Genomic DNA, 57671 nt, shown 5'->3' on the forward strand with positions numbered 1-57671 from the left:
TTTTCCATTCCTAATAATTCAAGAGCACGATTGGCAATGACTTCATTTGCATTCATGTTCATTGAAGTACCTGCTCCGCCTTGGATTGGATCGACGATGAAATGATCGTGCCATTTTCCATCAAGAATTTCTTGAGCAGCTTCTGCGATCGCGCCACCCTTGTTCAATTCCAATCTTCCTACATCTGTATTCGCAAGCGCTGCTGCTTTTTTTACAATTGCGAACGCTCTAATTAAACTTTCATGAATTTTATACCCTGTAATCGGGAAATTTTCAACAGCGCGTAAAGTCTGAATTCCGTAATATGCCTCAATAGGTAATTCCTTTCCTCCCAAAAAATCATTCTCTACTCGCATATTCTTGTTTGTCATTGCCATTTTAATTTCTCCCCCATATTAAATGTAAAACCTAAATAAATCATATGAAGTCATTACCAATCCTTATCAGATTTTATTGTTAAATCGTAGACTAAAGGCTCTTCAATAATTTTTTTAATCTCTTCTAATTTATTAGTTTTCCCAAGCGCCCACATCAATTTTGCTATGATGGCTTCCGTATTCATATCTCCAGACAATATTACTTGATGTTGTGCCACTTTCCGTCCTACTTCATAGAGAAGTATGTCTTCTCCTTCTTCCAGGCATTGAGTAGTAATCACTACAGCAATCCCCATTTCAGTCAACTCTTGAATTTTCGAAAGCAAGTTCCTTCCTTCAAAAGGTAATCCACCGTTTCCAAAACTTTCAATAATAATTCCTTTATACAAATCTTTTAAGCAATCAAATATCTCTGGCTTTGTACCTGGATACAATTTCATAAGAAAAACATCCGTACATAAATTAGTATTTATTGAAAGTTCATTATGGGGGGACGTTGGCTTCCAATGATATTTCACTTCATCTTCATTTACCTCAGCAACATATGGATAATTCACACTTTCAAATGCATCATAACTTTTTGTTCGCATTTTAACTGCTCTCGTCCCAATAATCACCCTACTATCAAAAACAATAAACACACCGCCAACATCCTCACAGGCAAATCTAAGAGCATCAGCTACATTTTTCTTTGCATCTGTCTTTTTAAAACTAATAGGTACTTGTGAGCCTGTTAAAACAACTGGTTTTCTTAAACCTTGCAGCATATAAGATAACGCGGAAGATGTATAAGCTAACGTATCCGTTCCATGTGTAATCACAAACCCGTCATAGTCATCATAGTGATTAAAAACAGCATTAGCTATTTCTTTCCAGTGCTCAGGTTGCATATTGGTACTATCAATATTCATTAAGATTTTGCAATCTATTTCTAAGTTTCGAGAAGACTTCGAAAAATAATTCAATAATTCCTCAGCAGACAATCCTGGAACAAGCCCCTCATTCCCCTCCACAGATGCAATTGTCCCACCAGTTGCAAGTAATAAAATTTTCTTCATACACAACCCCTCCATAAAATAAACAACGATATATCGTTCGCGTAATGCGTATTTATATTTATCATTATAGAACTTAATTTGAATTAATCAAGATTTTGTATTCAATACGCGTACTTTTTTTCTATTCTTGATTCTTTTTCTATGCTATAATTAATTTAATAAAATTAGATGGGGTATGAGACGAATGCTGGAACGTTTATCTAAATTAAGAAAAAATCAAAAATGGTCCTTACAAGAGACAGCAGATCGACTTGGGATTGCGAAAAGCACCTATGCTGGTTATGAAAATGGTTATAGATTACCTTCATTACAATCTTTATCTAAAATAGCCGATTTATTTGATACATCTGTAGATTATATATTAGGTCGAATTGAACATTCACATCAAAACAAAGATGTAATTGATATTACAAGACTCCTAAACGATCCAGATGCAACACTTTTAGTAGATGGAGAAGCACTGTCAACAGAAGAGATAATAGATTTTATTGCTTTTGTGAGAAGTAAACGAGAACTAAGTTCCAAGAGAATAGAAAATATTGAACCAACATGTAAAAGTTAATTCAATAAAAAACGAAGACACTGCACTCTTTAAACTTAGAAATACTTAGACAATTAATTTGTAAACGGTTTATATAATGGATTCTTAGCAGTTGGCCTCATTTGGAGACTTATACTTGGAAACAATCCCATTGGTTATATGATTCAATTATTTTTCATCATTTGTGTGGGGTAGCAGCTATTTTCGGAGGTCTCACATCCAATAAATCAATTATCATGAAACAAGGACTTCTCGCTATTTTAGCATTGCTTGCCCTTTTATCTGTCATATAGAACTAAAGCTTTTCAATAAAGGAACTCACGTTCGAAGAATACGCCATTCTTTCTGTAGATTTATAAGAAAGAATGGCGTTTTTGTATGTCTATTTCTGTATCGAGAGAATTTGAAAGTATAACAGAATTCAAACAAGAATTAGCAAAGTATATAAAGTACTATAATCATGAAAGAATCAAGGAAAAATAAAAGGGAATGAATCCGGTATTGTACTAGGCTCATTCCCTAGAGGCTACTTAACAAACCGACCTTTCTAACTTTCGGGGACACAGTCTAGTTGAAGTGCTACAAGCAACGAATTTACTATTTTAAAGTTAAGTATTTAACCTTGAAGTACTTAATTCTTTTTTCCAGACAAAGCATACATTATATCTTGATGCTTTATTGTCCTCTTATAATTATGTGGTATCGGGAATTTGTTTCGTTGTTCTTTTATTATAATTATGATTACTATAAGTGATAAAGCTACAGGTATAAAAACGATTAACAAAGCATCTTAATGTTTATGAAATTCTTTGTTAATCGTTTCTCTTCTCCCTAATCTCCTGCGAGACTATATTTTTTATTAAAATTTCCCATATCTTATTTGATTTATTCTGTGACACCAGATTGGGTTACTTTTACATCAGCTGTTACACGAAAACGTAAATCTTTATAGGATTCTTCCCATTCTTGACTGTTCCATTTTCTTACGTGAGTTCTACCAAGCTTTCTAAGTCCTATAGGATCTGTGTCTTTTTTAATAAATCTCTTTATCAATGTAGTTGCTTTTTTTCTATTTCTTTTTCCATAATTTTTTCTAATTTTTTTATTTCTTTAGGATTATCTAGATTTTTTGTTTTTGTAAATTCTTGAATTTCAGCTTTAACTTGAATATGAGCATTTACGAATGGATGCTTACTATTCCCCTCCATCTTATATTTTGTTCTAGCTTTTATATTCTCTATCGTAGCGTAAGTATTTGAAGAACCAGGTAGTTTGAATTGGTATGTACCTTGTTTAAAATTATCTGTCAACAATTTAAATACAAATAAATCTTTAGGGTTCACTTTATCAACCATTTTACATCTTTTAAAAAGTGCTATTCCATCTAACTCCAACACGTTACCTTTTTTAGATATTATCGGTAAATAGGAATCTCTCGCATCATCATTAAGTTGGTTTAAAAACATAAAAAAATTTGTTTTGGGCTGCGTTCCATTGTCCATATTTTGCTCCAGTAAAGAGGATAGATAGGAAGCAATTTCTTTTTCTTTAGAATAGTTCCCCTTTAATAGTGATTCCCCTTTTACATTTGTAATTGCTAAATAAATTGCATTTCCTACACTAGGATTTCGGTTCAAAGTCTCTAAAATTTCCTGCATTCCCTTTTCAATTATTTTTTCATTAAATATAATAACACGCAATTGCCCCAACTCTAGAGGTCCAGAAGATTTTTCGGATGCTCTTGCAAGAACTTCTCTACCAGTCTGGCCTGATGCTGAATAGATTTTTGTTTCACCTTCCCCGCCTCCTTTATAAGCTGAAATCGCAAAGGTTCCTTTTAGCTTACCTTCTGCTTCGGTATCATATGCCGCAACTTGAACTAAGTCAATGTCATCCACAATTTTCGTTTTAGCACAACCTATTAAGAAGACACTTAATATAAGGAAAAGTATCCATCGCTTCATGTTTATCTCCTTAACTTTATTTTGACCGTTTGAATTAGCCATAGTACAGGTAGGTATACATATATATATACAAAGCCCATTTGACCTGTCCAAGTATTTAATAAGTTAATTTTATTACGATTATTCAAGAAAAATGATAAAACAAAGATGAATAGGATGATAACTGGCAAAACATATTTTTGCTTTATTCCCAGTGCCTCTTTTATACCACGACTTACTCCCCATAATGTAAAGGAAACATTGGGTAATATAAAAAAAGCCCAAACAGAAACAATAATGTATTCAAACCGCTCTATAAAGGGAAATTGTATAATTTTAATCATGCTTAAATATGCCCATATCGCACTCGCTAGTTGTTTTTCACTAAAAAATGCAAGAGTTAAAATCATAAGGTATGTGTAGACAATAGTCGTTACTAAATTTGCATAGTGCGCATATTTTTGAGACGTTTTTGCCTTTTTAATAAATGGGTAGTACAGCAATAACATTTCAAATCCAAAAAAACTAAACATATTTCCTTTCATTCCTTTCATAATTTCTAGGAATGAATGCTGTGCAATTGGAAATAAATTCTGGAAATCTGCATACTGCAAAGGATAAAAAAATGTGAAGATTAGAATGCTTGGGATAACGATTCCAAAGAAGCCGATTCCGGCAACTACACGAAATCCTCCAGTAACAATGTAATAACATAGACCCAAAAAAGCCCCTGCTATAACCCAAGATGAAATTGAAGGAAACATCCAAACATGTACTACTTCGATATAAGTATGTAGTGTTGTTGCACCTAACAATACAATATAGGATAAAAAAATGAAGTTGAGCAATCCACCAATCCATTTTCCAAGTACGTTTTGATTGATTGCAATGATGTCTCCATTACCCTGATTTAAAATCTGATATATGATCCAAATCATAACATTAACAGATATTCCAAAAAGTAGCGTGCTAATCCACGCATCATTTCCAACTAATTTTGCACTAATCCTTTCAAAACCAAGCATACCAACTCCCAACTGTATAGTAATAATTAAAAAAAATACCATATATGGCGAGACTTGATACTCAATTGGGATCTGTTTCATAATGCTCCTCCCTGTTAAATTCAATCATCAAAATCATTTCGTGATATGATTTTATTTTTCTCTACCTCTTCTGGATTAAAGCGAAAACGCTGTTTAGACCTTGAAAAAATAGGACGTCGAAACATCGCTGAGATTGGCATACGTATAATGCTGTCTTTCCAATCTGTAGGACGTGTAGGATAAAAAGGGAACAAATAAGGACGTCTTAATGATTCTGTACGTAATAAGCGTACTAAAAGGAAAGAACTTGTTAAAACAATTCCTAATAAGCCCAATAGGTGTGCAGATATTATAAAAGGAAAACGAATTACTCGAATTGTATTACCAATTCGATATATTGGTGCTGTAAATGAACTAAGAGCTGAAAGTGCAACAATGATAATAAGTACGTTACTTGTAAGACTTGCTTCTACCGATGCTTGTCCAATTACAATACCACCTACGATACCGACAGTTAAACCCACTTTAGTTGGTAAACGTGCCCCTGCTTCTCTCAGTAATTCAATCGTTATTTCTAAAAAAAGTGCTTCAATTAATGGAGGAAAAGGTACTTTACTTCTCGATATGATTAACGTTTCAAGAAGTTCTTTTGGGATAAGCTCGTAATGATATGTTAAGATCGAGACATATAATGGCGTCGTTAAGACAGAAAATATAAAAGCAAAAAGCCTTAATAGACGAAAAAAAGAGGCTATAATCCAAGGCATGGTGTAATCTTCTGTCGTAGAAAAAAAATCAATTAATGTTGTTGGAAGAGTGATGGCATAAGGCGAGCCATCTACAAAAAGTGCAATTTTCCCTTCTGCTAATACAGCTGCCACACGGTCCGGACGTTCTGTATTCAAAAATTGAGGGAATATAGAATTTGGGTTGTCTGCAATTAACTGCATCAAATAAGTACTATCCAAAACATGGTCTGTTTTTATTTGACTTACCCTTTTTATAATTTCTTGTAGATTTTGATCATTTACAATTCCCTCAATAAATACAATCGCAACAGTTGTGTTAGAGAGAGAGCCTACTTTCAATTCCTTCATTTGTAAATAAGGTGTTGGGAGCTTTCTACGTACTAAATTTAAATTTACATCTAAATCTTCGACAAATGCGATTTGCGGACCCACAATATTGTATTCAATTTCAGCTTTTGTAATATCCCTTTTTTCTTTCTTTGACACATTTACTAACAAACAATTTAGTTTATCTGTATCGAACTGAATAAGTATATAGCCATTTAAAATACTATCCTGAATATCTTCAATTTGATTTGTTATTTTTGAATTTTCAAAGGGTAAGACAGACCGAATATCTTGTAATGAATCGCAGCTCTTCTCTTTTATATAAGTTAAAACCTCTTCATGAAATATATTTACATCGATTAAGGTTCTAAAATATGAAATGACTATAGAGGATTTGTTTGAAGCGATCTCCAACGTTATAAAATCTTTAGATTTTTTTAGTAATTGCATTAATTCCTGCAAAGATTTTATAGAGTGAACAGGTACTTTTTCATGTGGTTTCAATTGATAATACCCTTCCTTTCAAAAAGAACCTATATATAGTTTTTAGAAATTTCTATTTTAAAAATGAGGGATTTTTATATGTCAATATGCTCATTAAAAATAATGCCTTTTTAACTAACTTAACCAAAATTAGTTAAAAAATGTATTAAAAGTAAAAATTTTAAATATCCCCAAGAAAAATTACAATATTAAAAACATCCTTTCTTTTGGTTCTAAAGAAAGGATGTTTTTATAACAGGCTTTTTCAAGTGTCTATTCTATAGGGTACATTTACCAGTGTTCTTCTCTTTATTATTTCATTAAGTAACATTATCATTACATTCTGTATGGTTTCTTAAAAAATTTCAGTAAAAGAACATATTAATTTTGAAGTGTACAAATAGGGAGAGTGACTTCAACTGTAGTTCCCTTATTCACTTCACTCTCAATAAATACCTTTCCCTGATGTGTTTCAATGATTTTATAACAGATCATTAACCCTAAGCCAATCCCCTCTTCTTTAATACTATAAAAAGGTTCTCCAAGGTATGGTATACGTTCTTTTGGAATCCCACACCCTTGATCGATAAAACGAATACTTAATTGATTATTATCAAGTATATTTAATTGAATGAGAATTTCTCCTCCCATCGGCATAGATTCAATTGCATTTTTTAATATATTAACAAATACTTGCTTTAATTGATTTCCTTCACATGAAATCAATGGAATACCAGGGTTAAGATCGATTCTAATTTTTATATTATTCATCATTGCTTGAGGTTGTAGTAGCATTAAAACTTGATCCATTAGCACACTAATATCATTAGGTTTTATTTTTACCACCTGTGGTTTGGCTACCGCCATAAATTCAGTTGTAATACTCTCTATACGCTCAATCTCTGATGATACTATATTTATATAACCTTGATTATTTTCATTTTCCGTTGATTTTAGTAATTGCATGAACCCTTTCATTGCAGTTAATGGATTATTAATCTCATGAGCCATTACAGTCGCTAATTGTCCTACAACAGCAAGTTTTTCAGATTTTCGTAATAATTCTTCTGTTTTTAGCCGTTCAGTGATATCACGAGAAATACTTAGGAAAACTTTTTTACCATTTAAGTTAAAAACACGAACACTAAACTCAGTTGTTATTACTTTTCCTGTTGGAAAAACATATTCATCTTGCAAAGTGAAGGAAGTTTGTCCCTTTTTAATTTTTTCTAATAACCTTACGATTATTTGAGAATCTTGTGGTACTACATTTGAAAATGATAATGAGAGCAACTCTTCTCTACTATATCCAAATCTTCTACACCCAACAGGGTTTACCTCAATAAATCGACTTGGAGCATTATCTTCATTCAGCTCTACTACATATACCGCATCAGTTGCTTGTTCAATTAGTGCACGGTACTTCATTTCACTATCTCTTAATTGCTGGTGTAATCGATGTCGTTCTCTTTCTGCTTGTTTTCTTTCAGAGATGTCTCTACATATTGCTGATAAAGCTATCACATTTCCTCTTACATCTAGTATAGGAGAAACTGTCAGACTGACATCAAGAAGACTCCCATCGCTCCTTTGTCTAACAGTTTCTAATCTAGTAACCACAGATTCACCTGTTAGAATTTTCTGAATATTTTTAAGCGATTCTTCCATTAAAAAATCTGGTACACAAGGTAATCTCTTACCTATGATTTCTTGTGATGACCACCCAAATATCTTTTCATAAGCTTTATTCGCTTGTAAAATATGCCCTTCTCGATCAGAAATGGTAATAGCATCTAGATTGTGCTTTATAAATGATTCCAATAATTCTTTGGTAGCGCTTAATTCTGATTCTACCTTTTTCCTTTCGGTTATATCAACTGTAGAACCAACAACTTCAATAACTTGTCCATTTCGTTTAATCGGCCTAAGCGCAATAAGAATAATAGTTTTATCATTTGGCCAAGGTAATTCAAATATAATTTCTTTTCCTTCCCATGCCTGAAGATAGTACTTCATCAATTGTGGAACTAAATGTGGAGGAACAATAGAAGCATCAATAGTACGTAAGCTTTTTCCTACCACCTGTTCAGAATAAAATCCGTTTTGATAATAAAACTGTCCATCACATAAAGTGTGTATAAAGTGCTTACCCACTTTTTTAAATTTAAAAATTCCTCCTTGAAGCTCATGTACGGTATCTGCAAGTTCTTGCTTCGATTTTTTTAATTCTCGATTCATTTTAGATAAGTCCTGTGTTAAATAATACAATCTCTGGTAGGCTTCCATAAGAAATAGCCCAATTAAAAGTCCTAACGCTATATATAATAAGCCTCCTGTGTAAAGTAATGTAGTATTAAATAATACGCCAACTAACCACTTTATTCCAATAAAAACAGAAAAATATAACGATGCACTTTTAAAAGGATGTAGTTTTTTAAAATAAGTTTTAAAGGTAGAAAATAGAATCCCCATACCTAAATAAGCAATCACAGGAGGTTCCCAGTACCCTCCTGTGTAAAAGATACGCATTACAATTATGCTAATTAACGTAATCCAACCAGCAATACGACCAAAGTAAATAAAAGATAGAATAAGAGGAACAACTCGAAGATCGTAGGAAAATCCCATGTATGGAAAAGAAAAGAACATTAACGTAACTGCAATAATCCCTCCATAGAGCTTTTCAAAATATCGACTAGAATTAATTGTAAACACTTGAATAAATATTGCTGCGCTAACTAATAAAGAAAAAATAGAAAGGTTGATGAAATAATCTTTAATAATCATGTAATGTCCCTCCTTGCATTAAGTGTATTCGACAAAAAAGCTAAAAATCCTACAAATTGTATAAACAGTTCAAATGCATAAATTTTAAACTAGGATAAAATCTAGAAAAGTAAATACGGAGCACAGCAGATGAGATATTTTAATGAAAAATAGTTCAAAAAAGATAATAGTAACCGTTGACTACTATTATCTTTTTTCTTTAATTTATCGTAATATGTCTGAAACTCTAAGGGACGTGGTATGTCATTTCATCAAACAATGATTATATGCTGAGTGATGAATATAGAAATTTCAGCAGTAATTTTTGAAAAATAACATAAAAAACAAAACTATCTTTAAAAATGGAAAAAAACTATATAAATGTCAACTAATCTATGTACAAAAACGTTCACTTAATTTTGCATAAAATCACTCAACTTAGGAAGCTAAGTAGTTCTTCAAGGTCGATAAGAACACCTGTAGATGCTTCAAGATAACTACATAATTGTATGAGTAATGTACTTGAAACCTTTCGGTAAAACCATACACATAAGACAACTAACTCCTTGGTTCAATATTTACTTTTTCGCTGAACAAATTCTTTTTCTTGAGCAAAATATTCTAGGATATAAGGAGATTTTTCAATTAACTTGTTGTCTAGTTTATTGTCCAGCTCCAATTACTTCGTTACTTTCAGATTCGGTTCATTATATTTTGTACTTTGTCTTTATACACAACATATTCTTTACCATCCACTACTGCTACTACCGCAAATTCATCATTTGGATTAAATGAAAGCCAATCAGCCCACATGTTAGTATTAGCCCCTCCACTCCACATATTATGAACAGTGTTTTTAGTTAAATTCATAACTTTATAAGACGCATTTGGCGCATTTATTCCAGTCTTTATTTCAAAAGTGTATGCGTTATGAATTTTTTTATAAAAGTAGAAAACGTTTGATGGACGAAGCTGATTCAAAAAATCCTGTTCTTTTTTCTCTGCAATTTTTATCCCTTCTTGCAAAGTGACAACATCTGTTTTTAATGTTTTCCAACTGTTTTTCGCTGCATTCAAGCTAGGGGTTAAGAATTTATATTTATTTTGATCAGCTTTTTGAACAGCTTTATCAATATGTCCCAGTACACCCGAATATTGAGAATCTAAATCCTCCCATTGCGTAGACATATAAGTAAGAGCAGTGATAGCACTATCAAGCATACTATGCATATCACTAATATTATGAAATGCAACTCCAACTACACGATTCAATGTTATTTTATAATCTACAGTCTGACGCAATTTTGCTAATTCAGGTTCTAGCCAACCTAACTTACCTCTTGCATCACCTATCATTATGCCACCAGCAATCAAGGTTGGAATAAAGGGGATTTTAACCATGTCTAAGCCCTTAGATTCTATGTCTTTCTGATATTTTACTTGTCCTAAAAGGTCCTCTAGACGCTTTTGGTCAGCCTCCACATCAGCACCTTGGTTTTTTAAAATCGATTGCAATGTCTCTTTATGACTTCCAAATGTTCTAACATCTTCTCCAATAGCATTTTTTAATTGAATTAATTCTTCTTTTAATGCTTTTGCAGACTTTTGATTTTGTTGAATTCCTCCCTGTAAATCTGTAATCCCTTTTTTTAAAGTATCTCCATTTCCAGTATTGATCGCCTCTACTAATGTTTCATAATAATTTTCAAATTTTGTATCGTATTCTATAATGCCTGTCAATGTATCAAAAAGCTGTTTTTTTACTTGTGTATTCCATGTAACAGCATGTGCTCTTGCATTCTTTTGATCTTGTACAATTTTACTAGGTAAATCTGCATTTCCATTAATAGTTATTCCTTCAAAACTCACATCTGGATTATTAATTAGCAAATAAGAATATTCATTCATAGCTTTTGCAAATAAACCAGCATCTTGCAAAGCTTTTTTCATCTGTTCTTCATTTGCTGAAAAAGACATATTTTCAGTGTTCGTTTGTTCAATTTCAATTGCAAAAGTTTCTAGTGGTATGACTGCATAAGTAGTTGTTATAGTTAAAAATGCTGATACAGCGAGTAGTTTATGAGGGATTTTTTTCATCATTTCGTATTCCTCCTATATAAGGTATGGTTTCAAGTTCTAATCTTATTAAAAAGCGATGTCTTTCAAAATGAGTTCTACATCTTTTATCAGTATCGTTTGAACTTTCTTTAGCAGCCTTCAAATCATTAAGTATTAAAGAAAATGTATATAATCTGCTTCAAATTAACCGATTCTGTTGCAAATTTTAAAAAAGCAATTAAACTACAAGGTTATTTTTTATTCGAATCATACTTATATATAATTGAAAGGCGAAGTCTTTAATGAGACTCCGCCTTTCTGTTATATAAGGATTTATTAATTATTACTTTTCTGTTTAACAGTGTAATCATAGACTTTCTATGTTTTAGTTCACTTTACAACAGAATTAATATTTCCCTATTTTTGTGGAGTAACAGTTTCCACTTTTAATTCCTTTATTCCTTCTTTTAATGTAACAGCATCTGTTCGTAATGTTTTCCAACTGTCTTTCGCTGCATTTAAATTAGGTTTTAAGAATTTAAATTTATTTTGATCGGCTTTTTGAGCTGCATTCTCAATATGCCCTAGAACGCCCGAATATTGAGAATCTAAATCATGCCACTGTGTGGACATATAAGTAAGAGCGTTAATAGCATCATCAAGCGCCTTGTGCATTTCATTAATATTACTGTAAGCAACTCCAACTACACGATTTAAGGTTACTTTATAATCCACGGTCTGACGTAATTCTGCTAATAAAGGCTCTAACTTACCTAAATTATCCCTTGCTACTCCCACTATGATACCGCCAATTATTGGTAGACCCAAAATAGCACCCTTCATTACATTAAACCCATCAGATTCTAATTGTTTATAATAGTTTACTGATCCTAATACTTCTTCTAGACGCTTTTGATCGGCATCAACATCTGCACCTTGATTTTTTAAAATTGACTGCAAGAGCTCTTTATTACTTCCAAATGCTCTAACATCGTGTCCAATAGAGTCTCTTAATTTAGTTAATTCTTCTATTAGTTGTTGTGCATACTTTTGATTTTGTTGAATTTCACCTCGTAAATCTGTAATCCCTTCTTTTAAAGTTTCTCCATCCCCTGTATTAATCGCCTCTATCATTGTTTCATAATAATTATCAAATGTTGTATCGTATTCAACAATACCATTCAATGTATCTAAAAGCTGTTTTTTTACTTTCGTATCCCAAGTAACGGCATGTGCCCTTGCATTCTTTTGATCTTGTACGATTCTACCAGGTAAATCTACATACCCATTAATGGTAATTCCCTCAAAATTCACATCAGGATTCTTAATTAACATATAAGAATAGGCATTCATAGATTTTGCAAATAATCCAGCCTTTTGCAAGGTCTCTTTCATTCTCGCTTCATTTGCAGAAAGTGCTGTATCTTCATTGTTCGTTTGTTCAATTTCACTTGCAAAAGTTGTTACTGGTGAAACTACATTAGCAGTTGTAATAGTTAATAACGTCGATACAGCGAGTAATTTGTAAGGGATTTTTTTTATCATTTCATTTTCCTCCAATTTAGGTTTTAAATTTCAGTTCTACTCCTGTTTAAAAGCAATATCTTTTGAAATGAATTCTGCATCTTTATGAATATCATTCCAACTTTCTTTAGCGGCTTTTAAATCATCTGGTATTAAAGAGAATTTGTGGTCTTGCATAGAATCGATATTATCCAATAAATCTGTATAATTTGCACCCATTGTATTCCATTGCTTTTGAATATTTGTTAGAGACAATATCGCTTGATCTACAGTCTGATATAGATATGCCAATGTTTCTTTCGCGTTAGTAAGCGAAAGAACTGCTTGATTAGCACGATCTGCTTTCATACTTAATTCTCCGATTTTGTTAGAAATTTCATTATAGGAGTCCATATGCTTAGATGCTGTGACACCAGCCGCTGTTCCTAGACCGATACCAGCTGCACCAAGAGCCGAGAGTCCACCAACAACAGCCGGTGTTGCTGTACCGCCAGTTACAACAATAACTACCGCTCCTCCAATAGCTGCAATAACTAAAATAGCTGCTCCCAATCCACCACCAATTGACCATGCTAATACATCATCAAAATGTTTTTTCTGAGTAGAACGAAGTTGCTCAATTTCAGCTTGAAGTTGTGGAATCGTTGCCTGTTGACCTGCTAATATTGCAGTTAATCCACCTTTCCCATCCGGACCACCAACATTATTTTTAAAATCTGTAGAATTTTGATATAGTTTCCCTTTGAAGTCTTGTAGCATCTTAATCACATCTGTAACTTCTTTTGAATTTGTATTGATTGTAGTAATTAAATCATTTATACCCTCTTTTAGACCTGCCTTATCTTTCTTTTGTACAGTTTCTACTAATGTGTCGTAATAATTTTGAAATTGTTCATCGTAATTTACAATATTACGAGCAGTTTTTTGAATCTGTGGCTTCGCTGTATCTAACCAGTAATTCGCATTGATTCGTGACAGCTCTTGATTAAGGTGAATATTTTTGAGCAACTCTCCCCCCTCTGAGCCTAAATCGATATTAGATAAATTTACATTTGGTTGCTTAATCATTGTTTTTGCGTATAAATCCATTACTAGAATATGAGACCCTGTTTCAGCTAATGCTTTCTTCAGTCCTTCGGGGCCTAATGCATAATTGCCTACTTTTTGTTCTTGAGCGGTCGTTTCTTGTGCAAATGCATGAATAGTGTTACCGGTAGTAGCAGTTATAACTGTTGCTAATGTAGCTAAAGTTAGTACTTTGAATGGAAATTTTTTCATGACTATTCTCCTTCTTTCGCTAAATGCTTATAATCTTTATGAATTCCCGAAAAACGCAATATTAAAATTTATATACTTGTTCTTCAAGGTAACTTATTACATTTTTTAATTGTCTTAATGTATCTTTTTGAGACTGCTCGTTAGTTGTATCAACATTAGTAGATAATTTTGTAATGCTATTTTTTATTAGATTTAAATCTTCTTTATAGCGCTTTAGTAGATCAAGTTCTACATCTACTTGATTTGCAAACGTATGCAAATCATTTTGTGTAAGAAGAAGCATTGATTTTTGTAAATCAGCTATTGATAATTTCGTTGTTAAATCATATATTTTTTGATTTTGTTTCTCTAAATCATCTAAATATGCTCGCTGTTCTGCTGTTAATTTATTTACTTCAGCAAAAACGCCAAATGTTTTCTTAATCTTTTCGGTATCAATGACCTTCATCAGGTCATACTCTTGTGTTTTTGCTGCGGCTGCGGCTGCTATTTCACCTTGTTTGCTTTTCTCAATTGCTTCACGAGCTGCTTTTTTTGCTGATTCAATCTCTAGAGCAGTTTTACCTTGCTCTGTTGCTTCTTGCACTGCTTTTTTCTCAGCTTCTAGAATAGAGTTGTTAATTTCTTTTCCTTTGTTATACGCTGCCACCCCTGCTTGAGCAGCTGGTTCAATAATTTCTTTTGAAAGACTATAAACTTCTTTGAATATAGCAAATCCCTGTTCATTTAAAGCCCCTGGTATTAATGCAATTTGCTGTAAATCATTTTGAATTGCTTTTTTGGTATTTAATATTTCATTTTTTAACTGATCTATTTTTCCTGTCCCATCTGTACTTAGTATGCCTTGCGCAGTTGCCACATTAGTATCAAAATCTTTTAATTTTTTATCAAGCTGTAATTTAAGATCTGTTAATTCATTGATTTGTCGTTGCGCATTTTCTTGATTCGTCATAGCCATTTCTTGAAGTACTTCAAGTCTATCCGAAAACCCTTCTCTATCTTCTTTATTGTCTACAAACGATTTTAATGTCGGGTAATAACTATTAAATTTTGTTACAAATCCTTTACTTTTTGAATTTAATAGAATTAACTGTGGATAGAGTTCCGATGACCATTCCTTCATATCTTGTTTGATTAGGAATTGATTGGTATTTAAAGCTGGGACTTCCTCTAGCTGTACATTAGGACTCATTAAAGATTGATCAATATACGTTTGAATTAATTTAGATTGCGCACCTAATTTTCGTAATGATGAAGAAATATCCATGTTTTCTTGTTGAGTTTCTGCTTGAACGATTGGTGTTGCGAGAGTATTGATAGGAATAGTTGCTCCAGTTACAATGGATGTTATTAAAAATCCTGTCATTATTTTAGTTTTCATTCCGTACACTCCTTTACCATTGTTTTTATAACTTAATTCATATAACTTGTACGACCGCTCTCTTTGTAAACTGGATAAGAAGGAGAAATCTTTCAGATACGTTAATAACGTTGTTTTTTACTTCTAATAGGATGTAAGGATTTTATTTATCTCTCATTTCGATACTCTATTTTTTAAAATATAAATAACAAAAATTTATTAACTATATTTGAATCAGGCACCCTATGAGTAGTAAATTATTAATTCTTTCCTAAATTTGCGGTTTAACTTACAGAATCGTGAGGATCAATAAACCAATGCTTACAGTTAATCCTGTCATAACATTGTTTAATTTCAATTTGATAATATCCCTCTTAGTTTTGTCAGCAAACTCCTTACTAGACAACAAAAGGTGAAATTATACTGTACATCGCTTATACTTTTATTGCGGAATAACTTCACTTTTGTTATGCAGAAACTTAGAACACGTTTATTACCAATTTGATTCTTGACCTTTTGTGAATAAATTGACTATTTAGAAAATTGTCAACGACATAATGTTACTTACAACTTCACTATAATTCCTATTATCGTAACCTTCTCCTTTCTGTCTGGTCATACCAGTTATGTTGTTCATTAAAACATTAAATTTTTAATGCGTAAATAGAAAAATTTTGTCGATTATGCTCGATAATTTACTGTTAAATAAAAATATGAACCGAAAAAAATTATATGAATATAGTTATTCGTAAATTTCATTTCTGTAATTGTAATGATTACAAATTAATGTGTATACGGTTAAAAATAACTATTTTAGCTCAACCGAGAAATTTTATTTTAGAAAAAATACTTATAGAATAATATAATAGGTCTTTTTATACTTTTTTACCTTTATTTAGTTATGCATAATTGCATAACATGTAGATATATTTAGTAATATATGTTATATTATTGATTTTTTTACATAACATTCTAATATCATTATTAACAAATATCTAGTGTGAAGATATTAGTCTATAAACTTGTCATCGTTATAAACATAGGTTTTAAATTACAAAAAAGCTGCAAAGCTTCCATGGAACACTTTGCAGCCTTCTGTCTTTTTATTTCCTTTAGCAAAATAACGGTTAATGTATTTTTTCAAATTAACAATATGGTACAAAGATTTCCATTGAGCTTTTGCTCACATATGTGTTTATAAAGTCTTCAAGAGCTATTTGTTTGAGCTGACGTCAGACTAGTTTATCTGATTTAGAACTATACCGATAAATTCAGCACCTGATTGCTATTAAAAAAATAGATAAACTTTGCTTCTCCATTATTTTTCTAACTCCTAAAAATTGAAACTGTTCCGCTAACAAGATAATATCAGGTTAATCTCATACGTCTATTTGAATACAAGTTCTTTTTCTAGACAAATCACAAACTCTTTCTAGCGTAATAAGTTCAGTATTTTCATCTTTTGGGATACTTACACCCATGTTTAAGTCTTTACATTGGAGACAGTAGATAACAAACTTATATTATTGTATATTTTTCACGGTACTGCCTAGGAGTCATGCTAGTTATTTTTTTGAAAACTCTTATAAAATAACTTTGGTCATTAAAGTTAAGCCAAGCACAGATATCTGATAACGAATAAGTAGTGAGTGTTAATAATTTCTTTGCTTCTTCCACTCGTTCCCTTTGAATATATTCACTTAAAGTAATTCCCATTTCTTTTTTAAATAGTTTAGACAGATAAGTAGGCGTAATTTCTAAATGATTAGCAAGTTCATTCAGAGATATTCCATCGTAAACATTTTTATTAATATGTTTTATACATGTAGTAACCGCGTAAGAATACTTTTTTGCATTGTATTCTTTCACACGATCTGCAAAGGTACGTAAAGCGTCCCCTGATAATCGCTTTACAGATTCTACATTATCTAATTGTTCTAGGGTTTGTATATATAAAATACTATGGGCAAAAGCAATATCTGGTGGCAGATTTCCTTCTATTGCATATCGAGTGGCTAAGGTAATCGCAATAATTCCAAGGTTTTTTTGATTCCTGAGCGGATCCTCTACTAGCATAAGTTCAACATCTTCTTGCGAAACCGCATACATATACTGTATTAACTTTTTTTTATTTCCTTCTTTGATAGTCGAAAAGAAATCATTTACTAATGCCATATTGTGCGTTTTAGGTTTGTTTTGTCGACGTTTTAAAATATATAAATCAGGTTTCACATTTTTATTAGGAGTTTCCTCTAGTACTTTATTTTTTTCCAAGACAATATCTACATCTAACTTTTCATTGAAAATCATGTAATGTAATAAAATTCCCATATCAATTAATGTAGTTTTTTTAATCTCAGATAAACACTGATAATAGGCAAGTCTTTCTTGAATGTTATCATTTGATTTAAATTCTTTCTGAAATTTTATGATCATATCATCTGAATCTTTTGAATGTATAGTAGGACCGATTATAATAGTCCCTTTAATATCATCATGATTTTCTATATGAATTAGAACAAAATTTTCAAGATAGTTGTTGCTTCGAAAAAGTGGCAAGTTACAGGGATCGTTTTCTTGATAAATATCACTAAGATGTTCTTCTTTTGAAGAATAAAAAGGACTACAAACATTATCAGATGTAGAATGATATAAAATTTTTCTGTCTGCAGATAAAATATGTAAAGGGGCATTAAATGCTTTATGTGCAAGATCACACAAGTGTTGTATATCGATAGAAGTATTCATTACATTCTCCTTTATAGATCCATAAAATATATTTTGTTATATATAATTCACGACAAATAATACTATAAAATATCAAATTAGTACAATTCACAACAAAATATTACTATATCTTTTTTATAAAAATCATATATTATTTAATTGTAGTTAGCATCTAAATATCAGAGTAGATACGTAAAGGAAATACACTAAGTTCTTTTCTTAATTCTACAAAATATAATTATTGAACTTGAGAAAACAGTGAAGTACTTCAAAATACAGTGGTAGTCAATGCGAGGACCAAGCTGGAAAAAGATTTAAAATAAAGCGAAAGTAACAGGAGATACTGTACCACCGCAAGAAACAACAGTCAAAGTTCCAATTCAATCATTTATACAAATTGAATTCAAAAAATAAATACTGCTAATTTAAATGTGAAACTGAAAAACTATTTTGCTCCAAATTTTAGAAAAAGATAATAAAGAAGTTGTGAAATTGGAAACAGATGAAAGCGATACGGCTATTTTTGAAGCACTATGCTTTGAAAAGTACAAGGTGGAGGAAATTCAAGTACTCAATTAAATATTTAATTGAGAGAAAGGTCTTTTCATCAACTAAAAATAAAAAACGAATGGAATATTCAAAAACATGACACTATATTACTGGTCGTAACAATAGTTTTACTTTCCACAAAAGAGGAAAAATATATAGACTTTACAAATACTAAGAATAGCAAACTAGATAGTTTTATTACCGCATCACATAAAGTGAAACTTTAATCAGTGGGGGTTTTGTTCATCCCCCACTGATTATTAGCTCTCACCAATCGGGCTTTTACGGGCAGCCCGCCCCCCACCTAACTTCTTTGCTTCCGCTGAATTTTGAGGTGAAGGTCTTACTGCCCGGCAAATAGCGGGATAAACTTATTATTAATTTCCAAATACAATAGTTGTTAATCAACAAAAAAACTTCAATAATTAAGGTGCACAGTAAATTGACCTCAAAACAGTAATTACTACAATATCAGTTTTTACTTATTCTATAAAAAAAAAATATCACTTAATAATTATTACTTTATATCAATTTAGACATAAAACATTTTATTATATCGGCTTAAGTATTATGAAATTAAAATTACAAATAACACCAAAACTCTTTTAAGGGCCCATACATCGTTCGTATCGGGTTGATTATCTTTTGATACCTATGTCATTAATACAACTAAAAAAGTTTATTGTAAAGGAATCTGAGAGATTTTTTCAATTTCGAAATTTATTTTTTTGTAAATTAAAGGAAAAATAATCCATATATATACGGATTATTTTCTTAGTGTACTCTGTATTGACCTGTTAACTGTTTTTCAGCCATTCGAACTAAGCGTTTTGTAATCTCTCCACCGATCCGAACCATTTGCAGATGATGTGATGTATCAGGTCCCAGTGTGACTCCTAGTTCAAAAGCAATTTCATACTTCATTTGCTCAATAGTACTTGTAGTAGCAGAAATAAGAATTTCATTTGTATTACTTTCGCATCTTTGAATATTTATAAATAACATGTACCTAATTATGCTATTTATGCATGAGTAACCTAATTTATTCCAGTATTTTTATAGGAACCCTTTCCCTCCCCTTATTCCACCAATTAAATTTGAAACACAAATGTACATTGCATTTCAATATAACAATAAAAGCTACAAAAGCAACGAATTTACTATTTTAAAGTTAAGTGTTTAACCTTGAAGTACTTAAATTCTTTTTTCCAGATAAAGCATACATTATATCTTGATGTTTTATTGTCCTCTTATAATTATGTGGTATCGGGAATTTATTTCGGTGTTCTTTTATTATAATTAAAGTTTGAAGTTCTATGTTCAATACTTTTGCGAGGACATGATAGTTATATCCATTGTTTAACAGAGAAATTATGTCATAAAACATAGTTTTTCCACCCACTAATTTTACTAATTTATTCTTTAACTCATCCCCTTTTTCTTTAGCTTCATCAATTTCTAACAACATAGATTTTTTATTTGTCTGCTTAATGTATTGAGTATACAACTCTGGGAATTCTTTTTGTACTTCTTTGTTTAATACTGGTTTATATTTAATCATATAAGTAACTTGTAACAATGAGCGTTTTAACAAACTATCTTCAATGAGATACGCTACTTTATTAAATAAATGGACATATTCCTCAATATTGGAATAACTATTAAAATGAGCTAATACTCTACTTTTTATACTAAAAGCCTTGCCTACATAAATAATATTGTCACTATAATCTTTAATGAAATAAATACCACTGTCAGATTTTTTCAATTTATTATCTAATTCTTCTATACTCATAAAATGCAATTCACTCATACTTCTCTCTCCTTAGCAGTTTTAAATCGTAAAAAACAAGCAAGGTTTCTAAAAAAGTACTTAGCTGCCCTAGCATCTCTTATTTTATCTCTTGCTAAATGTCAAAAAACTGTTTCTATGTTCCTCAACTATCAATATGATTATTAATAAAATTTTCTATCGTTATTATCTCGCAATTTTATCATGTAATTTCGAGATCGTTTCCTCATTTAAATTACTGTGTTTTATCGAATAAAGGAAATATATTACTACCCCAATAGTAATCCAAATACTAAAGTACACCCATGTCCTTAACGGTAAATTTAGCATTAAAAACAAACAGCATACAATTGCAACGCATGGTAATACAGGTACAAAAGGTACCATAAATCCACGTTTTAAATTTGGGTGTGATTTACGTAGAATAATAACTGATAGACAAACTAACGCAAACGTCACCAAACTACCGATATTAACTAAATTAACTAATTCTTTCAAATCAATAAACCCAGCTATTATAGAGCTCCCTATTCCTGCCAATCCAGTTATAAAAGCGGGTGCTCCAGTTTTCTTATTAACTTTCGCAAATGATTTCGGTAATAATCCATCACGACTCATTGCAAAGAATACTCGTGTTGCCGCATACATATTGGAAAAAATAACAGCCATAAGGCCAATTACAGCACCTGCAGCAATTGCACCAGCGACTTTTCCTTGTCCTACAACTTCCATTACATAAGCCATCGCCTCAGGAACATTTAATTCTTTATAGGAAACCATTCCTGTCATAACAAGACATACCATAACATAAATAATTGTACATATGATTAATGATGCAATAATACCGATCGGAAGATTACGTTTCGGATCTTTTACTTCTTCTGCTGAAGTTGCTAATATATCAAAACCCGTAAAAGCGAATAAAATAGCTGCTCCACCCGTAAAAACTCCACTTAAACCGTATGGTGCAATTGGTATCCAGTTCATTGGTTTTACATAGAATATACCAACCGTAATAAACAACAAAATCATTCCAATTTTAATCAATACCATTGTATTATTGATTCGTTTACTTTCCCTCGTACCACGGGATAACATCCATGCTAATATCAATGTAATGATTACTGCTGGTAGATTCACAATACCACCATGCGAAGGAATCGTTACTAGAGCTTTAGGTATCTCTAATCCAAATCCCTTTATTAAATTGTGGAAATAGCCTGTCCATCCAGCAGCGACAGCCGCTGTTGCCACGATATATATTAATAGCAATGACCAACCTACTAGATGAGCAACAAACTCACCAATTGTTGCATATGAGTATGTATATACACTACCAGACGCCGGGAGTGTAGAAGCAATTTCCGCGTAACATAATGCTATAAATCCACATATAATTGCTGCAAGTATAAATGAAAAAACAACTGCTGGGCCAGCATTTCTTGCTGCTACTAATCCAGTTAACACAAGAACACCCGTTCCAACTATCGAGCCTACCCCTAACATAATTAAATCAAATGCTCCTAATGTTTTCGTTAAAGTCTTGCTTTGATTATGCTCTAACAATTGTGTAACGGATTTCTTTTTTAGTAAATTACTCATATTTTCTGTATCCCCTTTAAAATAAGGTTTATTCTTCTCGTTAGTGTTGTATATAAATTTACTTAGTTATTAACTAGCCTCATAATATTTCTTTTACATTAAATAGATTTAAAATATTATATAAATTCGCTTCTCACTTACTAGTTAAACTAGACATTTCCATAGATTTTTGCGTACAACGTTTCATAGCTGAAATGATAGCTGTTCTTAAACCTTTTTCTTCTAGCGTTACTACAGCCTCTATCGTCGTTCCACCTGGAGAACAAACCATATCCTTCAATTCACCTGGATGTATTCCTGTTTCCAATACCATTTTTGCAGAACCTAATACAGCCTGAGCCGCAAATTTATAAGCTTGTTTTCTCGGCATACCGCCAAGTACAGCAGCATCTGCCATGGCTTCTATAAACATATACACATATGCTGGAGAAGAACCACTAATAGATGTAACAACATCCATTAGTTTTTCATTTATGACCTCCGTCTGGCCGAAAATATTAAATATGTTCAGTACCTCTTTTATATCTTTTTCTGTAACCATTTCATTAAAACATAACGCAGACATTCCTTCTCCAACAAGTGCCGGTGTATTAGGCATTACTCTAACAACTTTTAACTTTCTACCAAATTCATTCTCAGTGCTCTTAATACTTTTCCCTGCAGCAATAGTTACAACGATTACATCATTTTTTATTTGATCTTTTATTTGGTTAATTACCGATGAGTATAAATCTGGTTTGATTGATAAAATTAAAATGTCAGCGCTGTTAGCGACTTCATTGTTGTTAGTAGTTATAGTTATGCCATATTCATTACTAGCATTTTTTAAATTAATGACATTTAAATCTGAACAAATTATTTGATCTGGAGAAACTATATTTTTTTTAATCATCCCACCTATCATAGCAATACCCATGTTTCCACATCCGATGAATCCTATTTGTTTATTCATAATAATTTGCTCTTACTCCTTCTACTCTAAATTTTATTGATTTTGAAATTATTATTCTAAATAAGGGCTATTACAATTACTTGGTTTATCAATAGAATTTCAAAATTCTCCTTCCTATATAGAGCTTACATATACCTCTAATAACTTCTTTGCTTTCGCTGAATTTTGAGGTGTGGGTCTTACTGCCCAGCAAATAGCGGGATAAAATCATTTCTTTAATCTATAATAAGAAGGACATAAAAAAACAAAAAGTTACAAAAATTTTCAAATTAAAACTTTTATAACTTTTTGTTTTGATGTAAATATAATTTCAATTAAAGTATCTCATCGTTTTAAACTTGACGCTCCATAATCTTGTATAGTTACATTTATATGATATTTAATCGGTACTTTACTAAATGTTTGATCCCAATCTTTTTTAACTTTCTCCCATGTTCTCGGGTGTTTAATTCTTAATTGGTTGCCAAAACCCGCAATATCGACTTGATATTCTTTTTGTATTTTTTTTGTAACATGATGTACTAAGTGCTTTACTTCTTTTTCAATAACTTTTTCTTCCCTTTTTAAAAATTTATTTTTAAATTTTTTTCCTGATTGCATCCAATTTTCAGACAAACGTCCTTCTGATTCAATGTTTACATCAAAGGAAATATTATTTCCATTAACATGTGGTATGATTTGGCTTTTTATTGAATTTATTTCGTATATAATGAGTTTCTTTGATTCTTTATCAAAAGTTTTTACCACACCACCATTCCTTTTTCCATTTATCCATACTACTCCTTCCAATTCCTGTTCATTTAAAAAGCCCATCAACTTTTTTGTCTTCCCTTTAATTACAGCAGCTCCTGCAAATTTTGTTTCCCCTTTTATCGAGATTACATTTTGCAAAAGAAAACTGGACCCTGACCGCATCTTTCCTTCCAATTTAGCGAGCGATACAGGAGGTAAAATCCTTGTTGTTCTATTTCTATTATCTGCAATTCCAGACAAACGAAATGCTGGGATTTCTCCTTTTTTGTTTGATTCCAGTACCTCCTTCGCTAGACCCTTGCTAATTAAGAGCATACAGCTAAGCCGAACTTCATTGTCACGGAGATACTGTTCAAGTAATTGTTCTAAACTGAATGTACGTACAAGACTATCACTAATAACAATGTTTTTTAAATGTGGGCTGAACATTGTGCTCTCTCTTTTCAATGAAAACTCACGAACAATTTGATGAATGGAATCACCGGTCTCAGAAACATTTATATAACGTTTTTGTTGTCCATTTCCTTTACTTTGTGCTTGCGAACTAACAATTTGATAAGTAGCTGTTATAAGATTTCTTTTAGGATAACCTCCTTCCTCATCCTCTTTCTCAATTGTTGAATCCTTCCCTTTATCTAGTGCTATACCTGCAGTTAAACTCAACTCTTCTACTTCTTTACTGCTCCAACATCCTGTTAAAAATAGAAGCAAAAGCGTCCATAACAAAGCCAAATAGAACCGCATATAATTAAATTTATTTTTCACACTACTCCTCCTTTTAATCGCGTAATAATAAGAAGAAGCAGTGGCAGTAAACCAAATAAAAATAAAGCAGCATTACCGAGCATATCCCCCAATTTAAGCAAGTCATTTATATTTTTCGAAGTCATAGCAATGATGTAAATGATTGGAATCAAAGCAAAAATAAACGGATGAATTCCCTTTTTAAAGAGTTGTGCTAATCCTAATGCAGCTGCATAATAACTAATCGTATAGGTAGCAAATATTTGCATAATCCATATTACAAGCAATAAAGATTCAAAACGTTCAAATATCAATCCAGAAATTTCAAAACTGCGCATAAGATCAATTGTCGGCCATGTTCTTGTTACAACCCCATCAATTGATAATGCACCAATGACCATTACAACAGTTATTACATAAAAGATTAACGGAATAGAAATTCCAACTAAAATAGCTTTTACTGCTTTATTTCGTTGTTCCATAAATACCAAAAGAATTAACATAATTTCAGGACCTGTATATGCGAGAGACGTTGTTTTTATCCCATCTAACACTGGTTTAATCCCCAAACCCAATACGGGACGGAGATTATCTATCTCGAATATTCCGATGCTCATAAAGGAAATGATTAAAAAAATAAAAACAGTAATAGGAAATATTATTTCAAACATCCGTGCAATTGAATTAATACCACTCATAATCAAATAGAGACCTATCCACATAAAAGGCATAACAATAGCCCATGTGGGGGTTCCTTCGAGCAAAAAAAAGCTTATTACTTCTGCCATTGAACGAATTTGAAATGCTGAAGTTGTAAGAAAATACCCTATAATAAGAAAGCTAAGCAACCTGCCTATCCATTTCCCTACAATATCTTGACTGTATTGGTAAAATGTTTTTTCTGGAAACTGCTGACTTAATTTGACCATAATTACTCCTGAAACCATTGCCAGTATTCCACCTAATATCACACTTAGCCATACATCTGGTGTTTTCACTTTTTCCACAGATGCTCTGGGCAAAGTGAGGATTCCTGTCCCAAGTATGTAATTTACAATAATAACAACTGCTTGCGAAGTTGTTATTCGGTCTTTAAGTTTAGTAATCACTGAAGGCCACTTCCTTTCGTCATCAGCTACCTTTTGCGGATATTTTTTTTGGTATGCATTATTTTTGGTCGACGTCTCATTATTTTTAATGGCATGCGAACCATAAAATCTTTCCAGTCACTAAATCGATATGGAACAGCAGGACTGGTATAAGGAACGCCAAAACTTTTCAGTTTCACTAAATGACTGCAAAGTAAAAGAAAGAAGAGAATAACTCCATACAAGCCAAATATCGCAGCACAAAACATAGCTATAAAACGAAGAATGCGTAACGTAATTCCCACACTATATTGCGGAATAGTAAAAGAAGAAATAGCTGTTACCGCAACAACGATAACCATTATTGGACTAACAATTCCTGCTTCTACGGCAGCCTGACCAATTATTAAACCACCCACAATTCCCATTGCAGGCCCAATCGGTTTAGGCAGACGTAAACCTGCTTCTCGCAAAACTTCGATAGCTACTTCCATAATTAACGCTTCTATTAAAGCGGGAAAAGGAACTCCTTCTCGCGATCCGATAATAGAAATAGCGAGCTTAGTGGGAATTAATCCTGGATGAAATGAAATAAAAGAAATATATAGTGCTGGGGCAAATAATGAAACAAAAGCTGTCATGAAGCGTAATAAGCGGAGAAGCGTACCAGGAAGCCACCTTTCATAATAATCTTCTGGTGATTGCAGCAGCATACTAAATGTAACTGGAGCAATTAAAACAAATGGTGTTCCATCTAACAAAATAGCTACTCGACCTTCCATTAAAGCACTAATAACACGATCAGGTCGTTCTGTATTTTGAATCTGCGGAAAAGGACTGAGATAATTATCTTCAATAAGTTGCTCTATATAACCAGATTCGAGTACACTGTCTATGTCAATTTTCTGAATTCTGTTTTTTATTTCATCCACCAATTCTGTACTAGCAAGATCTTTAATAAATGCGACAACTAACTCTTTCTTTGCACGTTCTCCTACTGGTAGCTTTACTAATGATAAGTTCTCATCCGCACAGTGTCGTCGCAAAAGTGAGGTATTATCACTCAATACTTCAGTAAAACCGACCCGTGGCCCTCTGACTAATGCCTCCGATACTGGTTCTTCAATATTTCGTTTATTTGCTTTTGTTGTACCAAGAATAAACACATCTGCTAAACCATCAATTAAAAGAGCTGTTGAACCTATCAATACTTTGGGTATTAAATCTTTTATGTAATGGACTTCTGCTACTTCACTAATTGTAAGAACTTTATTTTTAATATATTCTTTTGAAACAGTCCCCTCCACATAAGAAGATTCATTTTTATATTCATCAGAAAAATCATCCATTAGTAATTTCATAATATGTTTGTCAATTATCTCTTTATCTGATAGACCATCAATAAAAACGATCCCAGCTTGAATATCTGTGCGTCCAATATTAAACTTCCGAAAGCGAACATCAGAATTATGCCCGATTTGTTGCTTTATAAGTTCTAAGTTAGAGGCAAAATCATTTGTGAAATGAACGTTTGCATTTTGAGATGGTTTATGCTCTTGTTTCGTTTTACTTTGAATATTATTTTTTTTCACTTGTTTGTCTCTTGACTTCCACCAACTCATTCTTCCCACTCTTTCTCTGACATACGAACCCAATGAAAAAATCTTGAGATAGTATACGGAATTAAAAACAAGATAAAAGCTTGTACAAAGACTTTCCAATCTGGAAGATAAGAAGTAATTATGTTCCACATTTTTATCACCCAATTTATATACTCTGCTAGGATTGAGATTTCTAAAAAACGATATGTACTTAATAAAAAATAACGATAAGATTAAAGAGCAGAAAAGCGAGACATTATGCTTATTTAGTACAAATAACCTAATTAGTATAAAAACATTTCTGACCTAAAATACCATTTCCAATTATAATTTGTTAAATATTATCTCCTTTTCCCTTATTTATATGCCCGCATTTGAATTTCAAATAATATAAGGATCAATGATATTTCCTCTTAAAGAAAAAAAGATGCTAGAAGATAGCATCTTTTTTTAAATTCAACTTACTATGTAGTTATATTTTATTTTGGAAATACTCGTTTTTTTAATGAATATTAATGTTTAAAAAAATAAAAAATACATATTCTTTTGTTCTAAGTTCATGCACTTCTACCAAATCGATACGGAATTTTCTGATTTTAAAACTAATATGAAATAAAGGAGAATAAAAAGAAAAACTATTATCAATCTATCAATTGAAAATAATACTTAACAAGAGTTTATCATCTTAACTCCAAGTGTATTCGTTTTGCTTCAAAATAAAGAACTTGAATAAATTTTTTCGTATCAATACGAGCAGGTAATGTTGGTTCATTATTCAATTCTGTCATCTTTCTCCTTACGGTAGTAAAATCAAAAAATCTAGAAGCATAATTTTCGAACTTCGGGTTTAAAAAATCAGTAAGTCCAAGGGATGCTAAATGGTTTAATGATTGATAAATTGCTCTCCGAATCCGTTGTTTGGAAGCTTCTATGAACCTTTTTAATTCGGCATCTTCAGCTGAATCCCCAAGTTTTTTTTGAGCCAAATTCATAAAAATCTCTTTTAGTGAGGGAAAGCCTTGTTCCAACGTGTTATCTTGTTCATATTTATATAAATAATCTAGCATATCCATCAAATCTTTACTTCCACTTTCACTGGCTATTCCTAATTCAGACAAAAGAAAATGAATGGAATTTTGAAAATGATTAAAAGTATTTAAATGTTTTTCATTACGGTATTTTTCTTGCGTACTTGAATTACTATCTAATTTTAGTACCATATTAAGCGATTCTTGAATGTTTTTTATCGATTTTTCCAAACGAATTCGTTCAATGACTTTCCGAACAACTGTTAATACTTCAATCCGGTTAATTGGCTTAATAATATAGTATTCAACACCAAGCGAATAAGCTTCAGCAATTAATTCTTTTGATTCTACTTGAGAGACCATGATGATTTTCCCTTTAAACGAAGGTTTTATTTGACGGATTGTTTTTATTCCATCTTGAATCGGCATTAACAAATCGATAAATAAAATGTCTATATTTTTAAGGATTAGCATTTGTTGCTCTAAAGATAAACCATCCTCAGCTTCTCCTATAACCTCCCCAAGATCTTCATCCTCGATAATTTGAGCCAACATTGAGCGAACCGCTTTTTCATCATCTACTATATAAAAATACATAGAATCACCCTTTCGAAATTATATGATCAATCCCTAATCTAATTATAAAAATTGATCCTTTTCCTTCGGTTCTGTCCTCAAGCGTAACATCACCTTCAAGTTGTTCGACCATTTCTTTAACATACGATAATCCGATACCTGTCGATGGGTTGCCTAAATCATCATATTTAGAAGTAAACCCAGGCTCAAAAATTGAATCTTTATATTTTGAAGAAATACCAGGACCATTATCGCCTATTTGAAATTCAACAAAATGGTGGTCTTTATTAATGTCAATTGTGATGGTTCCCATACCTTGGATAGCTTCTACAGCGTTTGTAACGATATTATTTATAATAGATAAGATTGTGTAAATATGATAATGAGAATGCACACCATCAATTTTATACACAAATTGGATGTCTTTCTCTAGCAACCGTGCATATTTCGTATTTGCCCGTATAATGATATTTACTAGTTCATGTACAGACATATAATCTGTAAAACTTTCATCAGAAATTAGTTTTGAAAGTCCCGCAAAAATACGTTGGTTATCCTTTTTAACGTCATGGACCTCACCAGCAATTTGTAATGCCTGTTGCCTTAAATCCCCAAACTGAAAATCCATCTGTTTGTGCTCAAAAGAGTCTAAGGTTTTATATAAATCATAGGATTTTTTTGTTATATTCTCAGCATCTTGTAATGTTTTCTTTAAATGAACAGCATCTTCATATAAATTAGAGATAAGCATGAGCATGTGTTCATTTTGCTTCTTTATATGTCTCTCCCTTGATTGCGCTTCATACAATTTCATCATATTGAAAAAGCTTATAACTATAAAACTATGGGAACATGCGATAACAATAATCTCATTTATTGCCTCGGATGTGATCGATGTTTTTAATACGAAATATTGAATCATTAATTCCACACAGTCTGACAGTATTTCAATCATGCAACCAATAAAACCAATCATTAGTGGTTGATGATAAAAACGTTTGATTTTTGCTAAATGAAAGAGATACGAATAAGTAAAATAAAAGAAAAAACTAGGATAGTGAGTATGAAAAGCGGCTAGCCAATCCATATTTCCCTTTATAATGACATCCATTGAGATACGAAATACTACAACGACTATCGCTGTTAAAAAACCCGGTAAAAATGCTGGAATTCGTCGAAACAATAACAAAAAAAAGAAAAATGTTGGTGCGCCAAAGCTCATTCTAAATGTTTCATTTAAAGGAAATGACTTTATTTCACCTACTAAGGGTACTGTAAGTATCATTAAAACGAGAATATAGATGTCTTTTTTTACTAAATTACTAAGATTCAAAATAATCACTTCTCACTTTCGCCTAACAGTCAGTATACAAACCTATTTGCATTAATACAATACTTACTCTATTTTTTTCAAAAACTGATAAATAAGATATAAACGAAAGCATTATAGATTGTGAGTATTCATTACACCCTTCTACTTTAGAAAGATACTTTATAACTCAAAAATGTTCAGACACAATATAAGGTCTGAACACTTTTGGACTCGCTCTAACACCAAAATATCTGTGCTCCTTTTTAAAATATACTTAAATCCCATTCTTTTGCAATATGTTCTAACAACATAATTCCTGGTAAACTATTCCCATATTCATCAATGGCTGGTCCGTAAATACCAATACCACATCCATCTTGGAACGATAAATCCTTCCTAGATTTTGAGGGAACAAGTGTCATAATTCCGCCGGATACCCCACTCTTAGCTGGTAATCCAATGAAAGCAGCAAATTTTCCAGAAGCATTGTACATTCCACAAGTTAGCATTAAAGCTTTTGTTAACCTAGCTACTTCTTTAGGGAGCACTTGTTCTTTGCGAATAGGATGATATCCATCATGTGCTAGTATAAGCCCTATTAAGGCAATATCTTCTGTATTTATTTCAATCGAACATTGTTTTAAGTAAACCTCTAGTGTCTCCTCCACATCTGATTCTAGAAAACCATTCTCCTTTAAATAGTATGCTAATGCTCTATTACGATGAGCCGTTTCCCATTCTGATTGAAATACTATTTCATTAATAGCGGGACGCTTCTCTATCATTTTTTCAATTAATACGTATAGAGATTCTAATTTTTCTTGCACCGATGTCCCTGGCAAAAGTGAAGCTATCGTAATCGCTCCAGCATTGATCATAGGATTAAAAGGTTTTCCTGGTTTATGTATCTCTAAACGAATAATTGAATTAAAGGCATCTCCAGTTGGCTCTACGTCAACTCGTTCTAATACATAAGAAATACCGCGACTTAAACAAGCGGCTATAAAACCGATTACTTTTGATATACTTTGTAATGTGAAAGGTATCTCCCAATCTCCTGATTTTATCATTGTTCCATCTGGCTTTACTATACAAATACCTAACTGCGATACATTTATTTCCCCCAGAGCGGGAATATAACTGGCGCTTCGTCCCTTAGCTGCATACGCTCGATAATGAGCTACCCATTGATCTAAGCAAACTTTTTCTTGACCCTCAACTTGAACGCTAGAATCCTTTATCATTTAATCATATTCCCCCGTACTATTAACTTTATATAGAATGATTTTTTCTTTACTATAATCAATAATATTTGCACTAGAACCAAGAAAAATATTCAGACATATTGCAGTCTGAATATCCTTCTTATTACACACTTTTCTTTTTTGAAGTTTTCTCATAACTATCCCAACATTCAATATTTTCAAGCCCTTTAATGTTTTCTTTATAAAAAACAGGATCTTTACCAGCTTTTTTCTGGTTTATATAATCTTGTAACGCCGCAAATGCTACTTTTGAAAGTAAGGTAATAGCAATTAAATTAATAATAACCATAAAGCCCATAAATAAGTCCGCTAAATCCCATACAATTTGAATCTTTGCAACAGAACCAAATACAATCATAGCCAACACACTTATTCTGTATATCATTAACCACACTTTACTTGTATGTAAGAAGCGAATATTTGTTTCACCATAATAATAGTTGCCAATTAACGCACCAAATCCAAATAAAAAAACAAAGATAGCAAGACAACCCGATGCCCAAGGACCTATGTGTTCACTTAATGCTGCTTGTGTAAGTGCAATACCATTTAACCCCGGTTGTTTATATGCATCAGACAGCAAAATAATAAAGGCAGTGCTAGTACAAATGATCAGTGTATCCGTTAATACACCAAATGCTTGAATCAGTCCTTGTTTCACCGGATGACTTGTTGTTGCTGTTGCGGCAACGTTTGGTGCACTTCCCATACCAGCTTCATTTGAGAATAAACCGCGTTTAACTCCATTCATAAGTGCTGCACCAATTGAACCGCCTGCTATTTGTTTAAAACCAAATGCGTTTTGAACAATAAGAGAAAGAACTTCCGGCATTTTTGATATGTTGGTAACTACAACAAATAATGCAACTCCAATGTATAATACTGCTAAAAATACCACCTTGTATTCAGCCATTTTTGCAATACGTTGTACACCACCAAAAATAATCGCAGCGAAAGCAATGGCCATGATTATCCCAACTGTTAGACGATCTGTACCAAATGAGTTTTGAAAAGCAATTGTAACTGTATTTGATTGTACTGAATTGAATACAAGACCAAAAGTAATTGTGATTAAAATAGAGAATAATACTCCCATCCAACGTTTATTCAACCCTTTTTCCATATAATAGGATGGACCACCGCGGAAACCAGTTTTATCTTTTACTTTATATATCTGTGCTAATGTGCTTTCGACAAAACTGGAGGCCGAGCTAATAATAGAAATAATCCACATCCAAAATACAGCTCCAGGACCACCTAATGCAATTGCAATCGCAATTCCTGTGATATTCCCTGTTCCAACGCGGGCTGCCATACCAATACAAAACGCTTGAAAAGGAGAGATTTGATCTTTAGAACCACTTTTCCCCTCCATTAATACACGGACCATTTCTTTTAACATTCGAAACTGTACAAAATTCAATTTAAATGTAAAATAAATTCCGCAAATAACAAGCATAATAATTAACAATTTAGACCATAAAAAATCATTTGTTGATCCGACTAACTCTACAAAAAATCTTTCCATATTATCACTCCATACCAAAAATTTATCTATCATAATCTATATAAAATCACCTATATTCCTTGGCATAAATACCTCATTCATATTCAAATACAACAAGGATAAAAATTTTCTATATTAATAGAATTGGCCTGTTTAAACAAACATCGCAACACGCAACCTCAAAACTGAATTTTCTAAAAACTTACCATTTATACACACGATGCTCTATCCCCTTCTGCAAAACTAATATTCTTATCCACTAATGTTGTTGTACTATTATGTTTGTTTCGTTTACCGGTGATTTACATTTAAATCATAATAATCAATAGTGATTAACTGGTTTTTTGTTAATTTTCTTAAGAACATGGAAATATCTCCTTTCTTACTACTAATCTCAAAATAGGCTAGGTAAAAATTTCACGAAAAATCTATAAAGCGCTTTCAATCTTTAACTAAGAGAAGCTTGTCTTTAATTTATAATTAAAAGTACAGAATGTTACGAAAAAGTACAGATTTTTATAAAAACAAAAAAATATTTTAAGATTTTTCATCTAAAAAAACAGTGAGATTTTGTGAATTTTATACAGTATCCAAACGTCGCAGATTTTGTTCTATCTATCCTTTGACAAGCCTCTATTTTCTTCATAAAAACATGCATATTTTTTCTCTTTTAGAAGTTCATATAAAGTATTTGAAATCAAGAATCAACGGAATATTATAAGAATATTTAAAAAATAAAACATTTAATTTATTTATGGTATCATACAAAAAACATTTGTTTTCTCAATTAATCCCCCTAGTTGGATTCGTCTATATTGCACATATTTACAACATGAAAGACACTAAGAAAAAAGGATTTTGTTGAAGGGATGAAACATTACAAAACTCTTATTTAGGACCTTATGTCATCCTCTTTTCTAGCAATATCGAGTTATCCCAAAAACGTATATTTACTAACATAGATTACAGGTGGTGTATTGTGAAAGAAATAGTATTCGTTCAAAATAAAAAAAGACTCCTTATGAAATTCGAATTTTTAAAAAAGGATTTAGTACTTACCATTTCACTGATACTAGCAATTGTAAGCTGCTTAATACATTCGCCAAAGATCGAATATATTAACTTTGAAGTGTTAATTAGCTTATTTAATCTAATGGTGGCCATTAAGGCCTTGGAACAGCTAAAGATATTAGACAAACTTGCCGTTGCGATTTTAAATAAATGCAATAACAGCAGGTCAATATCTATTATTCTAATTTTGTTATGCTTTATTTGCTCCATGTTTGTAACAAATGATGTTGCTCTCCTCACTTTTGTACCAATAACACTTGTCATTAGTAAAAAAACACAAATGAACATGATGGATACAATCATCCTGCAGACAATTGCGGCAAACATCGGTAGTAGCTTGATGCCTATGGGAAACCCACAAAATTTATACCTATATTCTTACTATGGAATTAAGCTCATCCCATTTTTAGGTTCAATCCTGCTTTTAGCTGTACTTGGAATTAGTTTGTTATTTATATTTACTCAAAAACTTCAAAAAACAGATTTGAAAATAGAACTACCTGTTATTACCGTGAAAAATCAAAAAAAAGCTACCGTCTGGATTTTGATACTTATTACTATCATTGCATCTATTTTTGGTGTTATTAATTATTACATTGCGCTAATAGTCACACTGATAGCAGCATTTACGTTAGATAGAAACTTACTATTTAAGATTGATTACTTTCTTCTAATAACCTTTGTCTGTTTTTTTATTTTTATCGGAAACATTTCCCATTCCGATGCACTGGGGACATTTGCTCGCGCTAATTTAAGAGGAGATACTTCAGTCTTCTTTAGTTCCATATTTTTGAGTCAATTGATTAGCAATTTTCCTACTTCAATTCTTCTATCAAACTTTACTTCTGATTGGAAAGCTTTATTACTAGGAGTAAATATTGGAGGGCTTGGAACAATTATCGCATCTTTAGCCAGTGTAATCTCCTATAAACTATTCATTCAGGCCAATGTTAAAGAGAGTAAGGCATATTTAATTAAATTTAGCATTTACAACTTTTCATTTTTAATCATACTTACATGTATACAATACTTTATCTTTAAATTTCTAAAAATTTTTTAAAAAATTGATTCCTTTAGAAAAACCCAAATATCTCAATTTAATGCTGAGATATTTGGGTTTTAATATAGGTATGTTTAAAGAGCTACAACAAAGTTACCATCAATTTAATATTTTGAGATGTTCCCAAAGCGAAAACCTTTTAGCTTTTACGTTATTTAATAGAGTTTGGTTCATTTTTTATGCACTCAGTTATATAATAAATGACTGAATTTATAGGGTAATAACTTTCAATTAATAATAGAAAGTTATTACAATGTTATTTCATTTTTGAAGTCCTCTTCACAAAATCCTTAATGTCCCTCAAATTTTTCCCACTAATATTATCTTTGATGGTTAAATTTAGTTCAATTTCTAATTTTGCAAATACTGCTCCTACACAATTATAGATACTTAATCCCTCTAAACTCTTTCAAGCGGTAATCCATTCCGATAGAAATTACAAATGACAAAATTTATCCGTTTTTCCTACTTGCTAAATTCAGCAAGTAAAATGTTTTTAAAAACTTCTGGGTTATTAAGGTTTAAACTGTTCGAATTGATAGCGAGTGTATGTTTACCTCCAAGTGTTCCACCAGCAAAAGTGGAAAACCCTGGAACGCCCCCCCTGTGTCCCCATACCGAGACACCGTTCGGAAGCTTAATTTCAAGTATTCCAAGACCATATCCGGTTCCCTCTCTATTTGTAGGAACTGTAGTAAGCATTTGTTTTAACTGCTGTTCCTTCAGTAATTTGCCACCTAGTAAGCAAGAGAAGAATTTGTTTAAGTCGTCAGCAGTAGAAATCATATCTCCATCCGAGCTACCTGGGTTAATATAAGTAACATCTTTTAGCTCACTCGCTCCGTCTAGTTGCAAATAGCCACGGGCATGCTTGGTGCCTGGAATCACGCTTGAATTACCAGGTAAAAATGTATTTGACAAATCAAGCGGTTCAATAATCCGATTTTCAACCTCTTCCGCATAGCTGTTTCCTGTTACTTTTTCAATAAGGATTCCTAGTATTACATATCCTGTATTTGAATAAGACCAACCCTTTCCTGGGGCAAAGTCTGGGGGAAGTGAAATCCCCATCTTTACAAATTCTTCAGCCGTATACGATTTTTTTATATCCGTAATATCAAAGTCTTTTGAATTTATATAGTCAGCAATACCACTTGTATGATTCAATATTTGCCGGATCGTAATCTGGTTACCATCATATCCGTTTCCTTGAATAACACCAGGTAACCATTTTTCAATGGAGTCGTCTAGATTCAAACGGTTCTCTCCAGATAATTGAAGTAGAACTGTTGCAATGAACGTTTTCGTCACACTGCCAATGCGAAAGCGAAAATCTGCTTTCATTGGTTTCTTAGTTTTCAGATCCGCTACCCCAGCACTATAACTCCAAGTTTTATCCCCCTTAGAAATTTTAGCGAGTATTCCTGGGTATCCAAGTTGCAGTTCATCTCGCATTGCTTTCTTAACGGAAGTACGATCGCTTTGCGTACTTGTTTGTAACGAACTAGATACATTTTGCGTAGATTCTGCTTTTACAACTGATGTTGGTGTTATGTATAACAGGGAACTTCCACCTATTAAAAGTGCTAGACTTGCACATGTAATTTTACTGCGTGTTTTCATAAAAAATTCCTCTCTTCTATTAAAATTGTATAGATAGTTGATAGCAGTGTCATATACGAGCCACACAGCTATCCATTCTCTCAATGATGAAAAGGCAACAATACATTTGCAATCATTGTACTCATTATTTTCACAAAACACTCTTGTTACTAATTGTTATATATATGCCGTACTTATCCCCCCTTCACGCCTCCTTATATTTTTATCCTACACAATGAAAATCTCTTTTTCCTTACCTATCCCTTACAAATTCCTTACATTCAAAATCACTTGTACACTAGGGTTGAAGTAGCATCTGTGCCCGAAAACGCAAAAAATAGATTACCTGCACACGAAAAAGTATAGTGCACAGGTAATCTATTTGTTTTTAAGATTAACAAAAACCTAATTTATCTTTTGAATTCTTCCATCAATAATAGACTGAATTGGTTCTTTTGATTTTTTTATATAATCTACTAATGCTTCAAAATCAGTTGGTCCTGTTTCAGCATCTTTACCGTTTTTAAAAGATACAAATCCATCTCCCCCTGAAGCTAGAAATGCGTTAGCAACGACGCTGTAAGTTTTAGAAGGAATAATTTCTTCTCCATTCGTTAAGCGAATACTTGTTACTTTTTCTCCATTGGGCTTGTTCGCATCCCAAGTGTATTGGATTCCTGAAATTTGAAGCATTCTTGTTATGTCTTTTTGCCATTGTTGATTTAAAATATCACGAATGTCTTGACCTGTTAAATTTACTTTTATTAATTGATTTCCGAATGGTTGAATACCATATATCTCTCCCCATGTAATATCACCAGCATCTAAGTCATTACGAATACCACCAGGATTCATAAGTGCAATTTGGGATTGCATTGTTGTACGCTGGGCATCAGCAACTAAATTTCCAAGAGTAGATTCACCAGCCGTATTGAGTTTGCGATCTAGTGGCGCAATAGACTTACCTACAACTTCATTAACAAGAGGTGCGATTTTTGCTTGATATTTCTCCATCTTCTTCTTTATTTTTTTATCAGGCTCTATGCCTTCATGATAAGTTGTAACAATTTCTGCTTTTTTCTCAACAATATCTTGTGTTTTACGATCAATCTTTACATCAACATCAGCAAAAGCCATACCATATGAATTTGCTTGTACGACAAGTTTATTATTAACAGTTCCATTTACATAAGTGTGGCTATGGCCACCAAAAATAACATCGACTTCTGGATCAGTCTCATTTGCTAATCGGACGATATCACCATTTGTTACGCCGTTCCCATCTGTTATACCTCCGTTATGTGCAAGAACAACGATAGATTTAACGCCTAGTTTTTTTAATTGCTTTACGGATTTGTTAATAGCTTCAACTTCATCTGTAATTTCTACATTCTTTAGCATAGTAGGCATAACAAGGTTAGGAACATCCGTTGTTACGACTCCGATAAATCCAACAGGAACTCCTTGTACCTTTTTTATAGTGAATGGTGGTAAAAATAAACGACCGGTGGATTTATTATAGAGATTTGCAGCAACATATGGGAATTTTGCTCCTTTAAAATTCCCTGTTTTCTCATGGTATCCACCATAAATAAGGCGGTTCATTTCTTCAACACCTTCATCAAATTCATGATTCCCTATCGTTCCAACATCGAATTTCAAATCATTTAGAAATTCAATCGTAGGTTCGTCTTGTAATAATGCTGAAACAGGAGTACTTGCTCCAACAACATCTCCAGCATGTACCTTTAATGTATTCGGATTTTGTTTTTCACGATCACGTAAATAAGCCCCTAAGTACTCAATTCCCCCTGCATCTTTATTGTTAATTTTTTTTACAGTGTCTAGTTGCCCATGAAAATCGTTAATACCGAGCATTTGTACATCTATGTAGCGGTTTGATTCTGTACTTGCTTGGGCTGAAGGCATAGCAAATACACTAGTAAAAGTAACTGTACTTAATGCTAAAGCAACTGGAATGATTTTTTTCAACATAAAATTTCTCTCCCCTAATTAAAATCTGACATAATACGATGTTATTTTAATATATTAAGAGAATTATTTCCACAAAAATTCTACCAATTATAAAAATTAATAAGATTTCATTGTTTTCTGACAAGATATTTCTTCCTCAAAAAATGTATATTTCTTTGTTTTGAGAATTATTCAAAATATTATCTTGATAGTAATATAACAATACTTCTAAGAAATCTAAAAAACTCTAATCAATATATTTTAGCTGTTAAGAAGAGTATTCAATCCAAAATTAATGGAGATTTATCAACCTAACATCTCAATATCACCATTAAAAAGATGCTCCTGGATTTATCCAAGAGCATCTTTTATAAAGCTTTATTTTAACTTGTTTATAATTTATTAATTAACAATTATATAGTTGTAATTAGTCCTTTAAAAATGATAGGAGTGCTTCATTAAATTCTTTGGCATGCGTTGCATTTAGCCCATGTGGACCACCCTTTATTAACGTTACTTTAGAATTAGGAATTGCTTCATGTGTTAATTTCCCACTATATTCATATGGTACAGTTGCATCAGAATCACCGTGAATAATAAGAGTAGGTATATTAAACTTCTCCAAGTCTTTTCTAAAATCTGTCTTACTAAAGGCGGTAATACAATCAAGTGTTCCTTTAGGTGATGCACTGGCTGCAATATCCCAATTATATAAACGGAATGGCTCACTAACTAAATCTGTTCGATTACCAGCTGCGAAAAATCCCTTAGTAAATTCATCAAGAAATGCAAGGCGGTCATTAATCACACCACTTTTGAACGCTTCAATTGTTGCATCATCTAATGCCCCTTCAGGATGATCCTCTGATTTGTATAAATATGGAGGTACTGCTCCAGCAAAAACAGCCTTTTCAATACGGTCTGTTCCATACGTACTAATATACCGGGCTACTTCGCCTCCACCCATAGAAAAACCAACAAGTGTGACATTTTGAAGCTCTAAATGTTCTAATAGTTGATGTAAATCAGAAGTAAAGGTATCATATTCATACCCTTCCCACGGCTGAGATGATTTTCCAAATCCTCGACGATCATATGTTATAACTCTGTATCCAGCCTCAACAAGAGCGGGAACTTGGTATTCCCAAGATCGACCACTTAACGGCCAACCATGAATTAGTACAACTGGTTTTCCTGTGCCATAATCCTCATAATATATCTCAATTGGTTCTTGATTTTCGGTTCCTACAGTAATTTTAGCCATGCTTCTACCTCCAAAAAATATTCTAATATGTATCCTTTTCTTCAATAATCCGGATGAATGTCATAACCTATTCATGCACGTTTATGTTGTGAACTCTAAGTATGAAACTCTATTGTTCCAATGCATTCATTTTCTCCTTTTGGAACAATCCCCCCTCTAATACCTTTTTCATCAAAAAATAATTACTGAACATTACTCCTATTCAATTGTAATAACAAAAATAGGTGACTATCAATATTGTTCTATCTATAGGATGTATAGGTAAAACCAATCTATTTTATAGTGAAAACAACTATAGTTACGACCTATACGAATTATAGATAATTTAGAATTGATTAACGAATCAGTTTTCAAATACTATAAAATTGTATAGCACTTCATGTTCTGTGAATGCTGCTATAACCAATATTATTGGTCAGCTTAGTTATAAACGAAGAAACTTATGATAGTATCCGACTATTTAAACTTTCTTCGATTACTTAATTTTTAGGAGGAATACATAATGACTGATCTCTATTCTCGTATTAACAAAGATGATGCTGTTGTGCTTTTAGTAGATCATCAAACTGGTCTTATGTCCGGACTAGTACGTGACTATGGTGTTGATGAATTCAAGAACAATGTTTTAGCTCTTGCTCATACTGCTAAGTTTTTTGATTTACCAGTTATTTTAACAACAAGTTTCGAAAACGGGCCTAATGGACCTTTAATGCAAGAATTGGTTGATCTCTTTCCTCATGCACCAAAAATAGCTCGACCTGGACAAATTAACGCATGGGATAATGATGATTTTGTAAAAGCAATCGAAGAAACTGGAAAAAAACAACTTATCATCGCAGGCGTAGTTACGGACGTTTGTGTTGCTTTCCCGGCACTTTCCGCTATAAAAGCTGGATATGAAGTATTTGCTGTTACGGATGCTTCAGGAACTTTCAGTAAACAAGTTGCAGATGCTGCCAATACTCGTATGGCACATAGTGGTGTGCAACTTATGAATTGGTTTAGCGTAGCTTGCGAATTACAACGCGATTGGCGCAACGATGTCGAAGGTTTTGGCAATTTGCTTGCTAGCAATCTTCCAGGCTATCAAAATATAATTGGAAGCTATAGGGGAGCTCAGCGAGATCTTAGTAAACAAAATGCATAAAGTGAAACTTTAATCAGTGGGGGTTTTGTTCATCCCCCACTGATTATTAGTTGAACCAATCGGGCTTTTACAGGCAGTTGATCCCCCACCTAACTTCTTTGCTTCCGCTGAATTTTGAGGTGGGGGTCTTACTGCCCGTTAATGCGGGATAAATGTATTCCAAGGAAATAGCTTTAAATCACTTTTTTTAAGTAGATAGTATAAATTTAGTGCTGATTAAATCAGCACTAAATTTTACATTAAAAAGTATAGCAGTGTTTTAATTGACAGAAAATATATTATTTTCAATAAACAATTAAAAAAGGAGCGTTTTATTATGAGTAGGTTAGAATTGTTAAATCCGGAGAACAGTGCCTTAATTTTGATTGATTTTCAACCCCAAATGACTTTTGGAGTTGCAAGTATTGATAGACAAACATTGATTAATAACGTTATGTTGCTTGCTAAATCAGCAAAAACTTTTAACGTACCTACTATTCTTACTACAGTTGAGACACGCAGCTTTTCTGGTTATTTTTGGCCACAAATTCTTGACATATTCCCAAACCATGAAATTATAGAACGCAGTTCAATGAACTCTTGGGAAGATCCAAAATTTGTTGAAGCAGTTAAAGCAACAGGTAGAAAGAAATTAATATTTGCAGCACTTTGGACTGAAGTTTGCCTTGCATTCCCTGTGCTTGAAGCAATTAAAGCTGGCTATGAGGTGTATGCAGTTGATGATGCTTCAGGTGGTACTAGTTTGACAGCACATAGCGCTGCTATGCGTCGTGTAGAACAAGCTGGTGCAATTCCAGTGACAGCAATTCAAGTTTTACTTGAATACCAACGTGACTGGGCACACAAAGACACTTATGATGCTGTAATGGAAATTGTAAAAGAGCACACTGGCGCTTATGGTCAAGGAGTAGAATATGCATATACTATGGTGCACGGCGCGCTTCCAAGCAGGAAAATATGAAACAAGAAGGAGTAGCTGTCGAAGAGACTTATACAGGTAACACGATGGATGCTGCTGATCCAGTAACAACGATTGTTACATGGGAAATTCAACAAGGTAAAGAAAAACAGTTTGAAACATGGAGACATGAAATCGAAGCTGCCGCTACTAAATTCCCAGGGCATTTAGGTGTAAATCTAATAGTCCCAAATAACGAATCGAGAGAGTATACTGTTATTTTTCGCTTTGATACGTATGAGCATCTACGTGCTTGGCAAGAATCAGATGTTCGCCGAGATTTGTTAAAAACGGCAGAACAATTTCAGGTTACTAATCCGAGTTACAAAACTGAAAGTAGTTTGGCTTATTGGTTTGTTACTCCGAAAACGCCAGTTCCACCGCCAAAATGGAAAATGTCTATCGTTACCCTTTTGGGTGTATGGCCTCTTAGCATGTTAGTTCCTAAATTGATAGGACCTATTATAAAACATATGAATCCTATTATGTCCGCTTTTTTTGTTTCTATATGTATAGTGTCCTTGCTATCATGGGTAGTCATGCCGATTTTCGGTAAATTATTTCATCCATGGTTACAAAATAATAGAAAGTAGACGAGGTGTGAACATGAATTTACCGGATATGATCTTATATAACGGAAAAATTACTACCCTTGACCCTTCTCAGCCTGAGGTATCTGCTATCGCCATAACTGATGGTTTAGTCACTGCAGTAGGTGGAGATGAGCTTCTTAATAGTGCCACGGAAAAAACAAAGAAAATAGACCTTAAAAGAAAGAGAGCTATTCCAGGCCTGAATGACTCTCATATACACGTTATTCGTGGTGGTCTGCATTATAATATGGAATTACGTTGGGAAGGCGTGCCATCACTTTTTATTGCTCTAGAAATGCTCAAAGAACAGGCAAGGCGTACACCTGCTCCTCAGTGGGTAAGGGTAGTTGGAGGTTGGTCTGAATTTCAATTTAAAGAGAGACGGTTGCCAACTTTGGAAGAAATTAATGCCGTTTCTGAAGACACTCCTGTCTTTGTGCTACATCTTTACGATAGAGCACTTGTAAATCGTGCTGGGCTGCATGCACTGGGATATACAAAAGATACACCAGACCCTCCAGGCTGCTTAATTGAGCGGGATAAACGAGGTAATCCAACGGGCCTTTTAATTGCGAATCCTAACGCTTCTATTCTTTATTCAAGTTTGGGTAAAGCACCAGCACTTAATTTTGACGACCAGATTAATTCCACTCGCCATTTTATGCGCGAATTAAATAGATTAGGTATTACAAGTGCTATTGACGCAGGTGGTGGATTCCAAAATTATCCTGATGATTACAAAGTTGTTGAACATTTAGCCGCGAAGGAACAATTAACTTTGCGTATTGCTTATAATCTATTTACGCAAAATCCAAATCATGAATATGAAGACTTTGCTTCATGGGCAAAAATTGTTTCTCCAGGTCAAGGAACTGATAAGTATAAAATGAATGGTGCCGGAGAGATGTTAGTATTCTCAGCAGCCGATTTTGAAAAATTTCAAATGCCACAGCCTGAACTAGCTACGATGATGGAAGCTGACTTAAAGAAAGTAATTTCTCTATTGGTGGAAAACCGTTGGCCCTTCCGTTTACATGCAACTTATGATGAGTCAATCACACGTTTCTTAAATGTATTCGAGGAAGTTAACAGTGAAATTCCTTTTAATGGTCTACGATGGTGGTTTGATCATGCAGAAACAATCTCAGATCGTAGTATGGAACGTGTTAAGGCTTTAAATGGCGGTATTGCCATCCAAGACCGCATGGCTTTTCAAGGTGAATACTTTGTTGATTTATACGGAAAGGAAGCTGCAAAGCGTACTCCTCCGATTTATCGTATGTTAGACCTTGGTATACCTGTTGGCGCCGGTAGTGATGCAACTAGAGTTTCCAGCTATAACCCTTGGGTCGCTCTTTATTGGATGGTTGCCGGAAAAACCATTGGTGGACTTTCGATATACGATGAAAAAAATAAACTTGATAGAAAAGTAGCCCTGGAATTATATTCAAAAGGAAGTGCGTGGTTCTCTGGTGATGAAGGTAAAAAAGGAACCCTTGCAGTAGGTCAGTTTGCTGATCTTGCTGTATTGTCTGCTGACTACTTTACTGTGCCAGAAGAAGAAATCAAGAACCTTGAATCATTACTCACAATTATGGGTGGACAAGTTGTTTATGGAAATGATGAATTTAAAAATTTATCACCTGAATTACCGCCAGCATCACCTGATTGGTCACCGACGGGAGTTTATGGTTATGGTGGTGCTAACCTAGCCCACACTATACTTTCTCACGATGCTCATGATCACAAGTTACATAGTTGCAGTAACCCTCTCCATCAGCACACTCATACCGTAATAGGAAAAGATGGAACTAAATGGGGTATTGGTTGTACTTGCTTTGCTTTCTAAGTCAAAACCACCGGTATAATGCCGGTGGTTTTCTTTATGCAATAAGGATATGTAGATTCGAAATAGCATTGTATATCTCTATTGGAATCTATTACTATTTAATAGGACAAAAGAGTTGATAGCTTAAACTTGATTTGTTTTTTACATCCTTCTCTCCTTGCAAAGCCTACCCCTTTCCCTTAAGTAAAAGTCAAAAATCGATCACACCACACATATAAAGCCACTGCCCTTTGACTTTAATATTTGCTTTATCTTAAGACTTATAGATTTTTTCAAATTTCACACTAGAATCATTATTATTTCTATTACACTGATACTTTTTGCGAATCATTTAACTTCTGCATAAAGATGCGTGCAGCAAAACTTAAAAATTTATCATCAAAGTGAATAAGATTAATATCTTGACTTGGTGTTGGATCAGTAATACGAACTATGCTCAAAGTATCATTATTAACAAAGTTAACCAGTGAACGAGGTATTATGGCAACCCCATGTCCATTGTATACAAGGCTCAATAGAGAAATAGAAGATTTTGTTTCTATATTTGCTTCAGATAAAGATAACCCTAAACTCTCACAATATATTTTAATAGATTCACGACAACTACATGAAACCATTATTCTACTCAGCCCTACTAATTCTCGAAAAGAAACAAATGATTTTTCATTCAAAGGATGATTTTTTGGAATGACAAGGACGAGCTCTTCACTATACAAAAGGGTGTTTGTTAATGTGTCTGGAATTTGAGCACTACGTGTAATCCCAAAATCAATATTTTTGTCAACGATTTGATTTACGGAAACTTCGGATTCTACAATTTTCACTACGATGTTGGGATAATGTTGTTGAAACTTCATAATATAAGGTGTTAAATAAGTAAGGTCCTCTAATAGACCTCCTATAGTAATCACACCTCTTTTTACACCCTTTAATTCAAAAATTTCATTATAAACGTCATCAAATTGTTGCATGATAAATTTTCCTTTATCAAATAGCAGCTTACCCGCTTCTGTCATTTTGATACCTCTTCCAACTCGATGAAACAAAGGTGTATCAAGTTCACCTTCTAACACACGTATTTGTTGACTTAAAGTCGGCTGTGAAATACCTAGAACTTCCGCAGCTTTAGTAAAACTATTATTATTACAAACTTGAATAAAATACTCTAAATGACGTAACTCCATTCTTGATACCCACTCTCCGCTTTATGAAAGATTTATAATGAAAAGGACGATATGTATACGTGAACATAACAACTTTATTTCCTACTATATTAATTGCAATTACATAATTTCTTTATTTTGTACTACAATACATTTACTACTATTTATTAATTTTCCCTCCTATTTATTTAATTTATATTTAATTAGGATATTACTAAACAGAAATAACATCTAAAAACTTACACTTTCTGTGCGTAATATCCTAACTTTTTCAACTGTTTAATTATCATTTTTTCTCAATGTAGTCCAAACTACCAAATATATGCCGAATCGCCTCTTTATGCTGAGGAAAAATACTATCAATTAACTGAATACCATCTGAAGTAATTGACGCATACATGATACTACTACTTGCAAATCATATTTTGTCCCCAATTTTTTTATAGGCTGATCAGCTTTACTGTATAGTAGCTCAAGCACTGCAAATTCAGTTGCATTAAGTCCATAAATTTTTAGATCCTTTTCAATACGTTTAGTGATTGGCTGTAATTCCCTTGATAATATAACAATTAACTTTAAAGATAAGCTCTCATCGTTAATCACGCTCACAATTACCAATCCTTTACAAATTACCTTGAATTCGAGATTTATTATATTATCGTCAAAATATTATGTCAATCATTCATTTTAGCTTTATCAAGCCACTTATAATTTATTTCTCAACATAAGACATATGGAATCGTTAGAAAATAACTGTTAATATATAGATATCTCAATTACGTTATTTTTTAGAGGGCTTGTTGTCTAGCGCAAGCTCTCTTTTTTCATAGTCTAAATGGAATTCGGACACATTTTATATGGTGAGTTTTGCCCTCTTTTAGCGATAGAGACAAAAAATCTGGTTGTGATGTAAAAACTTCAAAATAACCGCAAATAATCTATAAAACTCAGACATATCAATGAATACGCATTCAAGCGATTCCGATCCACAATGCTACACTCCATCCACCTCAAGCGTATGCCCATCCTCCGACAAAGGATCCAACAGCACCACCCAAAAAGAAAATAGACATGAATAATCCATTTAAGCGACTACGAACTTCTGGTTGCAAAGAGAAAATCAAACGTTGACTTAAAACTGGCAGAAGAATATCGTACTCGATGTTTCCGCCCCGTCGACTGCAAGCAAAGCAACTTCTAGAGAAGGGAATTCAAAGAGGAGAATTGAAAGAAAACCTTGATATTGAATTATCCATCGATCTCATTTACGGACCAATTTTTTATCGGTTGCTAGTAACCGGTGATAAGTTGGATGATTCCTATGTACATCACTTGGTAACAAGCGCATTCGATGGAATACGATTAACATGAATAACATTCGAAAAAAGAATTAAATGCGCCTTCCTCATATACGAATAAAATTTCGCTTAACTTAATAAATAAAATATCTAATTATTTAAGCAGATGTATATGAATCGGTCCCCCACATACATCTGCTTAAGAGTTGAGAATTACCCTAAATGAATGAACATGCAAAAAAATTTATTCTGAGGATTTTACGATATTTTATTTAATCGAAATGTGACATAACTCCTAATATTAGTTTTATTAAGACGCAAGCTCCCTCTCTTCTATTTTTTAATTGAATATTTTAGGTTTATAATGATTTATTTTTAGAGATAATTACCTAATTTATTAACTTATTTTAGAGTAAAAATTAGGAGAAGCCTATCGTGACAGACTCCTCCTAAAAAACAACCGTTGTATACATATGGAAAATAAATTTATTTTATTAATAATGAATATTCACCAGTGTTATCATCAAATTTATACACATTCAAATAATATTTCCCTGGTTTCGCTACGAATTTTCCCTTTATAGCATTTCCTTCATCTTCACCACAAACTACGTAATTTTGCATGTCTGATTCATGATAAAGTACCCATGTCATCCCAATGTTTTGTTCATTTACCACAGAAATATCTACTTCTTTTGGAACTGTAACATCAAACGTATAAACATCTGTTTGATCAGGAGCAATCAGATTTCCTTTTACAAGCTTATTAAATGGGAGTACCTTTTCCTCTTCAAGGGATCCACCTGTTTGCGGATCTTGTTTTACAGTAACTTTTGTTTGTTCTTTACTTTCTTTTCCTCTACTATCTTTCACAGTTAGTTCCACAGTATATGTTCCTTTTTCCCCATATACATGGGTAGGGTTGGCTTCAGTACTTGTTGTACCATCTCCAAAGTTCCATAGATAAGAAATAATTTTTCCATTTTCACTTTCTGTACCATCACTATGGAATTGAATTCCTTCATTTACTATCCCGCTATATGGTCCATTCATATTTACTATAGTCGTTGTTTTTTCTTTTTCCTCTGTTGCAACACCATGGAAAACAATATCATATTCAAATTGATTGGCTGCATTCACACGATAGTTAACAAAATAGGCTGTAACTGTTTTATAGCCGCTCCATCCTGTTTGAGACAACTGCTCCAAGGTTTGATTGACTTGTTTACTCATTGTTTTCCAGTCTTCAGACTCACCTTTTGATGTACTACCTATGTACTTGCCTTCTACAGTAAATGTGTTAAAAAATTGAGACTCATGTTTTGTGATTTTTGCATCTTTTATATTAGTTACATCGACAATTTCTTTCTTCACTTCAGCTAACGGCTTAGGTGCATGTTGTATTAAGTAATCATTTGTTACTTGTGGTACATTGTATTTATCTTGATTATCAATCAACTGCTGCATATACGTTTGATATTCTGTATTCAGCTGTGCATCTTTACTTAATGCTTCACGATACGCGTCATAATTTTTCACATCGTTTGCCCGGATTAAATCCTGAATCTTATCAAAGGTTTCAAAGTGGTGATTATATAGATAAGACTGTAGTGCAAAGGAATAATTATAAAAATCCCATGATCCATATTTTGCGAACAAAGTTTGCTTTGCAGTATAACGGCTTGCCGGATCAGATGATAAGCCACTTATAATACTTTTACGTGGAACAACATTATTTGTACGTGTAGATCCTGCAAAGAATTCTGCATTCCCTTCTTGGAACCAAGTTAAGCGTTCATTTTGATATAGTTCTCCACTCCCAAATAAACCAGGAACCTCGTATCTTCCTTGTAAATAATGAGTGAATTCGTGACGGAATAACTCTTCTAGACTATAAATACTCTGTTTTGGTGTACGCTCATATGTAAAGAAAGTACCCTTCTCTTCAATATAAATACCGCCGTTGTTCGTTTCATATCCATATAATTGTCTATTTAATTGATAATCATCTGGATTATTATAAATTACAATTGTCAGCACATCATCTGCGTTACCTGGTTCTAGTGCTTTATCATTTCCAATTACACGGTGATATTGTGCCTTTACTTCTTTGGCTGCCCAATATAACCTTTTAATTTTCTCTTCTGTTACTTTATCGCCTGTCTTAAAAACAATAGATCCATCATCAAATGTATATGTTTTAGGTAAGTATTGTAACTTTCCTTCTTCACGTATTTTCTGTAAATCTACTGTATTTCCATCATAATCTTTTCCACCGTAGTTTGTTTTGATTTGCTCTACCGCTATAAAATAAGGTCCACTTAGGCGAGGATACATATTCATCGCTTGTGTAATAACTTCCAATCCTTTGTTTGGATTGCTATGAAATTTCCCTAAACGTCCTGCATAATAAATCCCATTATTAATTAGCCAACTATTCTCAGTTGTTAAATTCCGTATGAGAGCAATTCTACTAACCTCATTTATAAAGTTATCTATCTTCCCATACCACATTGTTGCATTAGGCTTTTTATTCGTTTCCTGCAAATAAGATTGTATATCATAATCAATACCTTTTACGATTTCATATACAGCTTGTTCTTTCATATAATCATTAGCATACATAGAAAGGTTATCATTAAACTGTTTTAAAATATTTGCCGCATACTGTACTGTTTCAGCATCACTAGAAGCATTACTAATTAATTTCCCATACGCAACTACTACTCTATCTTGCTCAGCTGTACCTAATGTAAAGTTTGGATTTTTTGCAATAGCTTTTAATGCTGGTAAACATTTGTCATGGAAGCTTCTCTCATTTAAGTAACCTACTTCATTATTAAAATATCCCACATAAAAAGCAGAACGTAATATCTCAACAAAAGTTTCAATTCCCATTGAGTCCTCTTTCGTAAAAGATTTCCCTCGTCGTCCTAATTCATTAATGATAACGTTCATACGTTCTCTATTTTGATAAAAAGCTTTCGTATCTTGATTGAATTGAAATAAGTCTGTAATTTGATTCCATGAAACTCTTGATAGCGTATCAATGAATTGACTATCAGGCATTTTATTCAGTTCTGCCAGAGTATAGCTTTGCTTTAATTGCCTGTCATTATGTTTCATCACCGAAGTTGGCCTTTGTGAAAAATCACCTACTTTTAAACGCTCTTCAAAAGTTAAAGTTCCATCCGCTTTTGTAGCATGTGCAATTTCATCTTTTAAAGTTTCTGTCCCAATCGGTTTCATCTGTAACGTATTATAGGGTGCTTTTTCTTCTGCGGATACCTGTGTTTGAATACTTCCAAATGATAATGCCATCGTACTAATACCGATCATCATTTGAGTAAATTTTAAATTCTTGTTCATAACATTTCCTCCATTTATATATTCCACCCAAAAATATAACATTTTATTTTAATAAATTATCATAAAATGTATTATTACATATTGTTTAATATGTATTTCTATATAAATTAATATTAAACAAAGCATTATTGAATCTCTTTCTTTTTCCATACATACTCATAAATTGAGTAAACTTTTTGTTTGGAATTTACAGGTTCGTTGCACGAAACCAGACTCTCTGGCAAGATTTCTTAAGATGTTCGGGGATAAATAACATTGAATTTCTTGAGCAAATAGTTGTAGTTCATCAGATACAAAAATAGACATAAAAAACGCTATCCTTTCCTATGATTCTAGAGAAAGAATAGCGTTTTTTTACTCGTTCAGTACTTAGTAGGTATAACTTTTTATATTTCAAATGACTTTTCTCTCTAAAATTATTTTTCATACAAATTTTCAGATTCTAAAAAATCTATAAATTTCTTATAATGTGTCACTGTTCTTTCTAAAGCAATCATTAAAACAAATATAAAATAAATTGCTTGAATTCCATTCATATAATTAAAGAGTGATTCAAATATATATACAATACTTGCAATCATAGAACAAAACCATAAATAAAATTTCATTTTCAGTTTTTTAATTTTTTGCTTAGTTGTCTTACAAGGCTGGCCATGAACTCTTATAAACAAATAAATTGCTGTATGCAAAATAATAATTAAAAATTGGAAACTTCGATTGTCCTCTGAACTAAATTCAGAGAAACCTATTTCTAATGAATGTAATACTATCCAAATAGAAAACAAAGATAGCACGAAGACATATAAAAAACCAAATAATAATTCAAAAATAAATAACCAAGGTTTATTTAATATTGAGTAAAATGGATTTAGATATTTTATGGTTAATAAAAATTTCTTCACTAAATCAGTAATAATAATTGATGTATTAGTTATATTCATATAGAAAAGTAATGTTATTGGAACCAATAACATTATAGCAATGCCCCAAATGGTAATCTTAATACCGGATAAAAAGAAAACAGCTCCAAAAATTACAACTGAAAAAATAAAAGTTGATATTGGAACAAACATTAAAAATATAAGAGTTCTTATTAAGATTAACTCCCCTAAAAAATCTTTTATTATGAAAACATGTATTTTTTCCTCCTTGTAATTCTTCACAGTTTCAACTATTTCTTTCTCGGATAAAAGAAAATACTTCAATCTATTAAACATAAAAAAACTCCTTTATATTAATTTAAAAAAGATTGCCCTCTGTATGCTACAGAGGGCAATCTTTATTGATGATTAAAATATATACCCAACTGTTAGCAAATATATTAAAAGACATTGTCATTAATTCACTTTAAATTTCACTTCTGGGTATTTGGAGTCCAATTTTTCAAGCGCAGAGCTATCGTCTACCTGTTTCACATATCGATCAAAAAAAGCGAGACTGAATTCGTTTATAATACGGTGAACGTATCTTGGATCTTCATCTAAGCTTCGTAACAAAGGAGAGAACAAATGAAAATCAGTGAAACTCGTATGATTGGTATGGGGAATAACCATTGACATGCCACCACCTGCAAGTGCATGGTCACTACGAACTTTTCCCTCTAAAAAATCTTTCGTGGAATCATCACTAGTCTCTGCATTTATAATCAAAAACGGTTTTCCAACTCTAGATTTCGGAACATTTTCCCCATATAATGTACCATCCATATTGATGGCTGCTTTGACACGGGAGTCTTCCACTAACACTTGCGCAGCTGTAGCTCCACCATAAGAATGTCCAAACATTCCAATTCGGGATGTATCCATTCTTCCTGTAAAGCGATTATCTTTATCGCTTTGGTTAAGCTTCTCTATTTGATTAAGTACAAAAACAACATCTTCCTTCCATAATTTGATATGGCGATCTCGTTCGGCAAAATCAGTTAAATTGATCGACTGTACAAAAGCGGTTCTGCCATCTGGAAAGACGGTAGCTGCAGCATCATAGGTATGATCAATTCCTACGACGATGTAACCTTGGCTGGCCAACTCCTCCACCTCAAACGTGTTTTGATTGCGAAAACCGCTTAAACCATGGGAAAAGAGTAGAACCGGATAACGTTCCTCTGAATCTGACAATTGAGCTTCCATGAATGCATTCGACTTCATCAAGCCTAGATGATGAAACGCGAATGCTGGAATAGACAATGATTTTTCCAACCCCTTGGCAATCTCATCCGAGTTATGGATATAAGGTGCGCGATTCATCTCTCCTTTTTCTTTTGCAGGATACCAAACCTGAACCATCAGCTCGCGCCGGCCGTTCAAATCTTTCATATAAGGTTCTTCTCGATTATAATCAATCCAATGATAAAGTGTAGTACCAACCTTGAAGGGACCGCTCGTTTTTTCAAATAAAACTACTGGCATGAGGGAAGGAAGCATGACCGCAATAGTCAAATAAATGACCAGTAGCGCTGTCTTGACTGTGAATGCCCCACAACTTTTAACGTTCTTTTTTAATTCAGCAAATAGATAGCAGCTTGTTAAAATAAATGGGGACAAATAAGCAGGAATCATCTGCCAGCGATACCCTTCTATGATAAGCTGCACAACAACCACACAAAAGGCAACTGTTAGAATGAAGACAGACCATTGTTTTATTTTCTCACTAAAAAACAATATACAGCCTAGAATACTAAAATTCACAATAATTATAACAGTCTCAAAAAAATCCATTTACATTCCTCCTATACCCGTATTTTATCTTCAAGGACATCCCAGCCAAATTGAAAAAACAATTTAAAATTACAAACTTTTCGTTTCCATCTCTGATTACCTTAATTCGTACCTTCAGTACCGAAAAATTATTTTCGGTACTCATTTTATATTATACCGAAATCTTCCAGACTGTAAAGTATAATTACCCTTAAGTAAAATCGACATAAAGTGAAACTTTAATCAGTGGGGTTTTCTTCATCCCCCACTGATTATCAGCCCTCACCAATCGGACTTTTATGGGCAGTTGATCTCCCACCTAAATTCTTTGCTTTCACTGAATTTTGAGGTAGGAATCTTACTGCCCATTAAAGCGGGATAAAAATAAAAAATGAGCGAGGCTACGTTAACCTGTATGGTTATTGTGACCCTACTCATTTTTTATGTAGAAGTACTATTTAATCCTTACTTGTGATTCCATGCAATATGATATCGGCCATCATTGCAAGTGACTCTTGTAGAGTAATTTGGTTAGAGGCTATACTCCCCTGTTCAAAAATTGATTTCATTAACGTTTTGAGTGTTTGGATTAGCACTGGAATGTCCATTGAACGTAAAACACCGCTATTGATGCCCTCTTCAACTAGCCCAGTAATTACCTCCCATTCTTCATTTATGCCTTGTTCTATTTTTGCCCACTGCTCTGGATGGTAACGTCGCAGTTCAATCAGTAAACGTACGAAGCTGTGCTGAAAATCCTTAGGCACAATTAAAAGAATCCCTTTTAATTTTTCCGGTATGGTCAAATTCGAATTATCGATAATTTCCCGAAAACGTATTTGGGCTTCTTCATTTATTTGCTCAACTACATAACCAATAAGCTCGTCCTTAGATGGAAAATGCTCGTAAAGCGTACTTTTGCTTACACCTAGATCACGAGCTAAATCACTCATTGTGAATTTTATTCCCCTTACATGAAAAAGCGCAATAGCAGTTTTGGCAATCCGATCTTTCATCATTTATTCACCTCATACCAAAATAGTAAAGTTATTATCTCTCCAGTACTATAATAGTACTTCGAGTACAAGAATAGTTTAACTTTTTATTTCTTGAAGGTCAAACGTGATGAAGATGATGACATTTCACCTCATAGCCTTTAAATGAAAATATTATGTTTTTTATGGAAACCAAGTTTATTTTTATCATTGCGGGGACATCAAAACTTTAACTTGATAGGGATATGGCACTACCCCAATTAATAAATATTATTAACTATATGTCTATCATATTTTTTATAAACAGGACTAATTAGATTTAAAAAAAGACTTCTTTTTCTTTACTCGTAATAAATCACCTGTCCATCCTTTGAATCGCATATACATATACATACCCGCTGTTGTGAAAATAATAAATAAGAGAGCCATTAAATAGCTATATTTCCATTCAAGTTCAGGCATGTATTTAAAATTCATACCCCATAATGCTCCTAAGGCTGTCAAAGGCGTACTCACAGCAGTTAATACAGTAAGAGCTTTCATAATTTCATTCCCACGATGAGAAGAAACAACTTCTTGCAAATGAATCATCGTGTCTAATTCTTCTTGGTACTCTTTAACAAGTTGTAATCCACGCTCTAATTTTACGTGTGTTTGTTTATAACAAAGGGTGTTTGTTAGTTTTTCTAACCAAGCTTCCTCCAAGCCTTGTAACACTTCTTGTATTAAGCGAAACACATGTGTGTTCATAAATAATTCATGACGAATATGATAAATCCTTTCTAAAACTGCTATGTTATTATAATGATAAAAATCCCATAACACATTTCTGAAATTGTTTTCAAAATAGTCAACCTTTCGTAAATAGTGAGATATAAATATCGATAAGATGGCACATAGTCCTTCAGCGGAACTATTACAATTTTTTATACCTATAGGGAAATTATGTATTAATTCTTGAAAATCTTCTTCCTCTTTTTCTTGGACCGTTATCAGTATCCCATGAGCTACGAAATAATGAAGAAATTTTTGAATTTTGGCGTCCTTTTTATCTTGATCATATAAAAACGAACCATATACACAAGTTTGACTTGGTGATAACGTATAAACATATAATCCATTTTCACAAGGAGAACTTATTTTCTTTACAAATTGAGGGAAATAAGATGTTACATCACGGGGGATTATAGAAGAAATTTCTTCAAGCTCACTAGTTTTCACATGATACCAACTCCATTTCGTCATTTTTATGCATTCCATATTATTCTTCCTTTCTAAATAGTTTTATGTTTGATCGAATCATATCCGTAATATGAAATTTGTATGTAGGTATCCATATCTTGGAGGAAAAGTTTTTAAATCATCTAAATTACAAAATAAATGCATAGGAGGTCTTATTCTTTAAAAAGGAAGACCCCCTATATATTAGTTATTTTTATTCTCAATTTTAAACATTTCCTCTATACAAGCACTTTTTATCTTTTCTTATTTATATTTGGAAAAGAAGCCACACAATTTGGCACGTCTATTCAACGAACTCCATTTCGGTCGTCATTATAATTTGGATTTATATGCAGATTGATTGGTGATGTCCTCAAATACTTGACTTCCAATAATATAGTATCCATGAAGCGCGGCCTCTTTTGAAGCGTCTACCATACGGAAAGAAACAATTTCACCTTGCATTTTTTCAATTTGTTTTTTGTGGAGATCTACTACTCCTCCTGTCCAAATAATAGTATCATACTGGTCTAACTTAAATTGTTCTTGTAATACACGCATGATGTCTTGGAAATGTGTATCCAACTCTTTTTGAATTAAAATATCCACCTGACTTGTCTCATAATTTTCTTCTTTATCTCCATATCCTTTTTCTAATATTTTTGGCATGTCATTAATATGCAATTGATTACTTTCACCCGCATGATTCTGCAGGATATTCTTAATATTTTTCAAAGGCTTGCTACATCCTAGTTCCGTCTCATAATGATTTAAAATGACATTCTGTTTCATATCTGTCATTTCTAATGTACGAAATCCACCATCAATAATTAAGATGCGATCTTGTTCCTGAATGATTCCCTCTTTTAAGAAATAGGCATGTAAAGCGATCGGTTGCTGAAGAATCAAAGCATTTTCAACCGTAATATTAATAAATTTCCCATCAATTTGTACGGAAGTTTCTTTTTTTAGTGCACGTTGTAATTGCTCATGCTGACTACCAAAACAAGTGACTGGAAGCCCGGTAACAACTAAAGGTAACACGACATTTTCTTTATAATCCTTTGCAATGCAACCAAATATTTGTTGTTTAAACTGTTCGCTTTCATAATAATTTTCTATTTCTTCGTCAAATGGAGGAAGAAATGAAGCGTCAGATTGATGTGCTTCATTTCCCATGTAGTATGCAAAGTCTAAGTCTATAAAACTTACCTTTGTTAAATCTTCACTTTCAGCATGATTAGGTACAGGAGCTAGTGTGGCAGCTTCACTCTTAATCGTCACCTCAGAATCTACATCCTGTCGATATGCCCGCTTAGTAAAACCAATTCCTACATCAATTGCATACAGAGATTTCATACTTTTTTCCTCACTTTCTCTTTTTAGAATTAAATCTAAGCACTCTCTTCTTTCCCTTCTTTCACATATTTCTTTTCATTTTCCGTTTTTTCTCCGTCTAGGTTCTTACTATTTTGTTTTATTTCATTATCCTTTTCATCTTTTTTCTTTTTGTTATTTTCGTTTTCTGTTAAATCTTTAATAGTAGAAATGACAACCGGTGTGGCTGTAAGCAGTTGTGGTAATGTTTGTTTTGCAACATTAGCTGCAGTTACAGAGAATTGTTTACTTGTCTCGGTTACCTTCTCTAATGTTTCCTTTATGTTTCCTTCTTGTAGTTTGTCTTTTACGCTTTTTCCTTTTGTTTGTATAGCTTTCCGATTTTCTTTTTTTAACAGAGATACCATGACTCCGGTCGTAATCCCAATCACAGCATATTTAAATATTGTATGTTTCATTTTTCTCACCCTTCTCTACTTTTATTTTCTTCCATGCTACAACCTAAAATAATTAACTTATCTATTTATTAGATATTGCAATCTATTAGAGAGAATGATAGTTTTGCGGCTGCCTATCACTCGCCGTTAGTGTTTCATCTGTTACTAGAAGTAAAATTCTCCCTTGATCTAGTTTTTCTTCATATAAGTTAGCTTCCTCCTTCGACAACCCCATTTCCTCCATTTGATTTCGGAGCTCGTCCCCTTTTTTGGAGAAAAAGTTGATAATACTTGTGCCCAACCCTTGTTCTTTTACTCCAATCGTATTTGTGTTTGTATCATCCGCAATCTTTTTTGTTATATGTTTTTCATGTGTTAAGACGTAAATGTCATCTTGGTGAATCCCTTTCAATTCTAGCTCTTTTACTTTCATAACTACTTCCTGTTCATTTTGATATTCATAAACCACCGGTTTTCTTTCATTCTTATGCATCGTATTTTTCCTCCCTTAGATTTTTTATTTTCTTATTTAGTTGTTATGTAATATGTAATACACCTATTTTAAAGATGTTAAACCTAAATTTTCAAAAAACTTCACATAATAGGTTATTAATGTTTTTGAATATCAAG

The 57671-nt window shown here is 32.8% G+C and carries 40 protein-coding genes and 10 pseudogenes (1 of these 50 running past the window's edge); 11 read left to right on the forward strand and 39 right to left on the reverse strand.

Annotation, left to right across the window (positions count from 1 at the left end; genetic code table 11):
- Window positions 1-377 (reverse strand): lyase family protein (locus tag QO049_RS21395; RefSeq protein ID WP_139848009.1); only part of this gene is annotated, 377 nt, incomplete at its 3' end.
- 53 nt (window positions 378-430) lie between these two features.
- Complete coding sequence (gene ansA / locus QO049_RS21400; RefSeq protein WP_000722296.1) at window positions 431-1435, reverse strand: asparaginase; 1005 nt, start codon at window positions 1433-1435, stop codon at window positions 431-433.
- A gap of 184 nt (window positions 1436-1619) precedes the next feature.
- On the opposite strand from ansA, the gene ansR reads away from it, so the two are divergent.
- The 3 genes and pseudogenes from ansR to QO049_RS21415 form a co-directional block, all read left to right on the forward strand.
- Window positions 1620-1997, forward strand: a complete 378-nt coding sequence (gene ansR, locus QO049_RS21405; protein WP_000893567.1) for an HTH-type transcriptional regulator AnsR — start codon at window positions 1620-1622, stop codon at window positions 1995-1997.
- 66 nt (window positions 1998-2063) lie between these two features.
- A pseudogene (locus tag QO049_RS21410) lies at window positions 2064-2269 on the forward strand (DUF1304 domain-containing protein); the annotation flags it as partial.
- Between the two features lie 103 nt (window positions 2270-2372).
- Window positions 2373-2459 (forward strand): annotated as a pseudogene (locus QO049_RS21415) (IS3 family transposase); the annotation flags it as partial.
- A gap of 125 nt (window positions 2460-2584) precedes the next feature.
- Here the strand turns inward: QO049_RS21415 and QO049_RS21420 are convergent.
- From QO049_RS21420 to QO049_RS21470, 11 genes and pseudogenes are all read right to left on the reverse strand, one after another.
- Window positions 2585-2715 (reverse strand): annotated as a pseudogene (locus tag QO049_RS21420) (excinuclease ABC subunit C); the annotation flags it as partial.
- Between the two features lie 146 nt (window positions 2716-2861).
- Window positions 2862-3940: pseudogene (locus QO049_RS21425) on the reverse strand (Ger(x)C family spore germination protein).
- 2 nt (window positions 3941-3942) lie between these two features.
- Window positions 3943-5025 (reverse strand): GerAB/ArcD/ProY family transporter, encoded by a 1083-nt coding sequence (locus QO049_RS21430; RefSeq protein ID WP_098208564.1) that lies wholly within the window; start codon window positions 5023-5025, stop codon window positions 3943-3945.
- A gap of 20 nt (window positions 5026-5045) precedes the next feature.
- Window positions 5046-6545 (reverse strand): spore germination protein, encoded by a 1500-nt coding sequence (locus QO049_RS21435; protein WP_000802290.1) that lies wholly within the window; start codon window positions 6543-6545, stop codon window positions 5046-5048.
- A 360-nt stretch (window positions 6546-6905) separates the two neighbouring features.
- The gene (locus QO049_RS21440; RefSeq protein WP_097998414.1) at window positions 6906-9311 is read right to left on the reverse strand and encodes a PAS domain S-box protein; all 2406 of its coding nucleotides are present in this window, start codon (window positions 9309-9311) and stop codon (window positions 6906-6908) included.
- Between the two features lie 430 nt (window positions 9312-9741).
- A pseudogene (locus QO049_RS21445) lies at window positions 9742-9969 on the reverse strand (hypothetical protein); the annotation flags it as partial.
- A 14-nt stretch (window positions 9970-9983) separates the two neighbouring features.
- Complete coding sequence (hblB, locus tag QO049_RS21450) at window positions 9984-11390, reverse strand: hemolysin BL regulatory component HblB (RefSeq protein WP_246960418.1); 1407 nt, start codon at window positions 11388-11390, stop codon at window positions 9984-9986.
- Window positions 11391-11765: 375 nt separating this feature from the next.
- The gene (gene hblA, locus QO049_RS21455; protein WP_061655838.1) at window positions 11766-12893 is read right to left on the reverse strand and encodes a hemolysin BL binding component B; all 1128 of its coding nucleotides are present in this window, start codon (window positions 12891-12893) and stop codon (window positions 11766-11768) included.
- Window positions 12894-12929: 36 nt separating this feature from the next.
- Complete coding sequence (hblD, locus tag QO049_RS21460) at window positions 12930-14150, reverse strand: hemolytic enterotoxin HBL lytic component L1 (protein WP_000714435.1); 1221 nt, start codon at window positions 14148-14150, stop codon at window positions 12930-12932.
- A gap of 61 nt (window positions 14151-14211) precedes the next feature.
- Window positions 14212-15531: a hemolytic enterotoxin HBL lytic component L2 gene (gene hblC, locus QO049_RS21465; RefSeq protein ID WP_098091245.1), complete on the reverse strand. Its 1320-nt coding sequence runs from the start codon at window positions 15529-15531 to the stop codon at window positions 14212-14214.
- 1497 nt (window positions 15532-17028) lie between these two features.
- Window positions 17029-18258: a helix-turn-helix domain-containing protein gene (locus QO049_RS21470; RefSeq protein ID WP_246960422.1), complete on the reverse strand. Its 1230-nt coding sequence runs from the start codon at window positions 18256-18258 to the stop codon at window positions 17029-17031.
- Window positions 18259-18687: 429 nt separating this feature from the next.
- Here QO049_RS21470 and QO049_RS21475 point away from each other — a divergent pair, with 429 nt between their 5' ends.
- Window positions 18688-18816 carry a hypothetical protein gene (locus QO049_RS21475; protein WP_000939299.1) on the forward strand — a complete coding sequence of 43 codons (129 nt, stop codon included), beginning with the start codon at window positions 18688-18690 and terminating at the stop codon, window positions 18814-18816.
- Between the two features lie 744 nt (window positions 18817-19560).
- Here the strand turns inward: QO049_RS21475 and QO049_RS21480 are convergent.
- From QO049_RS21480 to QO049_RS21530, 11 genes are all read right to left on the reverse strand, one after another.
- Window positions 19561-19791, reverse strand: coding sequence for an alpha/beta-type small acid-soluble spore protein (locus QO049_RS21480; protein ID WP_000897397.1), 231 nt, complete (start codon window positions 19789-19791; stop codon window positions 19561-19563).
- A gap of 166 nt (window positions 19792-19957) precedes the next feature.
- Complete coding sequence (locus QO049_RS21485) at window positions 19958-20599, reverse strand: GIY-YIG nuclease family protein (protein WP_098664875.1); 642 nt, start codon at window positions 20597-20599, stop codon at window positions 19958-19960.
- A 165-nt stretch (window positions 20600-20764) separates the two neighbouring features.
- Complete coding sequence (locus QO049_RS21490) at window positions 20765-22180, reverse strand: amino acid permease (protein WP_098207883.1); 1416 nt, start codon at window positions 22178-22180, stop codon at window positions 20765-20767.
- 133 nt (window positions 22181-22313) lie between these two features.
- Window positions 22314-23132, reverse strand: a complete 819-nt coding sequence (proC, locus tag QO049_RS21495; RefSeq protein WP_001041290.1) for a pyrroline-5-carboxylate reductase — start codon at window positions 23130-23132, stop codon at window positions 22314-22316.
- A 324-nt stretch (window positions 23133-23456) separates the two neighbouring features.
- On the reverse strand, window positions 23457-24650 hold the full coding sequence (locus tag QO049_RS21500) for a Ger(x)C family spore germination protein (RefSeq protein ID WP_246960427.1): 1194 nt from the start codon (window positions 24648-24650) through the stop codon (window positions 23457-23459).
- Window positions 24647-25738, reverse strand: a complete 1092-nt coding sequence (locus QO049_RS21505) for a spore germination protein (RefSeq protein WP_000628929.1) — start codon at window positions 25736-25738, stop codon at window positions 24647-24649. The genes QO049_RS21500 and QO049_RS21505 overlap by 4 nt, the downstream gene beginning before the upstream one ends.
- A 26-nt stretch (window positions 25739-25764) precedes the next feature.
- Window positions 25765-27339 carry a spore germination protein gene (locus tag QO049_RS21510; RefSeq protein ID WP_048568446.1) on the reverse strand — a complete coding sequence of 525 codons (1575 nt, stop codon included), beginning with the start codon at window positions 27337-27339 and terminating at the stop codon, window positions 25765-25767.
- Window positions 27340-27998: 659 nt separating this feature from the next.
- A complete protein-coding gene (locus tag QO049_RS21515) occupies window positions 27999-28943 on the reverse strand; it encodes a response regulator (RefSeq protein ID WP_044584615.1) in 945 nt (314 codons plus the stop codon).
- 4 nt (window positions 28944-28947) lie between these two features.
- Complete coding sequence (locus QO049_RS21520; RefSeq protein WP_098207882.1) at window positions 28948-30264, reverse strand: sensor histidine kinase; 1317 nt, start codon at window positions 30262-30264, stop codon at window positions 28948-28950.
- Window positions 30265-30497: 233 nt separating this feature from the next.
- Complete coding sequence (glsA, locus tag QO049_RS21525) at window positions 30498-31478, reverse strand: glutaminase GlsA (protein ID WP_000588648.1); 981 nt, start codon at window positions 31476-31478, stop codon at window positions 30498-30500.
- 124 nt (window positions 31479-31602) lie between these two features.
- Window positions 31603-33027 (reverse strand): alanine/glycine:cation symporter family protein, encoded by a 1425-nt coding sequence (locus QO049_RS21530; RefSeq protein ID WP_000439285.1) that lies wholly within the window; start codon window positions 33025-33027, stop codon window positions 31603-31605.
- Between the two features lie 958 nt (window positions 33028-33985).
- Here QO049_RS21530 and QO049_RS21535 point away from each other — a divergent pair.
- The gene (locus QO049_RS21535; RefSeq protein WP_246960430.1) at window positions 33986-35137 is read left to right on the forward strand and encodes an anion transporter; all 1152 of its coding nucleotides are present in this window, start codon (window positions 33986-33988) and stop codon (window positions 35135-35137) included.
- A gap of 465 nt (window positions 35138-35602) precedes the next feature.
- On the opposite strand, the gene QO049_RS21545 is transcribed toward QO049_RS21535, so the two are convergent.
- The 3 genes from QO049_RS21545 to QO049_RS21555 all read right to left on the reverse strand — a co-directional run bounded on the left by QO049_RS21545 (window position 35603) and on the right by QO049_RS21555 (window position 39977).
- Window positions 35603-36760, reverse strand: coding sequence for a serine hydrolase domain-containing protein (locus tag QO049_RS21545; protein WP_246960433.1), 1158 nt, complete (start codon window positions 36758-36760; stop codon window positions 35603-35605).
- Window positions 36761-37144: 384 nt separating this feature from the next.
- On the reverse strand, window positions 37145-38734 hold the full coding sequence (locus tag QO049_RS21550) for a bifunctional metallophosphatase/5'-nucleotidase (RefSeq protein ID WP_246960436.1): 1590 nt from the start codon (window positions 38732-38734) through the stop codon (window positions 37145-37147).
- Between the two features lie 406 nt (window positions 38735-39140).
- Window positions 39141-39977 (reverse strand): bromoperoxidase, encoded by an 837-nt coding sequence (locus QO049_RS21555; RefSeq protein ID WP_001074330.1) that lies wholly within the window; start codon window positions 39975-39977, stop codon window positions 39141-39143.
- A gap of 502 nt (window positions 39978-40479) precedes the next feature.
- Between QO049_RS21555 and ycaC the strand changes: the two genes are divergently transcribed.
- The 4 genes from ycaC to QO049_RS21575 all read left to right on the forward strand — a co-directional run bounded on the left by ycaC (window position 40480) and on the right by QO049_RS21575 (window position 44524).
- Window positions 40480-41124: an isochorismate family cysteine hydrolase YcaC gene (gene ycaC, locus QO049_RS21560; protein ID WP_000131214.1), complete on the forward strand. Its 645-nt coding sequence runs from the start codon at window positions 40480-40482 to the stop codon at window positions 41122-41124.
- 316 nt (window positions 41125-41440) lie between these two features.
- Window positions 41441-42085: a hydrolase gene (locus QO049_RS21565; protein WP_246960439.1), complete on the forward strand. Its 645-nt coding sequence runs from the start codon at window positions 41441-41443 to the stop codon at window positions 42083-42085.
- Window positions 42082-42675 (forward strand): antibiotic biosynthesis monooxygenase, encoded by a 594-nt coding sequence (locus QO049_RS21570; RefSeq protein ID WP_246960442.1) that lies wholly within the window; start codon window positions 42082-42084, stop codon window positions 42673-42675. The genes QO049_RS21565 and QO049_RS21570 overlap by 4 nt, the downstream gene beginning before the upstream one ends.
- A 13-nt stretch (window positions 42676-42688) precedes the next feature.
- Complete coding sequence (locus QO049_RS21575) at window positions 42689-44524, forward strand: amidohydrolase (RefSeq protein WP_246960445.1); 1836 nt, start codon at window positions 42689-42691, stop codon at window positions 44522-44524.
- A 305-nt stretch (window positions 44525-44829) separates the two neighbouring features.
- Here QO049_RS21575 and QO049_RS21580 read toward each other — a convergent pair whose 3' ends face one another.
- The 3 genes and pseudogenes from QO049_RS21580 to QO049_RS21590 form a co-directional block, all read right to left on the reverse strand.
- The gene (locus QO049_RS21580; RefSeq protein WP_246960448.1) at window positions 44830-45708 is read right to left on the reverse strand and encodes a LysR family transcriptional regulator; all 879 of its coding nucleotides are present in this window, start codon (window positions 45706-45708) and stop codon (window positions 44830-44832) included.
- Between the two features lie 218 nt (window positions 45709-45926).
- Window positions 45927-46296: pseudogene (locus QO049_RS21585) on the reverse strand (MarR family transcriptional regulator).
- A 401-nt stretch (window positions 46297-46697) separates the two neighbouring features.
- A pseudogene (locus QO049_RS21590) lies at window positions 46698-46826 on the reverse strand (MFS transporter); the annotation flags it as partial.
- Between QO049_RS21590 and QO049_RS21595 the strand changes: the two are divergent.
- Window positions 46814-47058: pseudogene (locus QO049_RS21595) on the forward strand (TetR-like C-terminal domain-containing protein); the annotation flags it as partial. The pseudogenes QO049_RS21590 and QO049_RS21595 sit on opposite strands and share 13 nt — an antisense overlap.
- A gap of 413 nt (window positions 47059-47471) precedes the next feature.
- Here QO049_RS21595 and colA read toward each other — a convergent pair.
- The 9 genes and pseudogenes from colA to QO049_RS21640 all read right to left on the reverse strand — a co-directional run bounded on the left by colA (window position 47472) and on the right by QO049_RS21640 (window position 57534).
- Window positions 47472-50354: a collagenase ColA gene (colA, locus tag QO049_RS21600; protein WP_246960454.1), complete on the reverse strand. Its 2883-nt coding sequence runs from the start codon at window positions 50352-50354 to the stop codon at window positions 47472-47474.
- Between the two features lie 159 nt (window positions 50355-50513).
- A pseudogene (locus QO049_RS21605) lies at window positions 50514-50660 on the reverse strand (IS4 family transposase); the annotation flags it as partial.
- 110 nt (window positions 50661-50770) lie between these two features.
- Window positions 50771-51571 carry a hypothetical protein gene (locus QO049_RS21610; RefSeq protein ID WP_098570700.1) on the reverse strand — a complete coding sequence of 267 codons (801 nt, stop codon included), beginning with the start codon at window positions 51569-51571 and terminating at the stop codon, window positions 50771-50773.
- Window positions 51572-51691: 120 nt separating this feature from the next.
- Window positions 51692-53071, reverse strand: coding sequence for an alpha/beta hydrolase family protein (locus QO049_RS21615; RefSeq protein ID WP_246960462.1), 1380 nt, complete (start codon window positions 53069-53071; stop codon window positions 51692-51694).
- Window positions 53072-53508: 437 nt separating this feature from the next.
- Window positions 53509-54069 (reverse strand): TetR/AcrR family transcriptional regulator, encoded by a 561-nt coding sequence (locus QO049_RS21620; protein WP_000974054.1) that lies wholly within the window; start codon window positions 54067-54069, stop codon window positions 53509-53511.
- Window positions 54070-54354: 285 nt separating this feature from the next.
- Entirely contained in the window at window positions 54355-55305 is a 951-nt protein-coding gene (locus tag QO049_RS21625) for a magnesium transporter CorA family protein (RefSeq protein ID WP_246960465.1), read from the reverse strand.
- A gap of 294 nt (window positions 55306-55599) precedes the next feature.
- Window positions 55600-56625, reverse strand: coding sequence for a ParM/StbA family protein (locus QO049_RS21630; RefSeq protein ID WP_000839455.1), 1026 nt, complete (start codon window positions 56623-56625; stop codon window positions 55600-55602).
- A 35-nt stretch (window positions 56626-56660) separates the two neighbouring features.
- The gene (locus QO049_RS21635; protein WP_000683226.1) at window positions 56661-57062 is read right to left on the reverse strand and encodes a hypothetical protein; all 402 of its coding nucleotides are present in this window, start codon (window positions 57060-57062) and stop codon (window positions 56661-56663) included.
- 85 nt (window positions 57063-57147) lie between these two features.
- Window positions 57148-57534 carry a YflT domain-containing protein gene (locus tag QO049_RS21640; RefSeq protein ID WP_000549439.1) on the reverse strand — a complete coding sequence of 129 codons (387 nt, stop codon included), beginning with the start codon at window positions 57532-57534 and terminating at the stop codon, window positions 57148-57150.
- 119 nt (window positions 57535-57653) lie between these two features.
- Here QO049_RS21640 and QO049_RS21645 point away from each other — a divergent pair.
- Window positions 57654-57671, forward strand: a pseudogene (locus QO049_RS21645) (acyl dehydratase); it runs 137 nt beyond the window's last position.

Origin of the sequence: Bacillus sp. RB3, assembly GCF_030164735.1 — a bacterium.
Taxonomy (GTDB): Bacteria; Bacillota; Bacilli; order Bacillales; family Bacillaceae_G; genus Bacillus_A; species Bacillus_A cereus.

What these genes read in the sequence shown, in the direction of transcription:
- ansA (WP_000722296.1), bottom strand. Translation starts at nt 1,435, where the DNA reads ATGAAGAAAATTTTATTACTTGCAACTGGTGGGACAATTGCATCTGTG.
- ansR (WP_000893567.1), top strand. Translation starts at nt 1,620, where the DNA reads ATGCTGGAACGTTTATCTAAATTAAGAAAAAATCAAAAATGGTCCTTA.
- QO049_RS21430 (WP_098208564.1), bottom strand. Translation starts at nt 5,025, where the DNA reads ATGAAACAGATCCCAATTGAGTATCAAGTCTCGCCATATATGGTATTT.
- QO049_RS21440 (WP_097998414.1), bottom strand. Translation starts at nt 9,311, where the DNA reads ATGATTATTAAAGATTATTTCATCAACCTTTCTATTTTTTCTTTATTA.
- hblB (WP_246960418.1), bottom strand. Translation starts at nt 11,390, where the DNA reads ATGATGAAAAAAATCCCTCATAAACTACTCGCTGTATCAGCATTTTTA.
- hblA (WP_061655838.1), bottom strand. Translation starts at nt 12,893, where the DNA reads ATGATAAAAAAAATCCCTTACAAATTACTCGCTGTATCGACGTTATTA.
- hblD (WP_000714435.1), bottom strand. Translation starts at nt 14,150, where the DNA reads ATGAAAAAATTTCCATTCAAAGTACTAACTTTAGCTACATTAGCAACA.
- hblC (WP_098091245.1), bottom strand. Translation starts at nt 15,531, where the DNA reads ATGAAAACTAAAATAATGACAGGATTTTTAATAACATCCATTGTAACT.
- QO049_RS21470 (WP_246960422.1), bottom strand. Translation starts at nt 18,258, where the DNA reads ATGAATACTTCTATCGATATACAACACTTGTGTGATCTTGCACATAAA.
- QO049_RS21480 (WP_000897397.1), bottom strand. Translation starts at nt 19,791, where the DNA reads ATGTTATTTATAAATATTCAAAGATGCGAAAGTAATACAAATGAAATT.
- QO049_RS21485 (WP_098664875.1), bottom strand. Translation starts at nt 20,599, where the DNA reads ATGAGTGAATTGCATTTTATGAGTATAGAAGAATTAGATAATAAATTG.
- QO049_RS21490 (WP_098207883.1), bottom strand. Translation starts at nt 22,180, where the DNA reads ATGAGTAATTTACTAAAAAAGAAATCCGTTACACAATTGTTAGAGCAT.
- proC (WP_001041290.1), bottom strand. Translation starts at nt 23,132, where the DNA reads ATGAATAAACAAATAGGATTCATCGGATGTGGAAACATGGGTATTGCT.
- QO049_RS21510 (WP_048568446.1), bottom strand. Translation starts at nt 27,339, where the DNA reads ATGAGTTGGTGGAAGTCAAGAGACAAACAAGTGAAAAAAAATAATATT.
- QO049_RS21515 (WP_044584615.1), bottom strand. Translation starts at nt 28,943, where the DNA reads ATGTATTTTTATATAGTAGATGATGAAAAAGCGGTTCGCTCAATGTTG.
- glsA (WP_000588648.1), bottom strand. Translation starts at nt 31,478, where the DNA reads ATGATAAAGGATTCTAGCGTTCAAGTTGAGGGTCAAGAAAAAGTTTGC.
- QO049_RS21530 (WP_000439285.1), bottom strand. Translation starts at nt 33,027, where the DNA reads ATGGAAAGATTTTTTGTAGAGTTAGTCGGATCAACAAATGATTTTTTA.
- QO049_RS21545 (WP_246960433.1), bottom strand. Translation starts at nt 36,760, where the DNA reads ATGAAAACACGCAGTAAAATTACATGTGCAAGTCTAGCACTTTTAATA.
- QO049_RS21550 (WP_246960436.1), bottom strand. Translation starts at nt 38,734, where the DNA reads ATGTTGAAAAAAATCATTCCAGTTGCTTTAGCATTAAGTACAGTTACT.
- QO049_RS21555 (WP_001074330.1), bottom strand. Translation starts at nt 39,977, where the DNA reads ATGGCTAAAATTACTGTAGGAACCGAAAATCAAGAACCAATTGAGATA.
- ycaC (WP_000131214.1), top strand. Translation starts at nt 40,480, where the DNA reads ATGACTGATCTCTATTCTCGTATTAACAAAGATGATGCTGTTGTGCTT.
- QO049_RS21565 (WP_246960439.1), top strand. Translation starts at nt 41,441, where the DNA reads ATGAGTAGGTTAGAATTGTTAAATCCGGAGAACAGTGCCTTAATTTTG.
- QO049_RS21570 (WP_246960442.1), top strand. Translation starts at nt 42,082, where the DNA reads ATGAAACAAGAAGGAGTAGCTGTCGAAGAGACTTATACAGGTAACACG.
- QO049_RS21575 (WP_246960445.1), top strand. Translation starts at nt 42,689, where the DNA reads ATGAATTTACCGGATATGATCTTATATAACGGAAAAATTACTACCCTT.
- QO049_RS21580 (WP_246960448.1), bottom strand. Translation starts at nt 45,708, where the DNA reads ATGGAGTTACGTCATTTAGAGTATTTTATTCAAGTTTGTAATAATAAT.
- colA (WP_246960454.1), bottom strand. Translation starts at nt 50,354, where the DNA reads ATGAACAAGAATTTAAAATTTACTCAAATGATGATCGGTATTAGTACG.
- QO049_RS21610 (WP_098570700.1), bottom strand. Translation starts at nt 51,571, where the DNA reads ATGTTTAATAGATTGAAGTATTTTCTTTTATCCGAGAAAGAAATAGTT.
- QO049_RS21615 (WP_246960462.1), bottom strand. Translation starts at nt 53,071, where the DNA reads ATGGATTTTTTTGAGACTGTTATAATTATTGTGAATTTTAGTATTCTA.
- QO049_RS21620 (WP_000974054.1), bottom strand. Translation starts at nt 54,069, where the DNA reads ATGATGAAAGATCGGATTGCCAAAACTGCTATTGCGCTTTTTCATGTA.
- QO049_RS21625 (WP_246960465.1), bottom strand. Translation starts at nt 55,305, where the DNA reads ATGGAATGCATAAAAATGACGAAATGGAGTTGGTATCATGTGAAAACT.
- QO049_RS21630 (WP_000839455.1), bottom strand. Translation starts at nt 56,625, where the DNA reads ATGAAATCTCTGTATGCAATTGATGTAGGAATTGGTTTTACTAAGCGG.
- QO049_RS21635 (WP_000683226.1), bottom strand. Translation starts at nt 57,062, where the DNA reads ATGAAACATACAATATTTAAATATGCTGTGATTGGGATTACGACCGGA.
- QO049_RS21640 (WP_000549439.1), bottom strand. Translation starts at nt 57,534, where the DNA reads ATGCATAAGAATGAAAGAAAACCGGTGGTTTATGAATATCAAAATGAA.